At 72.3% G+C, this 57445-nt stretch carries 53 protein-coding genes and 1 riboswitch (1 of these 54 cut by a window edge); of the genes, 35 read left to right on the forward strand and 18 right to left on the reverse strand.

All coding sequences use genetic code 11. The annotated features are described in order from the left end of the window. Positions 1–254 precede the first annotated feature (254 nt). Positions 255–388: riboswitch (cobalamin riboswitch) on the forward strand. A gap of 65 nt (positions 389–453) precedes the next feature. From ASE20_RS08455 to ASE20_RS08480, 6 genes are read left to right on the forward strand one after another with little or no spacing between them, the layout of a single operon-like run. After that, positions 454–1956, forward strand: coding sequence for a hypothetical protein (locus ASE20_RS08455; protein WP_157538418.1), 1503 nt, complete (start codon positions 454–456; stop codon positions 1954–1956). A 26-nt stretch (positions 1957–1982) separates the two neighbouring features. Beyond that, positions 1983–2837 carry a hypothetical protein gene (locus ASE20_RS08460; RefSeq protein ID WP_157538417.1) on the forward strand — a complete coding sequence of 285 codons (855 nt, stop codon included), beginning with the start codon at positions 1983–1985 and terminating at the stop codon, positions 2835–2837. Between the two features lie 13 nt (positions 2838–2850). Further along, positions 2851–3951, forward strand: coding sequence for an energy-coupling factor transporter transmembrane component T (locus ASE20_RS08465; protein WP_056894134.1), 1101 nt, complete (start codon positions 2851–2853; stop codon positions 3949–3951). After that, positions 3948–5585: an ABC transporter ATP-binding protein gene (locus ASE20_RS08470; protein ID WP_056894135.1), complete on the forward strand. Its 1638-nt coding sequence runs from the start codon at positions 3948–3950 to the stop codon at positions 5583–5585. Before ASE20_RS08465 ends, ASE20_RS08470 begins: the two co-directional genes overlap by 4 nt. Then, positions 5582–6424 carry an ECF transporter S component gene (locus ASE20_RS08475; protein WP_056894136.1) on the forward strand — a complete coding sequence of 281 codons (843 nt, stop codon included), beginning with the start codon at positions 5582–5584 and terminating at the stop codon, positions 6422–6424. Before ASE20_RS08470 ends, ASE20_RS08475 begins: the two co-directional genes overlap by 4 nt. Before the next feature lie 60 nt (positions 6425–6484). Beyond that, a complete protein-coding gene (locus tag ASE20_RS08480; RefSeq protein ID WP_056894137.1) occupies positions 6485–7408 on the forward strand; it encodes a hypothetical protein in 924 nt (307 codons plus the stop codon). Here ASE20_RS08480 and ASE20_RS08485 read toward each other — a convergent pair. From ASE20_RS08485 to ASE20_RS08500, 4 genes are all read right to left on the reverse strand, one after another. After that, positions 7405–8577, reverse strand: a complete 1173-nt coding sequence (locus ASE20_RS08485; protein WP_056894138.1) for a PQQ-dependent sugar dehydrogenase — start codon at positions 8575–8577, stop codon at positions 7405–7407. The genes ASE20_RS08480 and ASE20_RS08485 overlap by 4 nt on opposite strands. After that, a complete protein-coding gene (locus ASE20_RS08490) occupies positions 8574–9518 on the reverse strand; it encodes an alpha/beta fold hydrolase (RefSeq protein WP_056894139.1) in 945 nt (314 codons plus the stop codon). Before ASE20_RS08490 ends, ASE20_RS08485 begins: the two co-directional genes overlap by 4 nt. A gap of 40 nt (positions 9519–9558) precedes the next feature. Beyond that, positions 9559–9768 carry a hypothetical protein gene (locus ASE20_RS08495; protein WP_056894140.1) on the reverse strand — a complete coding sequence of 70 codons (210 nt, stop codon included), beginning with the start codon at positions 9766–9768 and terminating at the stop codon, positions 9559–9561. A 63-nt stretch (positions 9769–9831) separates the two neighbouring features. After that, entirely contained in the window at positions 9832–10710 is an 879-nt protein-coding gene (locus ASE20_RS08500; protein ID WP_082612302.1) for an EamA family transporter, read from the reverse strand. 4055 nt (positions 10711–14765) lie between these two features. Here ASE20_RS08500 and ASE20_RS08515 point away from each other — a divergent pair. The 6 genes from ASE20_RS08515 to ASE20_RS08540 all read left to right on the forward strand — a co-directional run bounded on the left by ASE20_RS08515 (position 14766) and on the right by ASE20_RS08540 (position 21675). Next, positions 14766–15845: a WD40/YVTN/BNR-like repeat-containing protein gene (locus ASE20_RS08515; RefSeq protein WP_056894144.1), complete on the forward strand. Its 1080-nt coding sequence runs from the start codon at positions 14766–14768 to the stop codon at positions 15843–15845. 12 nt (positions 15846–15857) lie between these two features. Continuing rightward, positions 15858–16307 carry an SRPBCC family protein gene (locus ASE20_RS08520; protein ID WP_056894145.1) on the forward strand — a complete coding sequence of 150 codons (450 nt, stop codon included), beginning with the start codon at positions 15858–15860 and terminating at the stop codon, positions 16305–16307. Positions 16308–16447: 140 nt separating this feature from the next. Then, positions 16448–18295 carry a dihydroxy-acid dehydratase gene (gene ilvD / locus ASE20_RS08525; RefSeq protein WP_082612261.1) on the forward strand — a complete coding sequence of 616 codons (1848 nt, stop codon included), beginning with the start codon at positions 16448–16450 and terminating at the stop codon, positions 18293–18295. Positions 18296–18315: 20 nt separating this feature from the next. Continuing rightward, positions 18316–19998 (forward strand): dihydroxy-acid dehydratase, encoded by a 1683-nt coding sequence (gene ilvD / locus ASE20_RS08530; protein ID WP_056894146.1) that lies wholly within the window; start codon positions 18316–18318, stop codon positions 19996–19998. A 10-nt stretch (positions 19999–20008) separates the two neighbouring features. Further along, positions 20009–20971 carry a pyridoxamine 5'-phosphate oxidase family protein gene (locus ASE20_RS25520; protein WP_225869037.1) on the forward strand — a complete coding sequence of 321 codons (963 nt, stop codon included), beginning with the start codon at positions 20009–20011 and terminating at the stop codon, positions 20969–20971. Then, entirely contained in the window at positions 20968–21675 is a 708-nt protein-coding gene (locus ASE20_RS08540; protein WP_082612303.1) for a GNAT family N-acetyltransferase, read from the forward strand. Before ASE20_RS25520 ends, ASE20_RS08540 begins: the two co-directional genes overlap by 4 nt. Before the next feature lie 10 nt (positions 21676–21685). On the opposite strand, the gene ASE20_RS08545 is transcribed toward ASE20_RS08540, so the two are convergent. Beyond that, on the reverse strand, positions 21686–22333 hold the full coding sequence (locus tag ASE20_RS08545; RefSeq protein ID WP_157538416.1) for a TetR/AcrR family transcriptional regulator: 648 nt from the start codon (positions 22331–22333) through the stop codon (positions 21686–21688). 56 nt (positions 22334–22389) lie between these two features. Here ASE20_RS08545 and ASE20_RS08550 point away from each other — a divergent pair, with 56 nt between their 5' ends. Beyond that, positions 22390–23562, forward strand: a complete 1173-nt coding sequence (locus tag ASE20_RS08550) for a DUF2306 domain-containing protein (protein ID WP_056894149.1) — start codon at positions 22390–22392, stop codon at positions 23560–23562. Positions 23563–23568: 6 nt separating this feature from the next. Here the strand turns inward: ASE20_RS08550 and ASE20_RS08555 are convergent, their stop codons facing one another. Beyond that, the gene (locus ASE20_RS08555) at positions 23569–24561 is read right to left on the reverse strand and encodes an SGNH/GDSL hydrolase family protein (protein ID WP_056894150.1); all 993 of its coding nucleotides are present in this window, start codon (positions 24559–24561) and stop codon (positions 23569–23571) included. 71 nt (positions 24562–24632) lie between these two features. Here ASE20_RS08555 and ASE20_RS08560 point away from each other — a divergent pair, with 71 nt between their 5' ends. Beyond that, complete coding sequence (locus ASE20_RS08560) at positions 24633–25058, forward strand: VOC family protein (protein ID WP_056894151.1); 426 nt, start codon at positions 24633–24635, stop codon at positions 25056–25058. 4 nt (positions 25059–25062) lie between these two features. Here ASE20_RS08560 and ASE20_RS08565 read toward each other — a convergent pair whose 3' ends face one another. Beyond that, a complete protein-coding gene (locus ASE20_RS08565; RefSeq protein ID WP_056894152.1) occupies positions 25063–25935 on the reverse strand; it encodes a LysR family transcriptional regulator in 873 nt (290 codons plus the stop codon). 110 nt (positions 25936–26045) lie between these two features. On the opposite strand from ASE20_RS08565, the gene surE reads away from it, so the two are divergent. From surE to ilvC, 5 genes are all read left to right on the forward strand, one after another. Continuing rightward, on the forward strand, positions 26046–27119 hold the full coding sequence (gene surE, locus ASE20_RS08570; RefSeq protein ID WP_056894153.1) for a 5'/3'-nucleotidase SurE: 1074 nt from the start codon (positions 26046–26048) through the stop codon (positions 27117–27119). A 34-nt stretch (positions 27120–27153) separates the two neighbouring features. Then, on the forward strand, positions 27154–27972 hold the full coding sequence (locus ASE20_RS08575; protein WP_056894154.1) for a CHAD domain-containing protein: 819 nt from the start codon (positions 27154–27156) through the stop codon (positions 27970–27972). 239 nt (positions 27973–28211) lie between these two features. Beyond that, positions 28212–29972, forward strand: a complete 1761-nt coding sequence (locus ASE20_RS08580; RefSeq protein ID WP_056894155.1) for an acetolactate synthase large subunit — start codon at positions 28212–28214, stop codon at positions 29970–29972. Then, positions 29972–30511, forward strand: coding sequence for an acetolactate synthase small subunit (gene ilvN / locus ASE20_RS08585; RefSeq protein WP_056894156.1), 540 nt, complete (start codon positions 29972–29974; stop codon positions 30509–30511). Before ASE20_RS08580 ends, ilvN begins: the two co-directional genes overlap by 1 nt. A gap of 37 nt (positions 30512–30548) precedes the next feature. After that, a complete protein-coding gene (gene ilvC, locus ASE20_RS08590) occupies positions 30549–31574 on the forward strand; it encodes a ketol-acid reductoisomerase (RefSeq protein WP_056894157.1) in 1026 nt (341 codons plus the stop codon). A gap of 59 nt (positions 31575–31633) precedes the next feature. Here the strand turns inward: ilvC and ASE20_RS08595 are convergent, their stop codons facing one another. After that, positions 31634–31999, reverse strand: coding sequence for a DUF6907 domain-containing protein (locus ASE20_RS08595; protein WP_056894158.1), 366 nt, complete (start codon positions 31997–31999; stop codon positions 31634–31636). A gap of 158 nt (positions 32000–32157) precedes the next feature. Here ASE20_RS08595 and ASE20_RS08600 point away from each other — a divergent pair, with 158 nt between their 5' ends. Together ASE20_RS08600 and ASE20_RS08605 are read left to right on the forward strand one after the other, a co-directional pair. Then, a complete protein-coding gene (locus ASE20_RS08600) occupies positions 32158–32433 on the forward strand; it encodes a helix-turn-helix domain-containing protein (RefSeq protein WP_056894159.1) in 276 nt (91 codons plus the stop codon). A gap of 49 nt (positions 32434–32482) precedes the next feature. Continuing rightward, positions 32483–32875 carry a VOC family protein gene (locus ASE20_RS08605; protein WP_056894160.1) on the forward strand — a complete coding sequence of 131 codons (393 nt, stop codon included), beginning with the start codon at positions 32483–32485 and terminating at the stop codon, positions 32873–32875. Here the strand turns inward: ASE20_RS08605 and ASE20_RS08610 are convergent. The 3 genes from ASE20_RS08610 to ASE20_RS08620 form a co-directional block, all read right to left on the reverse strand. Continuing rightward, entirely contained in the window at positions 32865–33299 is a 435-nt protein-coding gene (locus ASE20_RS08610) for an EamA family transporter (protein ID WP_082612267.1), read from the reverse strand. The genes ASE20_RS08605 and ASE20_RS08610 overlap by 11 nt on opposite strands. An 87-nt stretch (positions 33300–33386) precedes the next feature. Further along, entirely contained in the window at positions 33387–34208 is an 822-nt protein-coding gene (locus tag ASE20_RS08615) for an ABC transporter permease (protein WP_056894162.1), read from the reverse strand. Continuing rightward, positions 34205–35134 (reverse strand): ABC transporter ATP-binding protein, encoded by a 930-nt coding sequence (locus ASE20_RS08620; protein ID WP_056894163.1) that lies wholly within the window; start codon positions 35132–35134, stop codon positions 34205–34207. The genes ASE20_RS08615 and ASE20_RS08620 overlap by 4 nt, the downstream gene beginning before the upstream one ends. A gap of 121 nt (positions 35135–35255) precedes the next feature. Between ASE20_RS08620 and ASE20_RS08625 the strand changes: the two genes are divergently transcribed. Then, entirely contained in the window at positions 35256–35906 is a 651-nt protein-coding gene (locus ASE20_RS08625) for a DsbA family oxidoreductase (RefSeq protein WP_235538805.1), read from the forward strand. Between the two features lie 95 nt (positions 35907–36001). On the opposite strand, the gene ASE20_RS08630 is transcribed toward ASE20_RS08625, so the two are convergent. From ASE20_RS08630 to ASE20_RS08655, 6 genes are all read right to left on the reverse strand, one after another. Further along, complete coding sequence (locus ASE20_RS08630) at positions 36002–36460, reverse strand: MaoC family dehydratase (protein ID WP_056894164.1); 459 nt, start codon at positions 36458–36460, stop codon at positions 36002–36004. A gap of 85 nt (positions 36461–36545) precedes the next feature. After that, positions 36546–37094, reverse strand: coding sequence for a hypothetical protein (locus ASE20_RS24685; RefSeq protein WP_056894165.1), 549 nt, complete (start codon positions 37092–37094; stop codon positions 36546–36548). Further along, a complete protein-coding gene (locus ASE20_RS08640; RefSeq protein ID WP_056894166.1) occupies positions 37091–38380 on the reverse strand; it encodes a DUF58 domain-containing protein in 1290 nt (429 codons plus the stop codon). The genes ASE20_RS24685 and ASE20_RS08640 overlap by 4 nt, the downstream gene beginning before the upstream one ends. Continuing rightward, on the reverse strand, positions 38377–39339 hold the full coding sequence (locus tag ASE20_RS08645; protein WP_056894167.1) for an AAA family ATPase: 963 nt from the start codon (positions 39337–39339) through the stop codon (positions 38377–38379). The genes ASE20_RS08640 and ASE20_RS08645 overlap by 4 nt, the downstream gene beginning before the upstream one ends. Further along, complete coding sequence (locus ASE20_RS08650) at positions 39336–39719, reverse strand: hypothetical protein (RefSeq protein ID WP_056894168.1); 384 nt, start codon at positions 39717–39719, stop codon at positions 39336–39338. Before ASE20_RS08650 ends, ASE20_RS08645 begins: the two co-directional genes overlap by 4 nt. Beyond that, positions 39716–40450, reverse strand: coding sequence for a DUF4129 domain-containing protein (locus ASE20_RS08655; RefSeq protein WP_056894169.1), 735 nt, complete (start codon positions 40448–40450; stop codon positions 39716–39718). Before ASE20_RS08655 ends, ASE20_RS08650 begins: the two co-directional genes overlap by 4 nt. A gap of 84 nt (positions 40451–40534) precedes the next feature. Here ASE20_RS08655 and efeU point away from each other — a divergent pair, with 84 nt between their 5' ends. The 4 genes from efeU (at position 40535) to serA (ending at position 45599) form a co-directional block, all read left to right on the forward strand. After that, positions 40535–41389, forward strand: a complete 855-nt coding sequence (gene efeU / locus ASE20_RS08660; protein WP_056894170.1) for an iron uptake transporter permease EfeU — start codon at positions 40535–40537, stop codon at positions 41387–41389. Between the two features lie 36 nt (positions 41390–41425). After that, positions 41426–42610 (forward strand): iron uptake system protein EfeO, encoded by a 1185-nt coding sequence (gene efeO / locus ASE20_RS08665; RefSeq protein ID WP_225869035.1) that lies wholly within the window; start codon positions 41426–41428, stop codon positions 42608–42610. Next, on the forward strand, positions 42607–43878 hold the full coding sequence (efeB, locus tag ASE20_RS08670) for an iron uptake transporter deferrochelatase/peroxidase subunit (protein WP_056894396.1): 1272 nt from the start codon (positions 42607–42609) through the stop codon (positions 43876–43878). Before efeO ends, efeB begins: the two co-directional genes overlap by 4 nt. Positions 43879–44009: 131 nt before the next feature. Continuing rightward, complete coding sequence (gene serA / locus ASE20_RS08675; RefSeq protein WP_056894172.1) at positions 44010–45599, forward strand: phosphoglycerate dehydrogenase; 1590 nt, start codon at positions 44010–44012, stop codon at positions 45597–45599. A 98-nt stretch (positions 45600–45697) separates the two neighbouring features. Here the strand turns inward: serA and ASE20_RS08680 are convergent, their stop codons facing one another. Then, positions 45698–47149 carry a PLP-dependent aminotransferase family protein gene (locus ASE20_RS08680; protein ID WP_056894173.1) on the reverse strand — a complete coding sequence of 484 codons (1452 nt, stop codon included), beginning with the start codon at positions 47147–47149 and terminating at the stop codon, positions 45698–45700. A 61-nt stretch (positions 47150–47210) separates the two neighbouring features. Between ASE20_RS08680 and ASE20_RS08685 the strand changes: the two genes are divergently transcribed. The 9 genes in view from ASE20_RS08685 to ASE20_RS08725 are tightly spaced (at most 40 nt apart) and all read left to right on the forward strand, a layout consistent with a single transcriptional unit that may run on beyond the window. Then, positions 47211–47894 (forward strand): YczE/YyaS/YitT family protein, encoded by a 684-nt coding sequence (locus tag ASE20_RS08685; RefSeq protein ID WP_056894174.1) that lies wholly within the window; start codon positions 47211–47213, stop codon positions 47892–47894. 40 nt (positions 47895–47934) lie between these two features. After that, positions 47935–49176 (forward strand): toxic anion resistance protein, encoded by a 1242-nt coding sequence (locus ASE20_RS08690; protein WP_056894175.1) that lies wholly within the window; start codon positions 47935–47937, stop codon positions 49174–49176. Between the two features lie 32 nt (positions 49177–49208). Continuing rightward, complete coding sequence (locus ASE20_RS08695; RefSeq protein WP_157538415.1) at positions 49209–49727, forward strand: hypothetical protein; 519 nt, start codon at positions 49209–49211, stop codon at positions 49725–49727. Next, positions 49724–51295, forward strand: a complete 1572-nt coding sequence (locus ASE20_RS08700; protein WP_056894176.1) for an AAA family ATPase — start codon at positions 49724–49726, stop codon at positions 51293–51295. Before ASE20_RS08695 ends, ASE20_RS08700 begins: the two co-directional genes overlap by 4 nt. After that, a complete protein-coding gene (locus ASE20_RS08705) occupies positions 51292–52563 on the forward strand; it encodes a hypothetical protein (protein WP_056894177.1) in 1272 nt (423 codons plus the stop codon). The genes ASE20_RS08700 and ASE20_RS08705 overlap by 4 nt, the downstream gene beginning before the upstream one ends. Continuing rightward, a complete protein-coding gene (locus tag ASE20_RS08710; protein ID WP_225869034.1) occupies positions 52560–53528 on the forward strand; it encodes a glutamate ABC transporter substrate-binding protein in 969 nt (322 codons plus the stop codon). Before ASE20_RS08705 ends, ASE20_RS08710 begins: the two co-directional genes overlap by 4 nt. Beyond that, entirely contained in the window at positions 53525–54655 is a 1131-nt protein-coding gene (locus tag ASE20_RS08715) for a hypothetical protein (RefSeq protein WP_056894179.1), read from the forward strand. The genes ASE20_RS08710 and ASE20_RS08715 overlap by 4 nt, the downstream gene beginning before the upstream one ends. Beyond that, positions 54652–57072, forward strand: a complete 2421-nt coding sequence (locus ASE20_RS08720) for a serine/threonine-protein kinase (protein WP_056894180.1) — start codon at positions 54652–54654, stop codon at positions 57070–57072. The genes ASE20_RS08715 and ASE20_RS08720 overlap by 4 nt, the downstream gene beginning before the upstream one ends. Beyond that, on the forward strand, positions 57069–57445 hold the 5' end (the start) of the coding sequence (locus tag ASE20_RS08725) for a protein phosphatase 2C domain-containing protein (protein WP_082612269.1). Its footprint extends 793 nt past the window's final position; 377 of the gene's 1170 nt are visible here — the first part of the coding sequence; its start codon is at positions 57069–57071; its stop codon lies beyond the right edge, outside the window. Before ASE20_RS08720 ends, ASE20_RS08725 begins: the two co-directional genes overlap by 4 nt.

The following is a 57445-nucleotide window of genomic DNA, read 5'->3' on the forward strand; positions in this document are numbered from 1 at the left end:
ACACGGTGAGGGCGGCCCGACCTGCCCGTGCAACCTCGTCCCCCTCTGCCGGCGCCATCACCGCGCCAAGACCCATTCCGCCTGGGACTACGAGATCACCAGCCCCGGCCACTACCAGTGGACCAGCCCCACCGGCCTGACCTTCACCGTCACCCCCGACCGATAGAGACCGAGCCCCGCACCCCGCCGATCCGGCGGGGCCAGCGGCATGTCGTCCGCCCGCGATCCGCGGAGGCGGTGGATCCGGCGCGGGAAGGTAGGCTGCGGGGGATAGTTCACAGACCACGTTCGTGGTGGGGGAAGCCGGTCGAATTCCGGCGCTGACCCGCAACCGTAGGCCGCCTCGGGGTGGTGAGCCGGAGCACCTGCTGCGCACGTCCTGACACACACGCTGTCGTGGAGAGCAGCGGGTCGGCGATGCCGTTCCCGCGTTGCTGCAGCGGGAAGGAAATCATGTCCCTCCGTACGCGCGCCCGTCGCGCTTCCGTCCTCGTTGCCGGTGGAGTCCTCGTGGCCTCCGGCCTCGGTCTGGCCGTTCCGGCGCCGGTGGCCCACGCCGCCGACACTCCGGCGCCCGAGGCTGCGGCCGCCGCCAACTGGCTTGCCGGGGTCATCGGTGACGACGGGTTGATCCCCGGCGGGGGCGTGAACGGCTTCTTCTACGCCGCGAACCTCGACTTCGGCGTCGGCCTCGTGCAGACGGGTCAGGCGCCGTCGGCGGCGCTGACCAAGATCGTCGACGGCGTGGACGCGACGGTCGCTTCCTACGTCGGTGACCCGGCCGCTCCCGCGAACGCCGGCAAGCTTGCGCAGGCGGCGTACTTCTACGCCGTGACCGGCGGTGACCCGAAGGCGGCGGGCGACAGCGTGCTCGACCTCGAGACAGCGCTCGAGGCGCAGGTCGACGACACGACGGGCCAGCTCGGCAACATCGACTATGCCGGCAACCAGGTGTGGGCCGTGCTCGCGCTCACCCAGCTGGGCAGTGACGAGGCCGAGAAGGCCCGGGACTTCCTGGTCGGCCAGCGCGAGACCGGTGACGCCGCCGGCTGGGGCTTCGGCGACGGGACGAGCAACCCCGACATCACCTCGTGGGCGGTGCAGGCGCTGGCGACCTGGTCGTGGAACACCCGCGTCCACACGGCCATGGAGGCCGGTGTCGCGTACCTCAAGTCGGTCCAGGTCGGCGGGGGCATCGAGGACCCGTACCTCGGCGTCAACGCCAACAGCACCGGCGCGGCCGCGCACGCGTTCGCGGAGGCCGGCCACCCGGCCGAGGCCGCCGCGGCGGCGACGTGGATCGCCGAGCACCAGGTCGTGGCCCTGCCGCGGTGCGGCGTCACCCCGACCCACGCCGGCGCCATCGCCTACGACGACGCGACCCTCGCCGGCGGCATCGGCGACGACGACCTCGACCAGACCGCGCCGGCGACCGCTCAGGCCCTGGTCGGCCTCGCCTACCTGCCGCGGAGCGCACCGACGGTGTCTGCCACGACGAGCTACGTCGCCGCCGGCGCCAACGTCGCCGTCAAGGTCGCTGGCCTGCGTGCGACGCAGCCGGCCTGCGTGTCGGGCGGCGCGACCCCGGTGAAGAAGACCGGCCCGGGCGCGGTCACGATCAAGGCGCCCGCCGGTACGGCGACCCGCACCCTCACGCTCACGACGCTCGGTGTCACGAGGACCACGACGCTCAAGGTGCTCGCCGCCACGAAGCTCGCAGTCAAGGCCCCCCTGTCCGCTCGACGAGGGACGACCGTCGCGATCACCGTCAGCCGCCTCGCACCCGGCGAGAAGGTCACCGTCACCGTCGGCGGCGTCCGGGTCGTCGGCAAGGCCACCTCGGCCGGGACCTATGTCGCCCGACTGACCGCGCCGCGCCGGGCCGGGACGGCCAAGGTGGTCGTCGTCGGCCAGTTCGTCAACCGCACCGGCACGACGACCTTCCGGGTCCGGTGACCGGCCCGCGCAGGATCCTCTGGTCGGTGGCCGCGGCACTCGTCGCGGGCGCCGGCCTGGTCCTGTCGCCCGCGTTGTCCGGCCCGGCCCTCGCGGCCGGTTGCCCGGGCTCGACGGGCGTGACCGTGTTCGTCGACCCGAACCAGCTCGGCGGCGAGATCACGTCCGGCTGCAGCACCGGCGGAGGCAAGGCCGTCGACGACTTCGCCCAGGCTGGCTACACGCTGGAGTACGCGACCGGCACCGGTATGGGCGGCTTCGTCTGCAAGATCAACGGTCGGCCGGACGACGGCGACTGCACCCAGGCGTCGTCGTACTGGAGCCTGTGGTGGTCCGACGGCAGGTCGGGCAAGTGGGTCTACTCCTCCCGTGGCGTGTCCAGCCTCCAGGTGCCGGAGGGTGGCTACGTCGCCTTCGCGTGGTACCAGGGCAGCGGCAGGGCGGTGCCACCGGACGTCGTCCCGACGCCGCGGGTGTCCACGCCCTCGCCCACGCCGACCTCCCAGCCGAGTCCGTCGGTCACGCCCACGCATCAGCAGCCCTCGGGCGGCAAGCACACGCCGTCGGAGTCGCACAGCACCGCGAACCCGAGCAGCAGCGTGTCGGGCTCGCCGTCGGCCAGCGCCACCGCGTCCGGGACCGACGCCGCCTCGGTGAGCGCCAGCTCTCCCGCGACGGAGACGGCCGCGGCCGAGCCGACCGACACCGGTGGGACCGACCTTCCGCAAGCGGACGAGATCACCGCCGGTCCGGAGTCCGACGACGTGGCCCACACCGACGACGAGGGCGGCCCGATCCCGACCTGGGCCGCGGTCGGTCTGGGTGTCGGCGTGCTCGGGGCCGCGGGCGCCGTACCCCTGATCCGGCGTCGGCTCGGCTGAGCGGGCGGGGCGGATGAGGATCCCGCGGGACCTGCACCCCGTCGCGTGGTGGGTGTGGGCGCTCGGCCTGGCGGTCGGCGCGTCGTTCACGACGAACCCGTTCCTGCTCGCCCTGCTGCTCGGCTCCATCACGCTGACCGTGCTGACCTGCCGCACGGACCAGCCGTGGGCCCGCTCGTTCCGGCTCTACGTCTGGCTCGGGGTGGTGCTGGTCGCGGTGCGGATCCTGTTCCGCATCCTGCTCGGCGGCAACGCGCCGGGCCACGTGCTCTTCACCCTGCCCACGATCGGCCTGCCCGACTGGGTCGCAGGCATCGAGCTGCTCGGGCCGTTCACGCGCGAGGAGCTGCTCGCCGCGACCTACGAGGGCTTCCGGCTGTCCACGCTGCTGATCGCGGTCGGCGCCGCGAACGCACTGGCCAACCCGAAGCGACTGATGAAGTCGCTGCCTCCCGCCCTCTACGAGATCGGTACGGCGATGACCGTCGCGATCAACGTGCTGCCGCAGCTCGCCGACAGCGCGGTCCGGGTGCGCGCGGCGCAGCAGCTGCGGGGCGGCCCCGAGGGCCGGCTCCGCCGGGTGCGGGGCGTGCAGCGGCTGCTGGTGCCCGTGCTCGAGGACGCCTTCGACCGGTCCCTCGCCCTCGCCGCCGGCATGGACGCGCGCGGCTACGGCCGCAGCGGCGACGCGACCCCGGTCCAGCGCCGCACGACCGGGACGCTGATGATCGCCGGGCTGATCGGCGTCGCCGTGGGGGTGTACGCCGTCCTCGACGCCACCGCGCCCCGCCTCCTCGCGCTGCCGATGCTCGCTGTCGGCACCGCCGTCGCGCTCGCCGGCTTCGTGTCGGCGGGGCGCCGGGTCGACCGCACCCGCTACCGGCCGGACCGCTGGCGCGTGCCGGAGGTCGTGGTCGCGCTGTCCGGCGTCGCCTGCGGGTTCGGGCTCTGGGCCGTGAACAGGTGGGACCTCGACGTCGCCCACCCCGGTGTCCTCGCGGTGCCGACGGTCACCTTGCCCGCGCTCGCGGCGGTGCTCGTCGCCGTCGTACCCGTGTGGGTCGCGCCGCCGCCGCTGACGGCCCGGAGCCGGGAGCAGGTGGCGCTCGCATGATGGAGCTGCGCGCCCTCCGGTTCGGGTACGACGACCGGACCCGCGTCCTCGACGGCATCGACCTGCGGATCGAGGCCGGTGAGCTGGTGGTCCTCGCCGGCCCCACCGGCGTCGGCAAGTCCACCCTGCTCGGCGTCGTCGCCGGCCTGGTCCCCGGCTTCACCGGCGGCGTGCTGCACGGCGAGGTCGAGCTCGACGGCACCAGCGTGATCGACCTCCCGGCGCGCGAGCGCGCCCACGCCGTCGGGTACGTCGGCCAGAACCCGCCCGCGTGGTTCGTCACCGACACCGTCGAGGAGGAGCTGGCGTTCGGCATGGAGCAGCTCGGCCTCGCGCCGGCCACCATGCGCCGCCGCGTCGAGGAGACCCTCGACCTGCTCGGGATCGCCGAGCTGCGCCACCGTGACCTGCGCACCCTGTCCGGTGGGCAGCAGCAGCGGGTCGCGATCGGCGCGGTGCTGACCACGCACCCGCGGCTGCTCGTGCTCGACGAGCCCACCTCCGCCCTCGACCCGACGGCCGCCGAGGACGTGCTCGCCACGCTCACCCGGCTGGTCCACGACCTCGGCGTCTCGGTGCTGCTCGCGGAGCACCGGCTCGAGCGCGTCGTGCCCTTCGCCGACCGGCTCTGCGTCCTCGGCGGCGACCCGGAGCGGCCGGGGACGATCCGGATCGGTGACCCTGCCGAGGTCCTGCGCGACGCCCCGACCGCGCCGCCGCTGGTCGAGCTCGGCCGGCTCGCCGGCTGGGACCCGCTGCCGCTGACCGTGCGCGACGCCCGCCGCCGGGCACCGGCGCTGCTGGAGCGGCTGCCGGCCGCACCCCGACGTCTCGCTCCCCAGGCCCATGAGCCCGTCGTCGACGTACGCCGCCTCGTGGTCAGCCACGGCCGGACGCCGGTGCTGCGCGAGGTCGACCTGGCCCTGCGGCCCGGCACGGTGACCGCGCTGATGGGCCGCAACGGCGCCGGCAAGTCCACCCTGCTGTGGACCCTGCAGGGCCGGCACACCCCGGCGAGCGGGACCGTCCGGATCGCCGGCAGCAGCCCGTCGGACCTGAGGCCCGAGCAGCGTCGTACGACGACCGGGCTGGTGCCGCAGAGCCCGGCCGACCTGCTCTACCTCGAGACCGTGGCCGAGGAGTGCGCGGCCGCCGACCAGTCGGCCCGCGCCGGCGGCGGCACCTGCGCCGGCCTGCTCGAGCGGCTCGCCCCCGGCATCGTGCCGGAGACGCACCCGCGCGACCTGTCCGAGGGACAGCGGCTCGCGCTCGCCGTCGCGATCGTGCTCACCGCACGCCCCCCGGTCCTGCTGCTCGACGAGCCGACCCGCGGCCTCGACTACCCGGCGAAGCACGCGCTCGCGGAGGTGGTGCGCGAGCTCGCCACGGAGCCCGGCGCGGAGCGCGCGGTGCTGGTCGCGACCCACGACGTGGAGTTCGTCGCGCAGGTCGCCGACGAGCTCGTCGTGCTGGCCGAGGGCGAGGTCGTCTCGCACGGGCCGGTCGCCGCCGCGGTCGCCGAGTCGCCGGCGTTCGCGCCCCAGGTCACCAAGGTGCTCGGCCGCGGCTGGCTCACCGTCGCCGACGTCGCCGCCGCCCTCGACGCCGCCCCACCCGCGGGGGACCGGTCGTGACCGACGGCATCGCCGTACCCCTTGCTCCGCGCTCGCGGCTGGTCCTCGTGATCGTGTCGGTCATCGGCCTGCTCATGCTCGCCTGGCCGCTGCTCCTCGACGTCGACCCGACCGCCGAGCGCGTCGACCCGCCGTTCCTCTTCCTCGCCCTGCTGCCGCTGATCCTCGCCGTCGTCGCGGCCGAGCTCAGCGAGGGCGGCATGGACGCGCGGGTGCTGGCCCTGCTCGGCGTCCTCAGCGCGGTCAACGCGGTGCTCCGCCTGCTCAGCGCCGGTACGGCGGGGCTCGAGCTGGTCTTCTTCCTGCTGATCCTCGGCGGCCGGGTGTTCGGCGCCGGCTTCGGCTTCGTGCTCGGCTGCACCTCGCTCTTCGCCTCCGCCCTGATGACCGCGGGCGTCGGCCCGTGGCTGCCCTTCCAGATGCTCGTCGCGGCCTGGGTCGGGATGGGCGCCGGACTGCTGCCGCGCCGGTTCACCGGGCGCGCCGAGATCGTGGTGCTCGCCGTCTACGGCGTGCTGTCGGCGTACCTCTACGGGCTGCTGATGAACCTCCAGGGCTGGCCGTTCATCGCCGGCGTGCAGGTGCCGGGCCAGGACTCGACCGAGCTGTCGTACGTGCCGGGCGCGCCGGTGCTCGAGAACCTGCACCACTTCCTCGTCTACACGCTGCTGACCTCGACCGGCGGCTGGGACACCGGCCGCGCGATCACCAATGCGCTCGCCGTCGCGCTGCTCGGGCCGGCGGTGCTGACGACGCTGCGCCGCGCCTCGCGCAAGGCACGGATCACACGTGCCCCGGTGGTCAATTCGGGCCATGTCGAGGCGGATGCGGAGGGCTAGCGTCCGAAGGGTCGCGGGCCATCATGGTGGTGGCCGCACCCGAGCTCCCCGGGGGTCCAGATGCAGGTTCGGAAGAAGGTCGGGGCGACGCTCGTCGCCCTTCTGTCCGGGATCGTGGCCGTGCTGGCTGCGTCCCTCGTCGTGGTTCCGGCCGCCCACGCCGCCAGCCACTCGGCCGCGCTGGTCGTGAAGGGTCCCAACGGGTCCGCCTACACCGCCGGCCACGCCGTCAGCCTCGCCGGCAAGGAAGGGGCGGTGTTGGCCTACACCTTCCAGGTCCGCAACACCGGGACCACGCTGGCGCAGTACCGCATCGACATCCAGGACTGGGCCGGTGCGCAGGCACAGCTGTACGACGGCACGCTGCTCCTCAAGCCGTTGGCGAGCAGCCCCGACGGCTACTACACGAAGGCGCTCCCGCCAGGGGGCAATCAGACCCTGACCGTCAAGATCCCGATCCCGGTCGGGACCGATGCCTACGAGCACTACTCCACCGTCAACCTGTACGCGACCGACGGGGCCTTCATCGACAGCGTCTTCCTGGTGGCCGAGGAGCCGGCCCTGCTCGCCGGGGCGACGTCCGCGGACCTGTTCCTCAAGAACGGGAGCCAGCTGGCGGTCGGTGGACCGGGGCGCACCAACCAGATCGTGACGGCGCCGACGATCAGCGGAACCCAGGTGGCGACCTTCACGGTGACCCTGCAGAACTCGACGGCTCCCTCGGCGAGCATCGGATTCCGGCTCGACAACTCCTACGCCTGTGGTCAGGTCGTCACCGTCAAGGACGGCGCCCTCGACGTGACTGCGGCCGCCCTCGCCGGAACCTACTTGAGCCCGCCGTTGGCGAAGCTCGGCAAGCGGAACCTGACGGTCACGGTCAAGAACGTGGCGAGCTGCGCGTACGTCCAGCTCTACGCCCGCGCGAAGATGCCCGGCGGTTCGTTCCTGCAGGCCTCGGTCCTGGAGGTGAACAGGGCGGCCTAGGGTTCGACGAGCAGGATCCGGTCGTCGTCCGGGCCCGCGTTCCCGCGGCCGTCCTCGTTGCTGGTGGTCAGCCACAGACGGCCGTCAGGGGCGCGGGCGACGGTGCGCAGGCGCCCGTACTCGCCGGCGTCGCCGGCCTTCTCGCCCTCGAAGTACGCCGCCGGGTCGCTCGCCTGGCCGCCGGCGACCTTGATCCGCCACAGCCGCTCGCCGCGCAGGGCGGCCATCCAGAGGTAGCCGCCGGCGTAGGTGAGGCCCGACGGTGATGCCTCGGCGGGCTTCCAGGTCAGCTGGGGCTGGGTGAACCTCTTCGGTCCGCCGGTGCCCTCGACCCGCGGCCAGCCGTAGTTCTCGCCCGGAAGGATCCGGTTGAGCTCGTCGGACTTCTTGTTCCCGAACTCCGAGGCCCACAGCGAGCCGTCGGTGTCGAAGGCGAGGCCCTGCACGTTGCGGTGGCCCCACGACCAGACGACGGTCTTGAACGGGTTGTCGGGGGCGGGCTTGCCCTCGCTGGTGATCCGCAGGATCTTGCCGGCCAGCGACTTCTTCTTCTGGGCGAGCGCGTCGTTGCCGCCCTCGCCGGTGCTGACGTAGAGGAAGCCGTCGGGGCCGAACGCGAGGCGGCCGCCGTCGTGGATCGTGCCGGTCGGGATGCCGGTCAGGATCGGCTCGGACGGCTCGAGCAACTTGCCGTCGAAGCGGGCGCGCACGACGCGGTTGTCCTGCGAGGTGCAGACGTAGAAGTAGACGAGCCCGTCGGCAGCGAACGTCGGGGAGACCGCGACGCCCAACAGGCCGGCCTCGCCACGCGGGTCGGTCTCGGGGATCTGCCCGATCTCGACGACCTCGCCCTGCTCCTTCGTCGGGCCGTCGGACACGTCGGGCGAGGTCACCAGCAGCACCCGCGCCGAGTCGCGCTCGGTCACGATCGCCCGGCCGTCGGGGAGGAAGTCGATGCCCCACGGCGTCGCGAGCCCGGTCGCGATCGTGGCGACCACGTCGGGGACGCCGTCGACGGCGAAGGTGAGCTTCCCGTCCTGGACGGTGCCGGTGGGGGCCGCGCTCGCCGTACCGGACACGTCGATGTCGGTGACATTGCCGCCCTGGCTGCAGGCGGTGACGACCAGGCCGAGCGCGAGCAGCGCTGCGGCCGGGGCCAGCCGCCTCACGCGGTGGCCTCGATGCCTTCGAGGAAGTCGAGCAGCAGCTGGTGGACCCGCTCGGGCTGCTCCAGCTGGACGAAGTGCGAGCCCTTGAGCTCGACGTACTCCGACTCCATGCCGCGGTCGCTGAGCCGGCGCGAGGCGCTGGCCATGTCGCGGGCGCCGGCCAGCACGTCGTACGTCGCCGAGACGAACATCGTGGGGACGTGGATCTGGCTGAGCCGGACCCGCGGGTGGCGGGAGGTGCCGATCGCCAGCCGGGCGTACCAGTCGACCGGCGTGGTGAGGAACTCCTGCAGGCCCACGGCGGCCGCGTCCGGGTCGGGGACGGGGAACATGAAGCCGGTGCGGCCGAGCAGCTTGACGGTGCGGGGGCCCATCGGGATCCGGCGGGCGACCGGGTTGGTCAGGGGGCCGGAGAACTGGGCGATGCGGCAGGCGTTGACCGTGATCGCCCGCGCCACGAAGCGGGGCAGGTGCAGCGGGGCGAGCATGGTGGCGAAGGTGTCGCCGGGGACGCCGCACATCGCGAAGATGCCGCGGACCCGCTCGGGGTGGCGGTAGGTCAGCTCGAAGGCGGTGTTGACCCCCATCGACCAGCCCATCAGGACCGCGTGGTCGATGCCGAAGTGGTCCATGACCGACAGGCCGTCCTGGACGAAGTGCTCGATCTCGACGTGCTTGCGGTCGTGCGGGCGCTCCGAGCCGCCGACGCCGCGGTGGTTCCACGACACGATGCGGACGCCGCACTCCGGGTCGAGCAGCCACGGCCACAGGTAGGGGTTCGTGCCGAGGCCGTTGCAGAGCACCACCGTCGGGCCGTCGATGACCCCGTCGGGGTCGTTCGTCCAGGCCCGGACGTGCGTGCCGTCGTCCGACAGGATGTCGCGGAACGCCAGGGAGGCCGTCCGGACACGCTGCTCGGGGCGGGGAGCAGGGGTCGCCATGGGCCGATTGTGCCCGACCCGGGCGTCGTACGGCGTCGGGTCAGGCGTGGAGCGAGACGGTCGTGTCGCGGGTCACGGCCGGCTCGGCGGCCCGCTCGGCGAAGAACGCCTCGACGTCCTCGCGCTCGGCGCGGCGCTGGGTGCACTCCGTCAGGGCCAGCATCGCGTTGCGCCGAGCCCGCTGCTGCACCTGCTGCTGGGTCTGGTCGGCCCACGCCTGGACCGACTGGAGAAGGGGGAAGGGGGACATCTGATCGCCTCCGAGGGCGGCTGGGGGAGTCCTCAACCTAGCGAGCCCGGAGTGTGCACCGGGTCACTCCGAGGTGACATCTGGGTGAATGGGGGTCCGGGTGGCGCGGGTCGCCCCGACGCTGGCGACGACGACGCAGCCGATCGCCGCCCACTGCACCGCGGCCAGGTCCTCGCCGACCACGGCGAGGCCGGCGAGTGCGGCCGCGGCCGGCTCGAGGCTCATCAGCACGCCGAAGGTCGCGGCGGGCACGGTGCGGAGCGCGACCAGCTCGGCGGTGTAGGGCACGACCGAGCTGAGCAGGCCGACCGCGGCGCCGATCAGCAGGACGCGGCGGTCCACCAGGGCGGAGCCGTCGACGGTGACCAGCAGCGGCGAGAGCATCAGGACGGCGATCAGCGCGGCGACCGCGAGCCCGTCGATGCCGGGCCAGTGCTCGCCGGTGGCAGCGCTGGACACGATGTAGCCGGCCCAGGCGGCGCCGGCCAGCAGCGCGAAGCCCACGCCCGCGGCGTCGAGGTGGCCGCGTTCGAACCCGAGGAGGAGGACGCCGACCGCGGCCAGCGCCACCCAGGCCAGGTCGCGCGGGCGGCGGAAGCCGACGGCGGCGAGCACGAGCGGGCCGATGAACTCGATGGTGACCGCGACGCCGATCGGGATCCGTGAGAACGACTGGTAGATCGCCCAGTTCATGGTGCCGAGGCAGGCGCCGTACCGGGCGACGACGAGCCAGTCGGCACGGGTGCGCCCGGTCAGCCGGGGCCGCACCCAGAGCAGCAGGACGACGGCGCTCGTGGCGAGTCGCAGCCACACCACGCCGTTGGGCTCGATGTCGTCGAACAGCAGCTTGGCGAAACCGGCGCCGAGCTGCACTGACGCGATGCCCAGCAGGACCAGGCCGACGGCCGTACCCAGCGCGGGCCTGCGGTGGTCGTGGGTCACCCGGACACCGTAGGGGCCGGGGGTGGGACGCACCGAACCGCCGGTCCCTCCCCACAAGGGACCGACGGTTCGGGTGGGAGCGGCCGGGTCGCGCTACTTCGCGACGACCAAGCCGTCGATGCGGACCGGGCGGCCGTCGGCGCTGGTGACCTTGATCCGGAGCGTGCCGCTGCGGACCTGCTTCCAGGTGACGATCGGGAGCACGACCCGGTTGGCGGCCTTNTTCGGGACGCGCTGGACGACGAGGGCGAGGCGCTTGGCCTTGATGCCCGTGCGGGTCAGCACGCGGTTCTTCTTCGTCGTGGTGGTCCACGTGTTGTTGAACTGGCCGGCGTGGGTCTGGCGCGTCCAGCCCTTGCCGGCGAGCGCCTTGTCGTCGAGCGGGATCGTGGTGCACCGCAGCGGCGAGCGCAGCCCGAGGGTGTTCGCCTTGTCGACCGACTGCACCTCGAAGCAGTACGTGCGGCCGGTGCCGACCGACAGGTGGAGCGGGCTGGCGGCGAGGTCGTCGCCGACGACCGCCGGGGTGTTGAAGGTGGTGCTGTTCCAGAGGGCCGAGCGGACGATGACGTCGGTGCTCTTGGTGCCCATCAGCGCGTCGACCGCGCTCCACTTCACGTCGAGCTGCCGGGCCACGACCTGGGCGCCGGGTGCGGTCACCTTCGAGACGGGGCCGCTCATGTCGTACCAGCTTGCCCTGACGAAGGAGGAGAAGCCGTTCTCGACGACGCCCACGGCGACGACGTCACCGTTGCGATCCATGTCGGCGGCGAAGGCGCCGTTGGTCGGGCCGGCGTCGTAGCTGCCGAAGACGAGGATCGGGTTGCTCCGGTGGCGCAGGGTCAACAGGTTGTCGTCCTTGTGGGTGATGACCTGGAGGCCACGGTCGGAGATGAGACCGACGTTGTCCTGGACGGAGTCCATGCCGGTCTCGGCGAGCCCTGCGCCGGCGAAGTCCGCCCCCGGCTTGGCGGTGGCCACCCGGATCACGTTGCCGTTGGGAGCACCCTCGAAGGAGCTCCAGGTCGCCTGCAGCGTGCCGTTGGGGCTCATCGCCAGGTCGCGGTGGCTCGCCTCGACGCCGGCGCCCGAGACGAGCTTCGGTGCGCCGAGGGTGCCGGTGGCGCCGACCCGTGCCACGACCGCGCGGTAGTTCGCGCCGTCCCAGCCGCCGATGATCACGGCGCCCTTGCCGTCGTCCGCCACGACCGCCTTCGACTCCCAGGCGACCGTGTCAGGCCATGCGACGACCTTCGGTCCGAGCCAGCCCACCGTGGCGGTGCGCCGGGTCACCAGGACGTCGTTGGTGTCGGAGTAGGACATCAGCACCTGGCCGGCCGAGTTCACGGCGATCGACGGGTTGCGGGTCCAGTTGGGGAACTCGCCGAGGACCGGCGCCGCGCCCTTGCGCCAGAAAGCGGTCCGGACCCGGGGTGTGGCCGCGTGGATCGCCTTGTAGGCGACGTGGACCCGGCCGGCGCCGTCCATCTCGGCGTCGATGTCGGACACGGTGGTGATGTCGGTCGACGGGCTGAGCAGGGTGGATCCGTCCCAGGTGCCGTTGGCGAGGTAGCGGGACCCGCGGACCTTGTGCTCGCCGCCGGTGGTCTGGTTCCAGACGACGGCGAGGTCGCCGGCGTCGTCGGCCACGGCCTGGACGTCGTGGGCGCTGGTGACCGCGGCGGCGGTGACCGCCTTGGGTGCTCCCCAGACGCCGTTGGTGGCGATGGCGGCATACACCTTGGTGCCGCCGGGCACGGGGCGGGCCCAGGCAGCGAGGGCGTCGCCGTCGCCGTAGGCGGCCACGTCGACCGAGTTCGGTACGTCGCCGGAGGTGCTGATGTTGCCGCCGTCGATCCCGCCGCCGGCCTGCGCCGGCGAGGAGAGTCCGAGGGAGAGGGTGCCGACGGCGAGGGCCGCGGTCGTGAGTCCGAGGAGCTGGGTGCGCATCGTGGTGCCTTTCGCTGAGGTACGGGGTGTGGTTCTGCAGGTAGGAGTCGCGGGGGCGGAGGACCTTGCAGTTTCCTGCGGTCCTCCAGAGGTCACTTCGCGACGACCAGGCCGTCGATGCGGACCGGGCGGCCGTCGGCGCTGGTGACCTTGATCGCGAGCGTGCCGCTGCGGACCTGCTTCCAGGTGACGATCGGGAGCACGACCCGGTTGGCGGCCTTNCTGGGGACGCGCTGGACGACGAGGGCGAGGCGCTTGGCCTTGATGCCCGTGCGGGTCAGCACGCGGTTCTTCTTCGTCGTGGTGGTCCAGGTGCTCTTGAACTGGCCGGCGTGGGTCTGGCGCGTCCAGCCCTTGCCGGCGAGCGCCTTGTCGTCGAGCGGGACGGTCGTGCAGCGCTGCGTGGACGTCGACCCGTTGCCGACGGTGTCGAGCACGCGGGCCTGGAAGCAGTAGGTCCGACCAGGTACGGCGACGTACGACGCCGTGGAGCCGGGCGCATCGTTCACGATGACGGCCGGGGCCGAGAAGGCGGACTGGTTCCAGGCGGCGCTGCGCAGGTAGAGGTCGGTGCCCGGCTGGAGGCCGGACAGGGCGTCGGCGGCCGACCACGCGAGCGGGACGGCGAGGGAGACGTTGTTGGCCGCACCGGGCTTGGTCAGTGCGAGCTGCGGGGAGCCGGCGTCGAGGAAGCGGGCCTGGACCGTGTTGGACTGGATCCCGGCCATGATCGCGTTGCCGTGCTGGTCGAGGTCCAGGGCGGAGTCGAGCGCGTAGCCGGTGCCGGTCGTCGCGGGGCTGAACGGCTGGACCGCCGACGACCGCTGGTGGGTGGTGACCTTGCCGTTGCCGCTGTGCTGGATCACGCGGAGTGCGCCGTCGATCCGCGCGATCGGGCGCTCCGCGTCCGGCAGCGTTCCCGTGAGCGTCTGCGGGGTGCCCGGGTCGGCTCCCGGGGCGGCCGACGCGTAGCGGACCGAGGTCGTGCCGTCCTTGTCCGCGATCCAGGCGAACAGGGCGGTGCCGTCGGCGTCCATGGCGACGGTGGGCTCGGAGATGAACTCGGGCGTGCTCGACAGGATCGTGCCGTCCAGCGCGGTGCCGTTGGTGAGCACCCGGCTGGTCTCGGCGAGGTAGGCCTCGGCCGCGACGACGCCGTAGATGACCTGGCCCTGGCCGTTCTCCGCGATCGCCACGTCGGGTGCCGCGGCGATGTCGCCGGAGTTGGACGTGCTGTCGCCGAGGCTCCAGCCCTTCCCGGGCGTCCGACGGCTCACCGTGAGGACGTCGTCGACGAGGCCGGTGTACTGGTAGGCGAGCAGCGCCTCGCCCTTGGAGTTCACGTCGAGCGCGGGGTTCCACGCGTCGGCCGGGGAGATGGTCTTCGGTGCGCCCGGCGACCCGCCGCCCTTCGCCCACTCGGTGACGACGAGCGCGTGGTCGGTGTCGCCGCCGTCGACGGTGGCCGCCGAGATGACCAGACCGTCGCCGGAGACCGCGAGCTGGGGGTTGCCCGCGACGTCCACACCGGCCGGCGTCATCGGGCCGAGCAGGTGGCCGGACCAGGTGGTCGGCGAGCTCTGACGCGAGACCCGCAGCCGGTCGTCGCCGTTGACGTCCTCGATCCAGCCGATGGCGTTGTCGCCCTTCTGGTTGCTGGCGAGGACCAGGTGCGTGGCGCCGGTGCCGACCTTGCCGCGCACCAGCGCGGAGCTGGTCCAGACGCCGTCGACCGCGGTGTAGGCCCGCACGGCGCCGTCGATGATCGCCGCGGCGACGGCGTCGCCGTCGCCGGTCGAGACGACCTCGACCTCGGTGACCGTGCCGGCGGGGAACGGGACCTCGGTCACCGCCTTCCACGCGACGGCGTGGGTGGGCGCGGCCGGTACGCCGACGGTGAGGGTGCCGGCGACGAGGGCGGCGGCGGAGAGTCCGAGAAGTCGGGTGCGCATCGTGGAACCTTTCGAGAGGGGGAGGTGCTCTGTGGGGGTAGGAGCGACGCGGCCGGCGAACCTTGCAGTTTTCCGGGACCGCCCTCCGGGGCCGATGACTTTTGTCGGTGGTCGGGGTCAGAGTGGGGAGAGGCGACGACACAGGAGGCAGGGATGACGACGATCGTCATGGTCGGGACACGCAAGGGCCTGTGGGTGGGCCGTTCGGACGACCGGGCCGACTGGGAGTTCACCGGGCCCCACCACGACATGGAGGAGGTCTACTCCTGTCTCGTCGACACCCGGGGCGCCTCGCCCCGGCTCTTCGCCGGCGCCTCCTCCAGCTGGCTCGGGCCGCAGCTGCGGTGGTCCGACGACCTCGGCGCGACCTGGCAGGAGACACCCAACGGTGCGATCCGGTTCCCCGAGGGCGCGGGCGCGACCGTCGAGCGGATCTGGCAGGTCGTCCCCGGCTCCGAGCCCGGCGTGCTGCACGCCGGCACCGAGCCGGGCGCGGTCTTCACCTCGCGCGACGGCGGGTCGAGCTTCGCGCTCGAGGAGGGCCTGTGGAACCACCCGCACCGCACCGAGTGGGGCGCGGGCTTCGGCGGCCAGGCCTTCCACACCGTGCTCCCGCACCCGACCGACCCGGCGTCGATGACCGTCGCCATCTCGACCGGCGGCGTCTACCGCACGACCGACGGCGGCGCCTCGTGGGAGCCGCGCAACCAGGGCATCCGCGCCGACTTCCTGCCTGAGGACCAGCGCTACCCCGAGTTCGGGCAGTGCGTCCACAAGGTCACCCGGCACCCCTCGCGCCCCGAGCGGCTCTACGCGCAGAACCACGGCGGCGTCTACCGCTCCGACGACGAGGGCGGCTCCTGGACCTCGATCGGCGACGACCTCCCGAGTGACTTCGGCTTCCCGATCGTGGTCCACCCGCACCGGCCCGACACGATCTGGGTCTTCCCGCTCGGCGGCGGCGATCGCCGCTACCCGCCCGACGCGAAGCCCCGGGTCTGGCGCTCCGACGACGCGGGGGAGTCGTGGACGCCGTACGGCGACGGGCTGCCGGACGCGTTCTACGTCGGCGTGATGCGCGACGCCCTCTGCGTCGACTCCCAGGACCCGGCCGGCCTCTACTTCGGCGCCCGCAACGGCTCGGTCTGGGCGTCGGCCGACGACGGCGAGACGTGGCGCCAGATCGCCGCCGACCTGCCCGACGTGATGTCGGTCAAAGCCGGCACCTTCTGACAGGGTCCTGTCGTGCCCGCCTTCTCCCAGACCCACGAGACCACGATCGACGCGCCCGCCCCGACGGTCCACGCCCTTGTCGCCGACTTCCACGAGTGGATCAAGTGGTCCCCGTGGGAGGGCCTCGACCCCGACCTGCAGCGCACCTACGACGGCGCCGGCGTCGGGGCGTCGTACGCCTGGGCCGGCAACAGCAAGGCCGGGGAGGGTCGGATGACCTTCACCTCGATCACCCCCGAGCAGGTGGTCGTCGACCTCGAGTTCCTCAAGCCCTTCAAGGCTCAGAACGTCGTCACGTTCGACCTCGCCCCGGCCGGTGCCGGCACGAAGGTCGCCTGGACGATGGCCGGTCAGCGCAACCTCGCGTTCGCGGTGATGGGCAAGCTGTTCTTCGACAAGGCGATCGGCAAGGATTTCACGAAGGGACTGGCCTCGCTCAAGGCGGCAGCCGAGGCTGCGTGAGTTTCACCGGCCGGCCGGTGAAACTCACGCTGGGACGACGAAGTTTCCTCGTCCAGGCGTGAGTTTCGTCGTCCAGGTCCGCCAGTTCCACCGGTCGGCCGGTGAAACTCCCGTCCGACGCCGAGGCGTAGCCTTGAGCCATGCCCACCCTCCGCTCCGCGACCTCCACGTCGGGCCGCAACATGGCCGGCGCGCGTGCCCTGTGGCGCGCCACCGGCATGACCGACTCGGACTTCGGCAAGCCGATCATCGCCATCGCGAACTCGTTCACGGAGTTCGTCCCCGGACACGTCCACCTGCGTGACCTCGGCAAGATCGTGGCGGAGTCGGTCGTGGCGTCCGGCGGTGTGGCCAAGGAGTTCAACACGATCGCCGTCGACGACGGCATCGCGATGGGCCACGGCGGCATGCTCTATTCGCTGCCGAGCCGCGAGCTGATCGCGGACGCGGTCGAGTACATGGTCCAGGCGCACTGCGCCGACGCGATCGTGTGCATCTCCAACTGCGACAAGATCACCCCGGGCATGCTGCTGGCCGCGCTGCGGCTCAACATCCCGGTCGTCTTCGTCTCCGGCGGCCCGATGGAGGCCGGCAAGACGACCGCCATCGAGGGCATCGTGCACAGCAAGCTCGACCTCGTCGATGCGATGGTGGCCTCCGCCAACGAGGCCGTCAGCGACGAGCAGCTCGACACGATCGAGCGCTCGGCCTGCCCGACCTGCGGCTCGTGCTCGGGCATGTTCACGGCCAACTCGATGAACTGCCTGACCGAGGCGATCGGCCTGTCCCTGCCGGGCAACGGCTCGACCCTCGCCACGCACGCCAAGCGCCGCGCACTCTTCGAGGAGGCCGGCCGGGTCGTCATGGACCTGTGCCGGGCCTACTACGACAACGACGACGAGTCGGTCCTGCCGCGCAACATCGCCAACCGCGACGCCTTCGAGAACGCCGTCGCGCTCGACGTCGCGATGGGTGGCTCGACCAACACGGTGCTGCACCTGCTGGCCGCCGCGCGCGAGGCCGAGCTCGACTTCGACGTGCACGACATCGACGCGATCTCGCGTCGGGTGCCCTGCCTGGCCAAGGTCGCGCCGAACTCCCCGAAGTTCCACATGGAGGACGTCCACCGCGCCGGTGGCATCCCCGCCCTGCTCGGCGAGCTGCGTCGCGGCGGGGCCCTCAAGGAGGGCGTGCGCTCGGTCCACTCCCCGAACCTCGACGAGTGGCTCGGCGCGTGGGACATCCGTGGCGAGAGCCCGTCGGCCGAGGCGCTGGAGCTCTTCCAGGCCGCGCCCGGCGGCGTGCGGACGACGGAGCCGTTCTCGACCGAGAACCGCTGGGGCACCCTCGACACCGACGCGGCCGAGGGTTGCATCCGCGACTTCGAGCACGCCTACTCCGCCGACGGCGGCCTGGCGATCCTCACCGGCAACATCGCCGCCGACGGCTGCGTCGTGAAGTCGGCCGGCGTCCCGGACGACGCGCTGGTCTTCCACGGCACGGCGATCGTCTTCGAGTCGCAGGACGCCGCGGTCGAGGGGATCCTCGGGAAGAAGGTGGAGGAGGGGCACGTGGTGGTCATCCGCTACGAAGGTCCCAAGGGCGGCCCGGGCATGCAGGAGATGCTGTACCCGACCGCCTTCCTCAAGGGCCGCGGCCTGGGCCAGAAGTGCGCGCTGATCACCGACGGCCGCTTCTCCGGCGGTACGAGCGGGCTGTCCATCGGCCACATCTCGCCCGAGGCGGCGGGCGGCGGCGTGATCGCGCTCGTCGAGGACGGTGACCCGATCTCGATCGACATCCCGAACCGTACGATCCACCTCGACGTCGACGAGCACACGCTCTTCGAGCGCAGGCTCCTGCAGGAGAAGCGCGACAAGCCCTACACGCCGCTCGACCGCCAGCGTCCGGTCTCGGCCGCGCTGCGCGCGTACGCGTCGATGGCCACCGCGGCCTCCGACGGTGCCTACCGGCGCGTCCCGGACTGATCGACGCCTAACCTTGGGGCATGAGCGACGCCCCCGACATCAAGCCCCGTTCGCGCGACGTCACCGACGGCCTGGAGAAGGCCGCGGCCCGTGGCATGCTCCGCGCGGTCGGCATGGGTGACGAGGACTTCGCCAAGCCGCAGATCGGCGTCGCGTCGAGCTGGAACGAGATCACCCCCTGCAACCTGTCGCTCGACCGGCTCGCCAAGGCGGTCAAGAACGGCGTGCACGCGGGCGGCGGCTACCCGCTCGAGTTCGGCACCATCTCGGTCTCCGACGGCATCTCGATGGGCCACGAGGGGATGCACTTCTCGCTGGTCTCGCGGGAGGTCATCGCCGACTCGGTCGAGGTCGTGATGAACGCCGAGCGCCTCGACGGCTCCGTGCTGCTCGCGGGCTGCGACAAGTCCCTGCCGGGCATGCTGATGGCGGCCGCGCGCCTCGACCTCGCCAGCGTCTTCCTCTACGCCGGCTCGATCATGCCCGGCCAGGTCGACGGTCGCGACGTCACGATCATCGATGCGTTCGAGGCCGTGGGTGCGTGCCTGGCCGGCAAGATCACCCGCGAGGAGGTCGACCGCATCGAGCGGGCGATCTGTCCGGGCGAGGGCGCCTGCGGCGGCATGTACACCGCCAACACCATGGCCTCGGTGGGCGAGGCCCTCGGCATGTCGCTGCCGGGGAGCGCCGCCCCGCCGGCGGTGGACCGCCGTCGCGACGGCTTCGCGCACCGCTCCGGCGAGGCCGTGGTCAACCTGCTGCGCAAGGGCATCACCGCGCGTCAGATCATGACGCGCGAGGCCTTCGAGAACGCCATCGCGGTCGTGATGGCCCTCGGCGGCTCGACCAACGCCGTGCTGCACCTGCTGGCGATCGCCAACGAGGCCGAGGTCGAGCTGAGCCTCGACGACTTCAACCGGATCGGTGACAAGGTGCCGCACCTGGCCGACATGAAGCCGTTCGGCAGGTACGTCATGAACGACATCGACAAGATCGGCGGCATCCCGATGGTCATGCGCGCCCTGCTCGACGCCGGCCTCATGCACGGCGACTGCCTCACCGTCACGGGCAGGACGATGGCCGAGAACCTCGACGAGCTCGCACCGCCGGCCGTCGACGGCACGGTCATCCGCCCGCTCGACGCCCCGATCCACAAGAGTGGCGGGCTGACCATCCTCAAGGGCTCGCTCGCGCCCGAGGGCGCGGTCGTCAAGAGCGCCGGCTTCGACGACTCGGTCTACACCGGCACCGCCCGGGTCTTCGACGGCGAGCGGGCGGCCATGGACGCGCTGGAGGAGGGCCGCATCGTGTCCGGCGACGTCGTGGTGATCCGCTACGAGGGCCCGAAGGGCGGCCCCGGCATGCGGGAGATGCTCGCCATCACCGGCGCGATCAAGGGCGCCGGCCTCGGCAAGGACGTCGTGCTGGTCACCGACGGCCGCTTCTCCGGCGGCACGACCGGCCTGTGCGTGGGCCACATCGCGCCCGAGGCCGTCGACGGCGGCCCGATCGCCTTCGTCCGCGACGGTGACCGGATCACCCTCGACGTCGCCAACCGCACGCTCGAGCTGGCCGTCGACGAGGCCGAGCTCGAGGCGCGCAAGGTCGGCTGGGAGCCGCTGCCGCCCAAGTACACCCGCGGGGTGCTGGGCAAGTACGCCAGGACCGTCCAGTCCGCCGCCCTCGGCGCGGTCACCTCCTAGGGTCCGGGCAATGAAGATCCACGCCCGCGTCGCGGGCCGCCTGCGCGAGTTCGTCGAGAGCCAGAAGGTCTTCTTCGTCGCGACCTCGCCGCTGGCGGCGGACGGGCACGTCAACCTGTCGCCCCGCGGCATCCCCGGCACCTTCCGGATGCTCGACGAGCACACCTTCGCCTGGCTCGACACCTCCGGCAGCGGGAGCGAGACCATCGCCCACCTGCGCGAGAACGGCCGGGTGACGGTCATGTTCTGTGCGTTCGACGGCGCTCCCAACATCGTCCGCTTCCACGGTCGCGGCCGCGTCGTCACCCGGTACGACGACGAGTACCTCCTGCTCGAGCCGCTCTTCGTCGACCTGCCCGGTGCCCGCGCCGTGATCGTCGTCGAGATCGAGCGGATCTCGGACTCGTGCGGCTTCGGCGTGCCCGTCATGGAGTACGTCGGCGAGCGGGAGCTGCTGCAGCCGTACTTCGACCGCAAGGGTGTCGAGGGTTCCGCCGACTACCGCCGCCGCAAGAACCGCACCAGCATCGACGGCCTGCCGGCCTTCGACTTCGACCCGCTGGGCGAGTGGTCGACGGTCGAGGGGCTGCGGGCGATCCGGGACCGGCTGGCCGAGCAGGTCGACGGGTGGCGCTTCCCGGTGTCCTTCGGGCTCGCGCTCGACGGTGAGCCGGGCCTGGTCAACCGGCCGGGCGGCGTCCACGCCCTGCCCGCCGTCGTCCTGGCCACCGTGCTCAAGCACGACGGCTCCACGGCGACCCTCGAGATGACACCGCAGCAGCTCGACGAGGCGATCACCGCGCTCGCGCCCGCTGAGGCGTGCACGGCCGTCGAGCACCCGAACCTCGCGGACTGGCGCGTCCTGCGGGACCGGCTGCTCGCGGACGGCGGCTCGCTGACGGCCGTGTTCGTGCGATCCGCCGACGACCCGGTCAGCTCCGAGATCGACGCACGGGTGCGCGCCCGGTGGTGACCAACGCGTTCGGCCAGGCGGTCGGTGACGAGGTCCCCGGCTGGGAGCCGCGACCCTGGCCGGAGCCGATCGTGCTCACGGGGCGGTACGTCGAGCTGCGCCCCCTCTCGTCGGCCCACTACGCCGACCTGTTCGCCGCCACGTGCGGTCCGGACGACGACGACCTGTGGACCTACCGGCCGGTCCCGCGGCCGACCTCCCTGGCGGACCTGTGGATGCACCTGGCCGCCCACGTCGACGCCGACGACATGGTGACCTTCGCGCTGGTGCCGCTCGAGGGGGAGCGGGCCGGAAAGGCGACCGGCATCGCGTCGTACCTGCGCATCGAGCCGGCGCACGGCCAGATCGAGGTCGCGGGCGTGCTCCTCGGCAGGTCCCTGCAGCGCACCCGTGCCGCGACGGAGGCGATCCACCTGCTGATGCGGTACGCCTTCGACGACCTCGGCTACCGCCGCTTCGAGTGGAAGTGCGACAGCCTCAACGAGCCGTCGCGGCGCGCCGCGCAGCGCCTCGGCTTCGTGGAGGAGGGCCGGTTCCGCAACCACATGGTCACCCAGGGACGCAACCGCGACACCGACTGGTTCTCGGTGACCGACGGCGAGTGGCCGGCGGTCCGGTCGGCGCACGAGCGGTGGCTGGACCCGGCGAACTTCGACGACGCCGGCGCCCAGCTGACGAGCCTGCGCGACCACCTCGCCCGCTGAGGCACCTGCTTCAGGTGAGGACGCCGGAGACGGAGCGCCCGGCCCGGGCCCGCGCATCTCCCTGCCCGACGAGGAAGTCCACGAGCAACGGGCCGAGGACGCGTCCGGGGCCGCGTTCGCGGGCCAGGTAGCCCACGCCCTCCAGCAGGACGTAGCCGTGGACGATGGTCCACCAGCGGAAGACCGGCGCGGATCCGTGCTGTGACTCGAAGCGTCCGGCTTCGACGGCGCGCTCGATGCTGGCTCCCACTCGGTCGAGGGTCTCGTGTCGGCCGAGGTGCAGCTCCTCCGGTGTCGCGGGCCGATAGCCGGCGAGCGGCGCGGTCGCGAACATGACGGCGTACAGCTCGGGGTTCTCCCGGGCGTGGGCGACGTACGCCGCCGTCTGCCGAGCCAGGTCGTGCACCGGGTCCGCGGTCGGCTCGACGGCAGCCAGGTGGGCCTCCAGGCGGGCGAAGCCCTCCTCGACGACCGCCCTCACGAGCGCCTCCATCGACCCGAAGTGGGTGTAGACCGACATCGTGGAGGTGCCTGCGACTGCGGCGACCCGGCGCGTGCTGAGGGACGCCGCCTCTCCTGCCGCGACGAGTTGGGCGGCAGCCGCTGTCAGCCGTTGGCGCATCGGGACGCCGGTGAGAGGCCTCACATCGCTCGACATGTCCACCAGTATCCATCACACTGGTTATAACAAACGTTATAGGAGAGTGGGGACGCGTGGAGCTCAGCAGGTGGAGGCGGGCCTCGGTGGTCGGCTGGGTGGCCATCACGGCCCTCGCCGTCCTCTACGGCCCGATGGCGGTCGAGTTCACGTGGCGCTTCTTCGACCCGGGCGCCCCCGGGTTGTGGGACCACACGTTCGCCGCCGTCGTCGACCACGACGAGGCCTACGGCCCGGGGTCCATCCACACCGTGAGCGGGGGCGAGTACGCCGACAACCGGCTGACGATGCTGTTCCACACCACCACCGGCGGGATCGCCATCGTCCTGTTCGCCGTGCAGTTCTCGGCACGGCTGCGCCGCAACCTGGCGCGGCACCGCGTGATCGGCCGGGTCGCCGCGGGGCTGGCGCTGGTCGGGATGGCCGGTGCCGCGGTGTACCTCCTCGCCGTCGGTCCCGACCGCACCTACGACGGCCCGGCGTTCCACGTCCAGCTCTGGGCCCTCGCGTTCGGGACGGCGACGGCCACCGTGCTCGGCGTGGCCGCCGCGCGACGGCACCAGCTCGCCATGCACCAGGCGTTGATGGCCTACGCGTTCGCGCTCCTGCTGACGGCGCCGCTGCTGCGGGTCGGCTACCTCGTCCTGGGCAACGCCTGGCCGGACACGACGCAGCTCGAGACGAACCTCGCCGGTGCCGCCTTCCTGAGCACCTGGGCTCCCGTCGGTGCCTTCCTCGCCGCCCGCGCCCAGGACCGGCGCCGGCGACGTGACCCGGCGATCCCGGCGCTGCCCGGACGCCGCCTCGACCTGTCCGTGCTGGTCCTGGCCGCTGCCGCCGCACCCGTCCTCGTGGTCCGGTACGACGAAGAGCTCGACGGGCTCGACCGGGTCACGACGACCGGCCTGGTGGGCCTGGTCGCCGCCCTGGCGATCGCGGTCGTCAACCTGGTCGGGGCGCGTCGTGCCGGTGCCGAGGTGGCGGCGGAGGAGTGGCGCGTGGCCAGTCTGGGCCTCGTGTCGACCGTGCCGACCGCACTGGTGGTGTGGGGCTTGCTCGACCTGCCGTTCGCAACGGTCGATGCCTGGTTCGCGACCCTGCTCACGGCCCCCGCGATCGCCGTCTCCCTCGGCTTCCTGCTCGTCGTCTGGCGGCGGCGGAAGGTCCGCGGGTCCCAGGCGCAGGTCGCCCCGGCCCCGGTGCTCCCGGCGGCCGCGTCGTCCGACTGAGCGCGCTCAGCCCGCCGGTGTCCGCAGCTGCTGCAGCACCGACCTCGCCTGCGACCTGGCCCCGGCGGCGTTGGGGTGGGCGGGGACGGCGACCGCCAGGTCGTTGACCGAGAGCACGCCCAGGCCCTCGACGTACCGGGTGCGGGGCCCGGTGCAGACGTGGTGGCCGGTGCTGAGCGGGTGGGTGTCGACGAGCTCGGCGCCGCCCCGCCTCGCCGCGCGGGCCAGCATCGCGTTGAGCTCGACGAAGACGCCGTGCAGGTAGGCCATGTCGGGGTTCGTGATCGGGACGATCGGCCAGCACCCCTTGGCCGGGATGGCGTCGAGGTAGTTGACCAGCAGGATCCGCGCCTTCGGCGAGCGCCGGCGGATCTCCTGCAGCGCCCGCACCACCTTGATCTCGGAGCGTGCGACGGCCTGCGCGAGCCGGTCGGTCCCGCCCGCCGTGAACCGCTCCTTGCACGCGCCCAGCGGCAACTGTGCGATGTCGACGAGCGGCAGGACGTCCGGCAGCGGCAGCCTCGGCGCCGGGATCCCGATCGGCAGCGCCGAGATGCACGACAACGCACCGGCGGCCACGCCCGCGTCGTTGCCGCCGATGCCGACCGTGACCAGGTCCGTCGTACGGGTCAGGCGGTTGAACTGGGGCGGGTTCACGCCCCCGAGCGGCAGCTCCTGCGGCTGGGTGAAGTGGTCCGTCGTCGCCGATCCGCACGTCGCGTCGCGGAAGGTGCGGACGCCGAGCTGCTTCGCCACCAGCTTCGGGTAGTTGCTGTGCGACTGCGCGCAGTCGACCGGCACGTACCTGGAGTCCGGGAGCCCGTCCTTGTCGAAGAACACGACGTCCGCCGACCACGAGTCACCGAGCGCGACGTACTCCTCGTAGGTGGGCGTCACCACCGTCGTGGCCCGCGCGGTCGGGCCGTCGGCCAGCACGGTGAGGGCAGGGGCGGTCAGGGCGAGCAGCGCGGCCGCGGCCGCGCTCCGGAGGGGGGTCACGTCGGCACAACGATCGGATGTGACGGCAGTCACTGCCCGCGCCTGTCGGTGGGCGGTGCGAGGGTGGCCTCATGGACCAGAGGATCAGCTTCATCACGCTCGCCGTCGCCGACCTCGACGCCACTCGCCGCTTCTACGTCGACGGCCTCGGCTGGTCGCCCGAGCTCGACGTACCCGGGGAGGTGCTGATGTTCCGCGCCGGTCCCGCCCTCGTCCTCTCCCTCTGGGAGCGCACCCACTTCGAGGCCGAGGTCGGCCCCGCCATGACCGGCCCCGGCGTCGCCCCGCTCACCATCGCCCACAACCTGCCCACGCCCGAGGGCGTCGACGACGTGCTCGCAACCGCCCGGGCGGCGGGTGCGCCGCACGTGCAGGACGGGGTGGAGCGTGACTGGGGCGGCTACTCCGGCTACTTCGCCGACCCCGACGGCTACCGCTGGGAGGTCGCGTTCAACCCGGATCCGGGGTTGACGGCGATCGTGCTGCCCGAGGGCTGAGGCCTCACCCCACCAGCGCCCCCACCTGCCGCAGGACGTCCAGCAGCGGAACGAGTGCCGGCGACCCGCTCCCCGCCCGGTGGACGGCGGCCAGGTCACGGTGCATCGGAGGGTCGAAGCTCCGCGCGACCACGCCGGGGAGGGGTGCTGGCGACCGGTCGACGCTGTGCCAGATGCAGGACGCGAGGCCGTGGGTGACCGCGGCGAGCCAGGCGTTGCGCTCGTCGGTCTCGACGGCGACCTCCGGCACGGCGCCCTGGGCGGCGAAGAAGGCGTCGAGTGCCGCGCGGCGCGGGGTGCCGGCGGTGGGGAGCACCAGGGGGAGTCCGGTGAGGTCGGCGATCCGGACCGGGTCGGGGAGGTCGACGGCAGCGGGGGAGTAGAGGCGCACCTCGGCCCGCCCGATGTCGACGAGGGTCAGGTCGGTCGTCACGGCACTGTCGCAGATGCCGAGGTCGGCGCGGCCGGTGGCGACCAGGTCGACGACCTCCGTGGAGGACACGCACCCCACCAACCGGGTCGGTACGACGACGCCGTGCTCGCGCAGCCCCGCGAGGATCGGGATCGCCATCGCGGCCTGCAGGGTCGGGGAGGCGGCGATGACCAGCGGCGCGGCCGGGTCGGTGGCGGTCGCGGCCGACCGGAGGGCGTCGATGCTGACCAGCACCCGCCGAGCGCCGCGTACGAAGGTCTCGCCGTCGGCGGTGAGCGCGACGCCGCGGCCGGAGCGGGCGAACAGCGTCGTGCCGAGCTCGCGCTCGAGCTGGCGGACCGCGCGGCTCAGCGCGGGCTGGGCCACGGGCACAGCGGCCGCGGCGGCGGTCATGCTGCCGTGCTCGGCGGTGGCGACGACGTACCGCAGCTGCTGGATGTTCAACCGGCCTCCATGCCGAACGGGTCTTGGACGTCGTGTGACGCGCACCACGAATCTAGAACGCGTTCCATTCCGGTGCATCCCCATCCACGGATCTCTGTCGAGGAGTCGTCATGCGTGTTCCGTCCCTGCCCCCGCTCCCAGGCCGTGTCGCCGCCATCGGCGTCGCGCTCGCCGCCGGCTTCGCCGGCGCGGTCTTCGCCGCCCCCGGCTCGGCCGCCCCGGCCCCGCGTCCCGAGGTGTCCGCGGCGACGGCAGCCGCCGCTCCGGCACTCGCCGGCCTCGAGGTGCTGCTCACCAACGACGACAGCGCCCGCGGGCTCGATGCCGGCTTCGGCACCGACGGCAAGGGCCTCTACGAGCTGCGCCGGGCCCTGTGCAACGCCGGCGCGGACGTCCTCGTCGTCGCGCCGTGGTCGCAGCAGAGCGGTGCGGGCGCGCGGATGACCAGCCCCGGCTTCAGCCCGGTCGCGATGACCGTGCAGGCGGTGACCCCGCCGGCGGCGTACGCCGGTGACTGCGGCGCCACCTCGACGGCGGGCGCCGTCTTCGGCGTCTGCGTCGCCGCCGCGCCGTGCACGTCCAGTACGCCCTCGGGCTCGCCGGCCGACGCGGTCAACATCGCCCTGAGCCGGTTCGCGAAGAACTTCTGGGCCGACGGCCCGGACCTCGTGCTGTCCGGCACCAACTTCGGCCAGAACATCGGCGCCACCGTCAACCACTCGGGCACGGTGGGCGCGGTCGTCACCGCCCACGAGTACGACGTCCCGGCCATCGCGTTCAGCGCCGAGGTGCCGCGCGACCTCGCCCAGATCCCGAACGTCCCGTTCCGCGCCACCGCCGACTTCGCGGTGAAGCTGATCACGACGCTGCGCCAGCGCAACGCGCTCACTCACGACCTGGCGCTCAACGTGAACCACCCGTTCGTCGGCCCCGGCGAGACGCTCGGCAAGCCGGTCCGTGCGGACATCGGCCTCAGCAGCGACCTCGGCCTGACCTTCCTCGACGACGTCCCGGCCACCGGCGGCACCTACCGCCTGGTCGCCGGTGCGCCCGCCGCGGAGACCCGGCGCAACGCCGACACGACCGCGCTCGCCCGCAACGACATCCCGGTGACGGCCCTCGACGGTGACTGGGGCCGCGCGATGCCGCTCCAGGTCTCGATCGTGCTGGCCGCGCTGCGCTGACCGACGCCGCCCACGCCGGTGGGAGGATGGGTCCGTGACCACCGCCGGCGAGATGCTCTCCGCGGTGCTCGCGGACCTTGCCGACCAGACCATCTCGCGCCGGTCGGCCGCGCTGGCCGACGAGCCGGACGCCGTCCACCAGCTCCGCACGACGGTACGCCGCCAGCGGAACCTGCTGGCCGCCTTCCGCCGCTGCTTCGACACCGAGGCCGCCTCCACCGTGGGGGCGGCCCTGGCGTCGTACGGCGGCCTGCTGGGGGAGTGCCGCGACCTCGAGGTCCGCGCCGACGACACGGCCCGCGCGCTGACGGCGCTGGGGCTCGAGCACCTCGACGGGCGGCTCGTCGTACCTCTCCGGGAGGCGCACGCCCGCGCCCACGCGACCCTCGTCGTGTGGCACACCGGCCCGGACGCCGTACGCCTCGACGCGCTCCTGGCCGGCTGGGCGGAGGCGCCGGTGCTGGCCGAGCGGGCGAGGCGTCCTGCCGAGGACGTCGCCGCGAAGGCCGTGCGGCGCCAGGTCCGCCGCGTCCTCGCCCGGGCGGACGCCGCGGCGGACGGGAGTGAGGAGGCGCGCCACGACCTCCGCAGGGCCGCCCGCCGGCTGCGCCACACCGCCGACGCGGTGGCCGACGTGCTCACCGACGACGCCGTCGTGCGGGCCGGCAGGCTGGGCCAGCGGATCCAGGGCGCGCTGGGCGACCACCGCGACGCGCTGTTGCTGGCCGACCACGTCCGGCGCGCGGGCGACCCGGACGACCGGCTCGTCGACCACGCGGTGCAGCTCGCCGGCGAGGCGCTCGACGGCCTCGACGAGCCGCTCGCCGAGCTCCGTCGAGCAGCCGTCCCATGAGACGGCCGTCTTGCCATGTGGGACGTGGTGCGACACTTATTCGACGGCACGACCGGGCACGGCGTACGGTGGGCCCATGCTTGACCAGCTTCTCGTACGCACCGGGCGCGCCGACTGACCTCGTCAGTTGACGCGTCCCGCCCCTCGTTGCCTCAGCAACTGAGGGGTTTTTGTTTGTACGACGAACCAGACCCCCGCATGGCCCACGCCAGCGAGCAGCACAGACAGGAATGAGTCGGATGACTGAGCAGCAGGGCTCCGGCGAGACGATCACCGGGGCGCAGAGCCTGGTTCGTTCGCTGGAGGCGGCCGGTGTCACGGACATCTTCGGCATCCCGGGTGGGGCGATCCTCCCGGCGTACGACCCGCTGATGGACAGCAGCATCCGCCACATCCTCGTGCGCCACGAGCAGGGCGCCGGCCACGCCGCGCAGGGCTACGCCTCGGCCTCCGGCCGCGTCGGCGTCTGCATGGCGACCTCGGGCCCGGGCGCGACCAACCTGGTCACCCCGCTGGCCGACGCGCACATGGACTCCGTGCCGATGGTCGCGATCACCGGCCAGGTCGGTGCCTCGCTGATCGGGACGGACGCCTTCCAGGAGGCGGACATCCGCGGCATCACGATGCCGATCACCAAGCACAACTTCCTGGTGACCGACCCCGCCGAGATCCCCACCAAGATCGCCGAGGCCTTCCACATCGCCTCGACCGGTCGTCCGGGCCCGGTGCTCGTCGACGTCACCAAGTCGGCCCTGCAGTCGAACACCAGCTTCCACTGGCCGAGCGAGATCAGCCTGCCGGGCTACCGGCCCGTGACCCGCCCGCACGCCAAGCAGATCCGCGAGGCCGCGCGCCTGATCCTCGAGTCGCGCCGCCCGGTCCTGTACGTCGGCGGCGGCACCATCCGCTCGGGCGCCTCCAAGGAGCTCGCGGCCCTCGCCGAGCTCACCGGCATCCCGGTGGTCACGACCCTGATGGCGCGCGGCGCGTTCCCCGACAGCCACCCGCAGCACCTCGGCATGCCCGGCATGCACGGCACCGTCGCGGCCGTCGCGGCGCTGCAGAAGAGCGACCTGCTGATCAGCCTCGGCGCCCGCTTCGACGACCGCGTCACCGGCAACCTGGACTCGTTCGCGCCCGACGCGAAGGTCATCCACGCCGACATCGACCCGGCCGAGATCGGCAAGAACCGCTACGCCGACGTCCCGATCGTGGGTGACGTCCGCGAGGTGCTGGTCGACCTGATCACGACCCTGCGCACCGAGGAGCAGGCCGGCAACACCGGCGACTACGAGGCGTGGGTGGCGTTCTGCGCCGGCGTGAAGAAGAAGTACCCGCTCGGCTACGACAAGCCGGCCGACGGCGGCCTCGCGCCGCAGTACGTCATCGAGCGCCTCGGCGCGATCTCCGGTCCGAACACGATCTACACCGCGGGTGTCGGCCAGCACCAGATGTGGGCCGCGCACTTCGTGGGCTACGAGCGCCCCAACACCTGGATCAACTCCGGCGGCCTCGGCACCATGGGCTTCGCCGTCCCCGGCGCGATGGGCGCCAAGGTCGCGATGCCCGACCAGACGGTGTGGGCGGTCGACGGCGACGGTTGCTTCCAGATGACCAACCAGGAGCTCGCCACCTGCGCGATCAACGACATCCCGATCAAGGTCGCGATCATCAACAACGAGTCGCTCGGCATGGTGCGCCAGTGGCAGACGCTGTTCTACAACAGCCGCTACTCCAACACCGACCTGCACTCCAAGCGCATCCCCGACTTCGTGAAGCTCGCCGACGCCTACGGCTGTGTGGGTCTGGCCTGCGAGTCGCCCGACGACGTCGACGCCACGATCCAGAAGGCGATGGAGATCAACGACGTCCCCGTCGTCGTCGACTTCCGGGTCCACCGTGACGCCATGGTGTGGCCGATGGTCGCCGCCGGCACGAGCAACGACGACATCAAGTACGCGCGCGACCTCGCGCCCCAGTTCGACGAGGACGACCTCTGATGGCCAAGCACACCCTGTCGGTCCTCGTCGAGGACAAGCCCGGCGTCCTGGCGCGCATCTCCGCGCTCTTCAGCCGTCGCGGCTTCAACATCGAGTCGCTCGCGGTCGGCCCGACCGAGCACGAGGAGATCTCGCGGATGACGATCGTCGTCAACGTCGACTCCTCGCCGCTCGAGCAGGTCACCAAGCAGCTCAACAAGCTGGTCGAGGTCATCAAGATCGTCGAGCTCGACCCGACCGCGTCGGTCACCCGCGAGCTGATCCTGGTCAAGGTCGGCGCCACCGCCGAGAACCGCAGCCAGGTCCTCGACATCGTGCAGCTGTTCCGTGCGAAGGTCATCGACGTCGCCGGCGATGCGATCACCATGCAGGTGGTCGGCAACGCCGACAAGATCAACGACTTCCTGCGCGTGCTGGAGCCCTTCGGGATCCGTGAGCTCGTGCAGTCCGGCATGGTCGCCATCGGTCGCGGCTCACGCTCCATCTCGGAGCGTGGCAAGCCCGTCGCCGTACCGGTGCCGCCCGCCGCCAACGCCTGACATCCCAACATCCCAACCCAGCAAGGAGATGGCCCCAGTGGCTGAGATTTTCTACGACGACGACGCCGACCTGTCCCTCATCCAGGGCAAGAACGTCGCGGTCATCGGTTACGGCAGCCAGGGCCACGCCCACGCGCTCAACCTCCGCGACTCCGGCGTCGACGTCCGCGTCGGCCTGCGCCCCGGCTCGAAGAGCATCGCGAAGGCGGAGGAGGAGGGCCTCAAGGTCCTGCCCGTCGCCGAGGCGGTCGAGGAGGCCGACGTCATCGTCATCCTCGCGCCCGACCAGTTCCAGCGCACGATCTACGCCGAGGACATCGAGCCGCACCTCGCCGCCGGCGACACCCTCGTCTTCGGTCACGGCTTCAACATCCGCTTCGGCTACATCAAGGCGCCTGAGGGCGTCGACGTGATCATGGTCGCCCCGAAGGCCCCCGGCCACACGGTGCGCCGCGAGTACGTCGCCGGCCGCGGCATCCCGGACATCATCGCCGTGGAGCAGGACGCCTCCGGCAAGGCCTGGGACCTCGCGAAGTCCTACGCCAAGGGCATCGGCGGCACCCGCGCCGGCGTCATCAAGACCACCTTCACCGAGGAGACCGAGACCGACCTGTTCGGTGAGCAGGCCGTCCTCTGCGGCGGCGTCTCGCAGCTGATCCAGTACGGCTACGAGACCCTCACCGAGGCGGGCTACCAGGGCGAGATCGCCTACTTCGAGGTGCTCCACGAGCTCAAGCTGATCGTGGACCTCATGTGGGAGGGCGGCATCGCCAAGCAGCGCTGGTCGGTCTCCGACACTGCTGAGTACGGCGACTACGTCTCCGGGCCGCGCGTCATCGACCCGTCGGTCAAGGCCAACATGCAGGCCGTCCTCGCCGACATCCAGTCCGGCGCCTTCGCCGAGCGCTTCATCGCCGACCAGGACGCCGGCGCGCCGGAGTTCCTCGAGCTGCGCGCGAAGGGTGCGGCGCACCCGATCGAGGCCGTCGGCAAGACCCTGCGCGGCCACTTCTCGTGGAAGCAGCAGGACGACGACTACACCGAGGGCTCGGCCGCGCGCTGACCCCCGTCGTACGTTCGCCCCCGGATCCACTGGATCCGGGGGCGTTCGGCATTCCGGCCTCAGTCGTCGGCCTCCAGCCCCGTCAGCTGCTCCTGCAACCCGCGCAGCAGCGCCGCTGCCGCCTCCCGGGTCAGCACCATTCGTGGCGCTCGGGCCTCGAGCGGCTCGACGACGAGCCAGGTCAGCTCGTCGTCGGCGTACCGACCTGCCCGCACGGCGAGGCTGACCGGCCGCAGCGAGGACGGCAGGGGGACGACGTCGCCGGCGCCTGCCACCGCGGCGACGATCGACGGCTCGCTCTGGTGGTAGCGGTCCTCGGGGTGGTCGTCCTCGGTGTGCTCGCGGGCGCACCAGGGTGGGCAGGGGGCGGCCTGCCAGGACGGCCGCACGGGGGCCGGCCGCGCGGTGTCGTCGGCTCCTGACATGCGGCGCCTCCCAAGGTCTCTCGCTCTGCCCTCCGGACCCTAGGACCCGCATCCGACGCTTCGGCGCCCTCGCGACCCCTTCGTCCACAGCCCGCCGTTGCGGCGAAAGCCATACCAGTATGGTCGCCGGGAGATGCCCATCTTCGGATGATGAGCCCGTGGCGGACAAGCGGGTCGATGACAGCTGGACCTCGTACGCGCGCGAGCTCGGCGTGAACCTGCAGCGCGCCCGGCACGCCAAGGGCATCAGCCAGGAGCGGGTCGCGCACCTCGCCGGCATCGCCGGGTTCACCTACCAGAAGTACGAGAAGGGCGAGTCGCGTCCGGGGACGCCGATGAACCCCCAGCTGTTCACGCTGCTCTCGCTGAGCCAGGTGCTCGACGTACCGCTCGCCGACCTGCTGCCGGCCTTCGAGCCCGACCTCACCCGCTGACCCCGGTCGCCCGGAGGCTGCCGTCGACCCTGCGGGGCACTGGGCGGGCATGGGAAACCCTCGACTGCGCAGCGTCGTGCTCGACACCACCGACGTGCCCCGGCTCGCGGAGTTCTACCGCGAGCTCCTCGGCTGGTCCTACCCGCCGGGCGTCGACGTCGACGAGCTCACCGACTGGCGCGCGATCATCGGTCCGTCGGGCGAGCGGATCGCGTTCCAGGAGGTCGCCGAGCTGCCGCCGACGACCTGGCCGACCGCGGAGGTCCCGCAGCAGGCCCACCTCGACCTCCAGGTCGACGGCCGCGCCGACCTCGACCACAACCACGAGCGCGCGCTGGCGCTCGGTGCCGTGCTGCGGCTCGACCGGTCCGACGACCCGGAGGAGCCGCTGCGGGTCTACGCCGACCCGGCCGGCCACACCTTCTGCCTGTTCACCCACTGACGACGAGCAGCACCGCGCCGGCGCCGACCAGCGCGACGCCGAGCCACTGCAGGACCGACAGCCGCTCGCCGAGCAGGGTGACGCCGAAGACCGCCACCAGGACGACGCTGAGCTTGTCGACCGGTGCGACGAGCGAGGCGTCGCCGAGCTTGAGCGCGCGGAAGTAGCAGATCCACGACGCGCCGGTCGCCAGGCCGGAGAGCACGAGGAAGAGCCAGGTGCGGCCGCCGACCTCGCCGGGGGAGTGGAGCTTGCCGAGGGCCAGCAGGATCAGGCCCAGGGTGAGGAGGATGACGATCGTGCGCACGAAGGTCGCGACGTCGGAGTCGATGTCCTTCACGCCCACCTTGGCGAAGACCGCGGTCAACGCGGCGAACACCGCCGACAGCAGGGCCCAGAACCACCAGGCCGAGGTGAGCTCCACGGAAGACCTCCGCAACGTCATGGTCTCCGTGGGCTGGAGCCCACGGAGACCATGACGTTAGCGCGTGGAGTGGCCCACGAACCGGTGCTACTTCACCTCGGACCGCAGCACCAGCCGCAGGCCGGCGAGCAGCGGCAGCACGATCCACAGGATCGAGGTGACCCCCAGCTGGGCCCAGTCCGTGCTGGTCAGGCTGCCGTCGAAGAGCAGGTAGCGGGTGTCGTTGAGCTCGAACCAGCCGGCGTTGTCGGACCACCACGGCTGCGCGGCGGCGAGCGCGCCGGACAGGCCGGGCAGCACCATGATGATCACGAAGTAGCCGACGATCGCGGCGGGCGAGTTGCGGAACAGCAGGCCCAGCGCGAAGCCGAGCAGCATGCCGAGCTCGTTGGCGAGGACGATCTGCGCGAAGGTGCCGGCGGAGATGTTCCACACCGCGTCGTTGCCGGTGATCATCGCGGTGACCAGGTTGCCGACCGCGCCGATGCCGAGGGCGACCAGCATCGAGATCGCCCCGATCACGACGGCGTCGACCAGCTTGGCGGCCAGCACGCGGGGCCGGCTCGGGACCAGGGTGAAGGTGGTCAGCGCGGTGCGCTGGCTCCACTCGCTGGTCACGGCGAGCACGCCGATCACGGGCAGCACGATCGACATCGGGCTGCCGACCGCGGCGGCGAAGGCGTCGAAGCTGAGGTCGTCGCGGTTGCCGAGGATGATCGTGAGCACGGTCGCGATCACCGAGGCGATCACGATGCTGGCCATCAGCCAGAAGCCGGTGCGGGTGTCGAACATCTTGCGCAGCTCGACCTGCAGGACGCGGCGGAACGGGATCGGGGCCGGTGCCGGACGCGTCCGCGTGGTCTCCGGTACGGCGGCCGCCGGGGTGGGGACGAGGGTGGCGGTGCTCATGCCGCAGCTCCTTCGGTGCTCGGGGTGGTGTGGCTGACGGACTCGCGCTGGCTCTCGGCGGTGAGCGCGAGGAACATCTCCTCCAGGCCGGCGCCGTCGGCGGCGCGCAGCTCGGTGACGGCGATGCCGGCGGCGAAGGCCGCCTGCCCCACGCGGGTCAGGTCGGCCTCGGCGAGCACGGCGCCGCCGGAGGTGGGCCGCGCGGTGATCCCGGCGGCGGTGAGGGCCGACGCGAGCGACGTACCGTCGCCGGCGCGGACCAGGGTGCCGGCACCGGCGAGCAGTTCGTCCTTGGTGCCCTGGGCGACGATCCGGCCGTTGCCGATGACGACGATGTCGTCGGCGATGACCTCGATCTCGTGGAGCAGGTGCGACGAGAGCAGCACGGTGCCGCCCTGGTCGGCGAACTCGCGGAGCAGGTCGCGCATCCAGCGGATGCCGGCCGGGTCGAGGCCGTTGGCCGGCTCGTCGAGGATGAGGACCTCGGGGTCGCCGAGCAGCGCCGTACCGATGCCGAGGCGCTGGCGCATGCCGAGGGAGTAGTTGCGGACGCGGCGGCTGGCCTCGTCCGGCGTGAGGCTGACGCGCTCGAGCATCTCGTCGACGCGGGTACGGGGCAGGCCCATCGTGAGTGCGGCGATGGTCAGGATCTCGCGGCCGGTGCGGCCGGCGTGCTGCGCGGAGGCGTCCAGGAGGACGCCGACCTCGCGGCCCGGGTCGGGCAGGTCGCGGAACCGGCGGCCCAGGACGCGGACCTCGCCGCTGCCCGGGGCGGTCAGCCCGACCATGACCCGCATGGTGGTCGACTTGCCGGCGCCGTTCGGGCCGAGGAAGCCGGTGACCCGGCCCGGCGCGGCGGTGAACGACACGTTGTCGACGGCAGTGAAGCTGCCGTAGCTCTTGGTGAGGGACTCGACGTTGATCATGGGCAGAAGCCTCGCCGCCGGTGGGGTCCTCGCGCTTCGGGCAGATCCCTTGACCCGCCCCTGACCCGACCCCGAGATCCCTCGGGGTCGGTGGGGGAAGCATTCAGGGGTACGTCGTGTTGTGGCCCTCGTGCGTATCGAGATCTGGGCCGACGTCGTCTGTCCGTGGTGCTACATCGGCAAGCGACGCCTCGAGAAGGCGATCGCCGGGTTCGAGCACGGCGACGACGTGGAGGTCGTCTACCGCTCCTACGAGCTCGACCCCTTCGCCCCGGAGGTCGGCACCGAGTCGACCGTGACCGTGCTGGGCCGCAAGTTCGGCGCCGACGAGGCGGGCACCCGCGCCATGATGGCCCGCGCCGACGAGGTCGCGGCCGCCGAGGGCCTGACCTTCTCCCACGCCGACGCGCTGCACGCGCGCACCCTCACCGCGCACCGGCTGCTCCACCTCGCCAAGGCCGAGGGCCTGCAGCACGAGCTCATGGAGCAGGTGCTGGCGGCGTACTTCACCCGCGGCGAGTCGCTCGGCGACCACGACGTGCTGCGCAAGGCGGCCGCCGAGGCCGGTCTCGACGCCGGCCGGGTCGAGGAGGTGCTGGCGAGCACGGAGTACCGCGACGACGTGATGGCCGACGTCGCGCAGGCGCAGGCCTACGGCTCCTCCGGCGTCCCGTTCTTCGTCATCGACGGCCGCTTCGGCATCTCCGGCGCGCAGCCCACCGAGCTGTTCGAGCAGGCGCTCGCGCAGGCCTGGTCGAGCCGCGAGGGCTGACCTGGGTTGCTGCAGGGATCCCCGCTCCGGCGGGGATTCCTGCGCTTGTTGACGGTTGCAACGGCCACTAACCGCCAGAGAACGTCATCAACCTCTCAGGCGCCGGGCAGCAGCAGGACGACGGTCTCAGCGACACAGGCGGGCTTGGACTCGCCCTCGATCTCGACCGTGTGCTGCACGGTGAGCTGCTTGCCGCTGGGGATGTCGACCACGTCGCCCATCTTCACGTGCAGGCGGATCCGCTTGCCGACGAGAAGGGGCGTGGGGAAGCGGACCTTGTTGACGCCGTAGTTCAGCTTCGCGCCGGGGGTGCGCAGCGTGAAGATCTGGCTGCCGAGCCACGGGACGAGCGACAGCGTGAGGTAGCCGTGGGCGATCGTGCCGCCGAACGGGCCTTCCTTGGCGCGCTCGATGTCGACGTGGATCCACTGGTGGTCGCCCGTCGCGTCGGCGAACTGGTTGACGCGACGCTGGTCGATCGTGACCCAGTCGCTGGTGCCCAGCTCGGTGCCGGCCGCCTCGGCGACCTCCTCGAACGTGGTGAAAACCCGCATGCCATTGACTCCTTCGGCCAGGGAAGCTCCGGTGGTCCGACCCTAGTGGTTCAGCTCGGCGCCACGGGGCCGAATCGCGCCGGTCTCACTGCCTGGTCGGCCTGGTCGCGGCCCACGCCAGGCCGGCCACCGCGAGCAGGGCCACCCCCACCGCCCCCGGTACGACGACGCGACCGTCCGCCGCGAGCGCGAGCGCCCCGATCCCGGTCGTGCCCGTGCCGACGAGTGCCGCGCGGCCTGCCGCCGCGCGGACGACGCGCGCCTCGGCGACTCGCCCCGGCGGTCCGATCGCGGCCACGGCCGTCGTCGCGTGCAGCACGAGCAGGGCGAGCGCGACGAGCAGCACCCGCCCCGGCGACGGGGCGGGCCACGGCACCGCCGCCAGCCACCACCCGGCGGCGACGGCGAGCGTGAGCAGGGGCGCCTGCGAGTCGGGCACCTCGGCGGCGACCAGGGCCAGGGTGAGGACCACGATGCCCGGCCACCACGGCGTCCCCGGAGCGCTGGACAGCACGGCGAGGTCCACCACCAGGGCGGCGCCGACGATCCCGGCCCGGCGGGCGAGGCCGCCCAGCGAGAGGGTCGCGACCCGCTGGCCGCCGCGGTCCCGGACGGTGAGGACGGGCCCGGTCATCGTCGTACCAGCCGTGGGGTTGCGGAGCGCCGGGCGAGGTCGCGGAGCACCTTGTCGATGCTGTGCGGTCCGGTCCAGGTGACGACCGGGATGCCGAGCGAGGCCATCCGGTCGCGCTCGAGGCGGCGCTGGAGCATGCGCAGCCGCCAGGCGAGCTGCTCCTCGGGCGATCGGCCGCGGTCGCCGGTGACCAGCTCCGCCGGCAGCGTGTCGACGACGATCACCTCGATGCCGGCGCTGGTCAGCATCGCGACCTGCTGGGTCGACGCCGGCTCGACGAGCGGCGAGAGCAGGATCGCGAGGGTGCCGGCGCCGAGGCCCTGCCGCGCGGCGAGCGCGTCCTCGCCACGGGCCGTCCCCGGCTCGACGACCGACAGCACGTTGAGCAGCCGCCGCAGCTGGTGGCGCCCCGACGAGGACGGCAGGAAGCTGACCCGCCAGTCGCCGAACACCCGCAGCCCGACCCGGTCGCCGCGGCGCAGGAAGTGCTCGGCCAGGACCGCGGCCGCCCGGACGGCGAGGTCCATGCTGCTGCGCTCGCCCACCAGTCCGCCGCTCGAGCCGACGTCGTTGACCGCGTCGAGGAGCAGCACAACGTGCGCGTCCTCGTCGGCGTGGGTGGCGGTCACGTGCAGGGTCCCGGTGCGCGCCGAGGTCGGCCAGTGGATCCGCCGGAGCCGGTCGCCGGGCTCGAACGGGCGCACCTTCGCCAGCTCGGTGCCCTCGCCCAGCCGGACCGCCCGCTCCTGGCCGACCAGGCCGTAGGGGTGCGGCGCGGGAGCCGTGGTGTCGGGCTGCTCCGTCGACGGCAGGACCGTCAGCCGGAGCGGCTGCGGCCGGTCGGCCACCCAGCGCCAGGCCGCCCAGGCGTCGTACCCGGTGACGGCGGGGGCGCCCAGCGTCCGCCACCCCCAGCGAGTGGGCCGCAGGCCGATCGAGGTGGTGGCGAGGCCGTCATCGGCCGCCACGACCTGGCCGGTCTCGGGCTCGACCTCCAGCCAGCGCTGGCCGGGGTGCAGCGCGGCCACCGACCCGCCGGCAGGCAGGCCGGAGATCGTCGCGCTCCACACCACGTCCTCGCCCTCGTGGACGGCGAGCGCCCCCTGCGGCCCCTCCAGCACGGGTACGACGGAGGGCCGCGACTGCGCGCCCGCCAGCGCCACGAGCAGCAACGGCGTCGCCAGCACGATCGCGTCGACACGACCGAGCACCAGCCCGGCCACCAGCAGCCCGAACCCCGCGACCACCGCCCGGAGGTGGGCGTGGGTCGGGTGCCAGCCGCTCACCGCCGCTCCCGCGCGGTCGGCGCCGGCACGTGCCCGAGCACCGACTCGACCACGGAGCGCCCGGTCACGTCGCTCATCCACAGCTCGGGGCGGATCGTGATCCGGTGCGCCAGGGCGGGGACCGCGACCGCCTTCACGTCCTCGGGGGTGACGAAGTCGCGGCCGGCGACGACGGCGTACGCCCGGGCGACCAGCAGCAGCGCCAGCCCGCCGCGCGGCGAGGAGCCGACCAAGGTGTGGTGGTGGCTGCGGGTCGCGGCGGCGAGCGCGACGCAGTACCGGCCGACGTCGGGGTCGACGCTCACGGACTCGACGGCCTGCTGGATCGCGAGCAGCCCGTCCGCGTCGACGACCTGCCGCACGGTGACCTCTTCGCGCCCCCGGGCCATTCGGCGGCGCAGCACCTCCCACTCCTCGTCCGCGTCGGGGTAGCCGAGCTCGACGCGCAGCAGGAAGCGGTCGAGCTGCGCCTCGGGCAGGGGATAGGTGCCCTCGTACTCGACCGGGTTGGCGGTCGCGAGCACGTGGAAGGGCGCGGCGAGCGGGAAGGTCTCGCCCTCGACGGTCACCTGCCGCTCCTGCATCGCCTCGAGCAGCGCGGCCTGCGTCTTCGGTGGCGTGCGGTTGATCTCGTCGGCCAGCAGCAGCCCGGTGAACAGCGGCCCCGGGCGGAAGGTGAACGCCGCCTCGCGCTGGTCGTAGAGGAAGGACCCCGTGAGGTCCGAGGGCAGCAGGTCGGGCGTGAACTGCGCCCGCTTGAAGTCGAGCCCGAGCGCCTGCGCGAAGGAGCGGGCCGCGAGCGTCTTGCCGAGGCCGGGGAAGTCCTCGAGCAGCACGTGGCCGCCGGCCACGATCGCGCTGAGCACCAGGGTCAGCGACGGGCGCTTGCCGACGACGGCGGTCTCGACCTCGTCGAGGACCCGCTGGGCCAGCTCGGCGGCGTCGGCCGGGGAGGTCACAGCCGCTCCAGCCGGTCGAGCACGTCGGCGAGCCGGCGGCGGTAGCGGTCGGGGGAGTCCAGGGGCGGGTGGTCCACGAAGCGTCGTACCTCCTCGGGAAGGGCGGCCCGCGGGTCGAGCCCCGCGGGTCCGGCCAGCACTGCGGTGGTGCCCAGCAGCTCGTCCACGATCCGCACCACCTCGCGGTGCAGCGCCGTGGGGTCCTGCGCGCCGACCAGCCGGGTCAGGTGCGTCAACTCGAGGTCGTGCGCCCGGTCGTCGCGCACGTGCAGCGGCTCCTCGTCCGGCCACACCAACGTCGGTACGGCGCCCGCGAGGACCAGCACGAGGGCGAGCACTGCACCCGTGCACCCGATGGCGGCCAGCAGGGCGAGGGTCATGGCCGGCTCCTCGCGGGCAGCCCGGCCAGCAGCGTGCCCAGGCAGGCGGCCGCCTCGTCGCGCTGCGGCTCGCCGAGCGGGTGCTCGGAGAAGCGTGCCTCCCGGTAGAGCGCGGCCAGCCGGTCGATGGCGTCCCCGTCCACCGGGTACGACGCCAGCACCCGCGTCACGAACTCGGTCGGGGTGTCGGCGGGATCCCGGTGGAAGCGCTCCGACTCGGCGGCCGCCTCCAGCCGCAGCCAGGCCGCCACGATGCTGTTGCGTGCCGAGCCGGTGCCGAGCCCGGCGAGCCCGTCGGCGAGGGCGCCCGCGAGCGCGGTCTCGTCCTCGACCGCGGCGAGGGCCGGCGCCGCGGGATCGAAGCCGGAGAGGACGCGGCCCTCGCGCGGCCGGTTGGTCCGCAACGAGAGTCGTAGGCGGAGCAGCACGGCCAGCACGAGGAGCAGCGCGGCCACCACGAACGCGGCCGCGAACGCCCGCCCCGGGAGCAGCAGGCCCGTCGGCCCGCCGGACCGGTCGCTGCTCGACGCCGGCTCGTCGCGCACGTCGTCGACCTGCTCGACCTCGTCGTCGGGCCGGTCGGCGTCGCCGGTTGACGTGGGGGAGTCCCGCTCGAACCCGGTCCACGTCACGCCCTCGCCGGAGGCGGTCGCCAGCACGCACAGCAGGAGGACCAGGAGCCCTGCGACGAGGAGTCCCGGTCGTGCGAGGTCACGCGACCCCTTCCCCATGGACGGACCTTACGCCGCTCTGGCCTTCCGGAAAATGGACCCGATTTAGGAAAGCCTAAGCGAACCCGCGTACATTGGCCGATCGTGCTCGCCAACTTCCTGATCGGACTGCGCGAAGGCCTCGAGGCCGCGCTCGTCGTCAGCATCCTGGTGGCCTACCTCGTGAAGTCCGACCGCCGCGAGCTGCTGCCGCGGATCTGGGCCGGCGTCGCGCTGGCCGTCGGGATCGCCTTGGCCTTCGGCGCCGCGCCCACCTTCGGGCCACGTGGCCTGACCTTCGAGGCGCAGGAGGCGATCGGGGGCACGCTGTCGCTGGTCGCGGTCGCCTTCGTCACCTGGATGATCTTCTGGATGTCAACGGCTGCTCGCGGGCTCGGCGCCGACCTGCGCGGCCAGATCGACCGGGCCGCCGACGCGGGCCGCTGGTCGCTCGCCCTCGTCGCGATGCTCGCGGTCGGTCGCGAGGGCCTGGAGACCGCGCTCTTCCTGTGGGCCGCCACCCAGGCAGGCACCCGCGAGAGCGTCGGCTCGGTGACCCCGACCTGGGAGCCGCTCGTGGGCGCCCTGCTGGGCATCCTCGTCGCCGTCGTCCTCGGGTACCTCATCTACCGGGGCGCGGTCCGGCTCAACCTGAGCGTCTTCTTCACCTGGACCGGCGCCTTCCTGATCGTCGTCGCCGGCGGGGTGCTCGCGTACGGCTTCCACGACCTGCAGGAGGCCGGCATCCTCCCGGGCCTGCACGACCTGGCCTTCGACGTCTCCGACGCCATCCCGCCGTCCTCCTGGTACGGCACCCTCCTCAAGGGCGTCTTCAACTTCTCGCCGGCCACGACCTGGCTGGAGGCCCTCGCCTGGGTCCTCTACGTCGTGCCGGTCGGCGCGCTCTTCCTGTTCCGCACCCGTCTCTCCCGACCCCGTACGACGCCCGCGTCGGCCTGACCCCCTCCCCAGGAGAACCGAACCACCATGCGCACGATGATCCTCGCCTCCGTGGCGGCCCTCGCCGCCGTCCCTGCCCTCGCGGCCTGCACCGAGAACGCGACCGACGACCCCGGCAAGGGCGGCGACTCGCGCGCGCTCACGGTCACCTCGAGCGACGACGCCTGTGAGCTGTCCGCCGTCGAGGCGCCGTCCGGCACGCTGACCTTCAACGTCACCAACGCCGGTTCCGACGTGACGGAGTTCTACCTGCTCGGCAGCGACGGGCTCCGGATCGTCGGCGAGGTCGAGAACATCGGCCCGAACCTGACCAAGAAGCTCACCGTCAACGTCCCCGAGGGCGACTACTTCACGGCCTGCAAGCCGGGCATGGTCGGCGAGGGGATCCGCGCGAAGTTCGCCGTCGCGCACTCCGACGACGAGCAGGAGGTGAGCGCCTCCGACCAGGAGCTCATCGACCAGGCGCAGGCCAACTACCGCGCCTACGTCCAGGACCAGTCGGCGCAGCTGCTGGAGAAGACCAAGCAGTTCGTCCAGCTCTACGAGGACGGCAAGGACGACGAGGCCCGCGCGCTCTACCCGCAGGCCCGTGAGCACTGGGAGCGGATCGAGACCGTCGCCGAGTCGTTCGGCGACCTCGATCCGAAGACCGACGCCCGCGAGGCCGACGTCGACTTCGCCGCCGGTGAGAAGTGGACCGGCTGGCACCGGATCGAGAAGGACCTCTGGCCGCAGGACGCCGAGGCCGGCTACCGGGCGCTGACCGCCAAGGAGCGCGCGACCTACGGCGACGACCTGCTCGCCAACACGACCGAGCTCGATGGCCGGATCCGGGCGACCGGCACCGACGCCCTGACCTACCCGATCGACGCGATCGCCAACGGGTCCATCGGCCTGCTCGAGGAGGTCGCGAACGGCAAGATCACCGGCGAGGAGGAGGCCTGGTCGCACACCGACCTCTGGGACTTCCAGGCCAACGTCGACGGTGCCCGCGTCGCCTTCGAGGGTGTGCAGCCCCTGCTCGAGGCCAAGGACGCCGTCCTCTCCGAGGAGCTGGCCACCAAGTTCAAGGCGCTCGACGAGCTGCTCGACGGCTACCGCGACGGCGACGGCTTCGTCCTGTACGGCGAGCTGACCGCCGAGGACAAGAAGAAGATGACCGACGCCGTCAACGCGCTCTCCGAGCCGCTGTCGCAGCTCACCGCGGCGGTGACCTCCTGAGCGCGGGCGGTCCGGCGCGGGTCAGCCGGCGCGGTCTCCTCGGCGGTGGCGCTGCCGCCGCGGGGGTCGCCGGCGCGTTCGTGGCCGGTCGGGTCACCGCGCCGGAGACGGCCCCAGTGGCGGGCCCGCTGGCGTCGTACCCCTTCCACGGGGTGCGGCAGGCGGGCATCGTCACGCCCGCCCAGGACCGCCTGCACTTCGTCGCGCTCGACGTCGTCACCGACGACCGCGACGAGCTCGTCGCGCTGTTGAAGGCGTGGACCGAGGCCGCGGCCCGGATGACCCAGGGCGGCTCCGCCGGTCCGGTCGGCGCGGTCGACGGACCGGTCAACGCGCCGCCGGACGACACCGGTGAGGCGCTCGACCTCGCGCCGAGCGGGCTCACCATCACCTTCGGCTTCGGACCGGGACTGTTCGTCGACGCCGACGGCAAGGACCGCTTCGGCCTCGCCGACCGTCGCCCGGAGGCACTCGAGGCGCTGCCGACGTTCTCCGCGGACGTCCTCGACCCCGCGCGCAGCGAGGGCGACCTCTGCATCCAGGCCTGTGCCGACGACCCGCAGGTCGCCGTCCACGCGATCCGGAACCTGGTCCGCATCGGCTTCGGTACGACGACCGTGCGCTGGTCGCAGCTCGGCTTCGGCCGCACGTCGACCACTTCCACCAGCCAGTCGACGCCACGCAACCTGTTCGGCTTCAAGGACGGCACCGCCAACATCAAGGCGGAGGAGGCCGACGCGCTCGACCAGCACGTCTGGGTCGGCGCCGACGACGACTCGAAGGCGGCCTGGCTGGCCGGCGGCTCGTACCTCGTCACCCGCCGGATCAACATGACCATCGAGGTCTGGGACCGCCAGCCGCTCGAGGGCCAGGAGCAGTTCATCGGTCGCACCAAGGGCACCGGCGCACCGCTGTCCGGCGGTGAGGAGTTCACGGACCCCGACTTCGACATGTCGGGGAGTGCGGGGCCGATCATCCCCGTCGACGCGCACGTGCGGGTGGTGCACCCCGACACCAACGACGGCGTCCGGATCCTGCGCCGCGGCTACAACTTCGTCGACGGCAGCAACGACGTCGGGGGCCTCGACGCGGGCCTGTTCTTCATCGCCTACCTTCGTGACCCACGCACCCACTTCATCCCGCTCCAGCGGGCGATGTCGAAGCAGGACGCACTCATGGAGTACCTCCGCTTCACCGGCCAGGCGCTCTTCGCCGTACCGCCCGGCGTGGCTGAGGGCGAGTACGTCGGCCAGGCGCTCTTCGCCTGACGGCGGGGCCCTCGGAGGGCCTGCCCACTCCGCGTTCACGTGTTAGAAACACGGTTCCCCTGGGGGTACTGTGGCGAGCGCGCACAGCGTCGTGCACGTCCCTGCCGCACGTTCCCGTGAAGGACTCCGCTGTGACCGATCGCCCCGTCGTCCTCATCGCCGAAGAGCTCAGCCCCGCCACCGTCGAGGCGCTCGGGCCGGACTTCGAGATCCGCCACTGCAACGGCGCCGACCGCGGCGAGCTGCTGCCGGCGATCGCCGACGTCGACGCGATCCTGGTCCGCTCCGCGACCAAGGTGGACGCCGAGGCGCTGGCCGCCGCCAAGCGGCTCAAGGTCGTCGCGCGCGCCGGTGTCGGCCTCGACAACGTGGACGTGAAGGCCGCCACCCAGTCCGGCGTGATGGTCGTCAACGCGCCGACGTCGAACATCGTGTCCGCCGCCGAGCTCGCCGTCGCGCTGATGCTCGCCGCCGCCCGCCACGTCTCCCCGGCGCACGCCGCGCTGCGCAACGGTGAGTGGAAGCGGTCGAAGTACACCGGCATCGAGCTGTTCGAGAAGACCGTCGGCATCGTCGGCCTCGGCCGGATCGGCGTCCTGGTCGCCCAGCGCCTCGCCGCCTTCGGCATGTCCGTGATCGCCTACGACCCCTACGTCCAGCCCGGCCGCGCGGCGCAGATGGGCGTGCGCCTGGTCGACCTCGACACCCTCATGGCCGAGTCCGACTTCATGTCGGTCCACCTGCCCAAGACCGCCGAGACCGTGGGCCTGATCGGCGCCGAGCAGCTCGCCCGGGCCAAGCCGCAGCTGGTGCTGGTCAACGCCGCCCGCGGCGGCATCGTCGACGAGGACGCGCTCTACGACGCCCTCAAGACCGGCCGCATCGGCGGCGCCGGCCTCGACGTCTTCGCCAAGGAGCCGTGCACCGACAGCCCGCTCTTCGAGCTGGAGAACGTCGTGGCCACCCCGCACCTCGGTGCCTCGACCGACGAGGCGCAGGAGAAGGCCGGCATCGCCGTCGCGAAGTCCGTGCGCCTCGCGCTGTCCGGAGAGCTGGTCCCCGACGCCGTCAACGTCCAGGGCGGCGTGATCGCCGAGGACGTGCGCCCCGGCATCGCACTGACCGAGAAGCTCGGCCAGATCTTCACCGGCGTCGCCGGCGAGGTCGCCCAGAGCCTCGACGTCGAGGTCCGCGGCGAGATCGCCGAGCACGACGTCACGGTGCTCGAGCTCGCCGCCCTCAAGGGCGTCTTCAGCGGCGTCGTCGAGGACCAGGTGTCCTACGTCAACGCCCCGCTCCTCGCGGCCGAGCGCGGCGTCGCCGTCCGCCTGGTCACCGAGAGCGAGAGCCCCGACCACCGCAACCTGATCACCCTGCGCGGCACGCTCGCCGACGGTTCGCAGGTCTCGGTGTCCGGCACCCTCGTCGGCATCCACCAGCGCGAGCGGCTGGTCGAGGTCAACGGCTACGACATCGACATCGAGCCCACCGACCACCTCGCCCTGTTCACCTACGTCGACCGCCCCGGCATGGTCGGCACCGTCGGCCAGGTCCTCGGCCAGGCGCAGGTCAACATCGCCAGCATGCAGGTCTCCCGCGAGACCAAGGGCGGCGAGGCGCTGGTCGCGCTGTCCGTCGACTCCGCCATCCCCGCCGAGACCCTCGCCGAGATCGAGGCCGCCATCGAGGCCACCTCGATCCGCGCGGTCGACCTGGACTGATTGCTGCTGCGGGATTCCCCGCCTAGGCGGGGATTCCTGCGCTTGATGACGGTTGCAAGGGTCACCAACCGCAGGAAGACGTCAACAACCCCCGGCCCTCAGGCCACCAGCACCGGCTCGCTCCCGGACGTCGGCGCGGGCGAACCACCCCGCCCCGAGGTGACCACGGCCCACGCGTCGGCGATCCGGTCGACCGCCTCGACCAGCTCGGCCGCCGCGATCGCGTACGGCAGCCGGACGTAGCGGTCCAGCCCACCCTCGGGAGCGAACGACGGCCCCGGCGCGAGCAGCACGCCGTGCCGCTCGGCCTCGGTGGACAACGCGGTCGCGCCGGCCGCCGGCAGGTGGCACCACAGCGCCATCCCGCCGGAGGGGACGCGGAAGGTCCAGTCGGGCAGCCGCTCGTGCAGTGCCCCGACGAGCGCGTCGCGCTGCTCGCGGAGACGTCGTCGCTGCACCTCGACCAGGTCGTCGTACCCGGTCGTGAGGAGACGGGTCAGCACCAGCTGCTCGAGCACCGGCGCGCCGAGGTCGAGGCCGACGCGCGCGCGGGTGAGCCGGTCGACGAGGGCGTGCGGCGCGCGGATCCAGCCCAGCCGCAAACCTCCCCACACGCTCTTGCTGGCGCTGCCGACGCAGATCGCGTCCTTGCTGTACGACGCGAACGGCCGCACCGGCGCCACGTCGTCCAGGTGCAGGAGGTGGTGCGCCTCGTCGACGACGGCGGTCGCGTCGTGCCGGGCGAGCAGCCGGGCGTAGCTCGCGCGCTCCTTGTCCGTCATCACCAGCCCGGTCGGGTTGTGGAAGTCCGGCATCACGTGGACCAGCCGCGGCCGGTGCCGCGCGAGCGCGCTGCCGACCGCGTCGAGGTCCCAACCGCTCGGGTCGAGGGTGATGGTCGCGAGCCGGCCGCCGCCGCTGCGCAGGGCCTGCACCGCGTTCGGGTACGTCGGCGACTCCATCAGCACCCGGTCGCGGGGCCCGGCCAGGGCGGTCCCGATCACGGCGGTCGCCGCGAGCGCGCCGGGGGTCACGACGACCTGGTCGGGGTCGGTCGGGAGCCCGCGGGCGTCGTACGTCGCGGCGATGGCGGCCTGCAGTGCGGGCATGCCGGCGGGGAAGTAGCCGTGGCTGCCGAGGTGGGCGGGCAGCTCGGCCGCGGCCTCGGCGTACAGCGCGGCGATGCCCGGCGGCGCCGTCGCGGCCGCGCAGACCAGGTCGATCACGCCGTTGCCGACGTCGCTGGGCCACAGGGCGCGGTCGAGCGCACGGATCCGGCCGCCGGGCAGCCGGGTGAACGTCCCCGAGCCCTGCCGTGCCTCGGCGTACGCCGTCTCGCGCAGCAGTGCGTAGGCCCGGGTGACCGTCGTGCGCGAGACGCCGAGCGCCTCGGTCAGGTCCCGCTCGCTCGGCAGCCGGGTGCCGTACCCGATCCGTCCGTCGCCGATCAGCTCGCGCAACGCGTCGGCCAGGCCGACGTACGCGGGGGAGCGGTCGAACCCGTCGACGAGGGTGGCGAGTCGTCCCGCCGCCAGAGTGGCCTGCACCATGCAGGCCACTCTCCCATGATTGGCTATTTGGCGACAGTCCAATCTCCGCCACGCTGGATGCATGAGCACCACGACCGTCCAGCTCGCCGACCTCGGGCCGATCACCCAGCTCCGCGCCGGCAAGCTGCCCCGCCGCCTCGTCCAGCTGTACGTCGGCCTCGTGGCCTACGGCGTCAGCCTGGCCCTGATGGTGCTCGGTGCCATCGGGCTGGCCCCGTGGGACGTGCTCCACTCCGGTGTGACGAAGCACGTGCCGATCACCCTCGGCCAGGCGGTCGTGATCTTCAGCTTCCTGGTGCTGCTGCTCTGGATCCCGCTGCGCGAGAAGCCCGGCCTCGGCACTGTCTCCAACGCGCTGGTCGTCGGCTTCTCGGCGGACGCCACGCTCGCCCTGTTCGACGCCCCCGACAGCCTGTTCGCGCGGATCCCGCTCATGGTCGGCGGCATCGTGCTCTGCGGTGTGGCCACGGCGCTCTACATCGGAGCCCAGCTCGGCCGCGGCCCCCGGGACGGCCTGATGACCGGGCTGGCCCGTCGTACCGGACTCTCGATCCGGTTGGTCCGCACCGGCCTCGAGGTCACCGTCGTCGTGATCGGGCTGCTGCTCGGCGGGACCCTCGGCATCGGCACCGTCGCCTACGCGTTGACCATCGGCCCGATCGCCCAGTGGATGATGCCGTGGTTCCTGGTCGACCTCGGGCAGGTCGGTGGCATCCCTGAGACCGACCCTGAACTTCTGCGCTGAGCCTGCATGAAGGGTGGGTTCGCTGGATAGGCTCGGGCCCATGACCACCGACGGTTCCCAGGCCACCCCCGCTGCTTCGGCCCCCGAGCCCAGCCCGCTCGCACCCCCCGAGCCCGTCATCCAGCTCACCGCGCCCGAGGCGCCGGCCGTGGTGGTCGAGACCCAGGCGCCCAAGATGGCGCCCCAGGTCGACGCGGCGATGGTGCCCGAGCTCGACGCGAAGGTCGACAACTTCCTCACCTCGCTCACCGCGGCCAAGGCCGGCAGCCCGGAGTTCTCCGCGCAGGCCGAGAACGTCCGCACCATGGGCGACGCCGACATCCGCAAGGCCGCGGAGACGTCCAACCGGATGCTCGACAAGCCCGTCAACGCGCTCAAGCAGGGCGGCATCGCCGAAGGCTCCGACGTCGGCAAGACGCTGCTCGCGCTGCGTCGTACGGTCGAGGACCTCGACCCGGGCCAGGCCACCGGCGTCAAGAAGTGGTGGGACAAGCTGCCCTTCAACGACAAGGTCGAGGACTACTTCCGCAAGTACCAGTCCTCCCAGAGCCAGCTCAACGGCATCCTGCACTCCCTGCGCAGCGGCCAGGACGAGCTGACCCGCGACAACGTGGCGCTCAACCTCGAGAAGACCAACCTCTGGTCCGTCATGGGCCGCCTCAACCAGTACATCTACGTCGCCGAGAAGCTCGACGCGAAGCTGTCGGCCAAGATCGCCGAGCTCGAGCTGAGCGACCCCGAGACCGCCAAGACCCTGTCGCAGGACGTGCTGTTCTACGTGCGCCAGAAGCACCAGGACCTGCTCACCCAGCTCGCGGTGTCGATCCAGGCGTACCTCGCGATCGACATCATCATCAAGAACAACATCGAGCTCATCAAGGGCGTCGACCGCGCGACCACGACGACCATCTCCGCGCTGCGGACCGCGGTCATCGTCGCCCAGGCGCTGAACAACCAGAAGCTGGTCCTCGACCAGATCACGGCGCTGAACTCGACGACCTCGACGATGATCCAGCGCACCTCGGAGATGCTCAAGGAGAACTCCGCGGCGATCCAGGAGCAGGCCGCGTCCTCGACGATCGGCATCGAGCAGCTCCAGGCCGCGTTCGCCAACATCTACGCCACGATGGACTCGATCGACGAGTTCAAGCTCAAGGCCCTCGACAACATGTCGACCACGATCGGCGTGCTCGAGAACGAGGTGCAGAAGTCGAAGGCCTACCTCGACCGGGTCCAGCAGCACGACGCGCGCAACGCCGCCGGCACGCTCGACATCGGCTGACGGGGAGACGCAGGGGACAGGACGCGTTTCGGGTGGGGCTGAAGACGTGGTGGCGCGGCCGGAGGGACGGTGGCGCGCAGGAGCAGGCGTACGTCGTACCGGCGGCGCCGACCGAGCAGGACATCCGTGCTGCCCTCAACCAGGTCCACGCCATGCTCACCAGCAACAACGCACCGCCGGTGGTGATCGCGCGCGTCGAACGGATCGCCCGCACGATCAACCAGACCCTGCCGCGGCTGAGCCAGCTCGGGCTCGGCAGCGAGGAGAGCTACTCGGTCGTCGCCACGGCCACCGACTACCTGCCCGAGGCACTGCAGTCGTACCTCCGCCTGCCGCGTGACTGGGCGGACACGCGGCCGATCGACGGCCGCAAGACCGCCCTGCTGATCCTCATCGAGGCGCTCGAGCTGCTGGGCCTGACGATGGACAAGATCCTCGATGCCGCCAACCGTGCCGACGCGCAGGCCCTGATCGCGCACAGCCGGTTCCTCGACGCCAAGTTCGGCCACTCCTCGACCGGTGGCCCCGACCTGACCCTGGGAGCGCCATGAGCACCCTTGCCGAGGCGCTCGACGCCCTGGTGGCCCTCGCCCGCGACGCGGGCCTCGACGAGGCTGCCGCACGGGCCGAGGGCGAGGCCGTCGCGGCCACCGTCTCCGAGCGTTCCCGCGGTGCGTTCGTCACCTGGTCCGAGCAGACCGGGCGTGCGGTCTCCGCCGAGGAGCACCAGCTCGCGGCCAAGCGCGGCAACCGGTTCCGTGCCGGCCCGACGCCGCTGATGGCCCAGCTCCTCCTGGCGAAGTCCGCTGCTTCGGCCGGGTACGCCGGCGCGCTCGCCGACGTCGCCCTCGCCGGCGCCCGCCTCGGCGAGCCCGGCCCCGAGGCCCTCGGGGCCGCCACCACCGTGACCACCGCCCAGCTCGGCGGCGGAGCGGCCGGCCTGACCCCGCCCGGCGGGGGACCGGGCGCCTTCGACCTGCCGGTGCGCCAGCCGGTACCGGGCCTCGGCGACGAGATGCTCGACCAGGTGCGCCGCGTCGGGGAGCAGGTGCGCCGCCAGCTCAGCGCCATCGGCGGAGCCGACCCCTCGGTGGTTGAGGTGCGAGGCGCCCCGGCGCCGAGCCTCGAAACCTCCGAAGCGCCGCGCACCCAGGCCGCCGAACCGGAGACGCCCGCGGCCGAGCCCGCGAAGGACCCCGAGCCGACGAAGACGGTCGAGGAGCTGCTGGCCGAGCTCGACGCCCTGGTCGGTCTCGCCAACGTCAAGGGTGAGATCCACCGCCAGGCCGCCGTACTGCGGGTGGAGGGGCTGCGGAAGAAGGCCGGCCTCGAGAGCCCGACCATCACCCGACACCTCGTCTTCAACGGCAACCCGGGCACCGGCAAGACCACCGTCGCCCGCTTGGTCGCCGGGATCTACCGCGCGCTCGGCCTCCTCACCAAGGGCCAGCTGATCGAGGTCGACCGGTCCGAGCTGGTGGCGGGCTACCTCGGCCAGACCGCGGCCAAGACCGCCGAGGTCGTGGCGTCCGCCGAGGGCGGCGTGCTGTTCATCGACGAGGCGTACTCGCTCTCCGGCGACCAGTACGGCAAGGAGGCCATCGACACCCTGGTGAAGGAGATGGAGGACAAGCGCGAGGACCTCGTCGTCATCGTCGCCGGGTACCCCCTCCCGATGGCCATCTTCATCTCGGAGAACCCGGGCCTGGAGAGCCGCTTCCGCACCACCATCGACTTCTCCGACTACACCGACGACGAGCTCGCCGACATCTTCGCCTCGATGGTCGGCGGCGCCGACTACGACGCCGGCGAGCCGGTCCTCGCCCGCCTGCGCGAGATCCTCGCCGGCACCGAGCGCGGGCCGTCCTTCGGCAACGCCCGGTTCGTCCGGAACCTGATGGAGGCCGCCATCGGCCGCCACGCCTGGCGGCTGCGCGACGTCGCCGAGCCCACCCTCGAGCAGCTGCGCACCCTCGAGCCCGCGGACCTGGTCGTCGACCCCAACGACCAGCCCGCCGCGCCCGCTGCCGCGGAGGGTGAGGTCGTCCCGCCCGCGGATGCCCCACCGGCCGAGCCGGTCGACCCCTTTGTCGCCGCCCCCGAGGAGGAGTCGGAATGAGCCAGACCGCCAGCCCCCAGGCGGCCCCACCGCCCCCGGCCGCCGCGCCCGCGCCGGCCGCTCCTGCGACAGCGACCCGCGCCGGAACCGGCCACGTCGACACTCCTGGCCTGCTGAACCGCTGGCAGCTGATCGGGATGAGCGTCGCGATCGTGTTCGGGCTGCTGAGCGCGTTCGTGCAGTTCCTCGGCTGGCAGTCCGACGGCCGCGCGGCCGAGGACACCAAGCAGCTCCAACGGGTGCAGGAGATCCAGTCGTCGCTCCTGCGGGCCGACGCCCTCGCCACGAACGCCTTCCTGGTGGGCGGCTTGGAGAAGCAGCGCGCGACGTACGACGAGGAGATCAACACTGTCCTGCGGGAGATCACGAACGCTGCTGACGCCCAGCCGGCGGACCGCGAGGTGCTCGGGGAGCTCAACGTCGCGGTGGGCGACTACACGAGAGCGGTGGCCGACGCGCGGAGCAACAACCGTCAGGGATTCCCCGTCGGTGCGGAGTACCTCAGCGGCGCAAGCACGCAGCTGCGTGCGGACGCGACCCCTATCCTCAGCGCACTCGTCAAGGCCAATACCGAGCGCGCCGAGGGCTCGATGGACGGTCAGCACCCCTTCTGGCTGCTGCTGATCGGGCTGCTCGCGCTCGCTGGTCTCTTGTGGCTCAACCAGCAGCTCGCCCAGCACTTCCGTCGACGGCTCAACAAGGGAATCGCCGTCGCGGCTGCAATCGTGTTGGTCGTCACGGTCATCGGAGTCGTCGGCGCCTGGATCCGCGACAGCTCGAACGACACCCTCCGCGACGGCGACCTGGCCCTTGCCATCTCGCAGGCGAAGGCCCGCACGGCTGCCAATGACGCCAAGGCGAACGAGAGCCTCGCGCTGATCAAGCGCGGCTCCGGTGCGGTGTACCTGGAGGAGTGGGAGGGGTCGGCGACGAACGTCGAGCGTTCGCTGCGTCGCGACACCGGTGAGTCCTGGAACGACTACGTCGCGGTCTACCGAGAGATCCGCAAGCTCGACGACGGCGGGAACTGGGAGAAGGCACGCGATCTCGCCACGACATCCGCCGCCAGCGGGTCGTCGAAGCCGCTGGACGACTTCGACAAGGCCTCGGACCAGATCGTGAAGGCAGCGAGCGGCCACGTTGGGCACGACCTGCGCAGCGGTCGTGACGTGGCGCTCGCCATCAGCATCTTCAGCCTGCTGCTCGGCATAGGGGCCGCACTGTTCGTCTCCCGAGGTATCGGCGAGCGACGGAGGGAGTTCTCGTGAAGTCTGTCCGCCTGTCCCGTGCCATGGTCGGGGTCATGGTCGCGGGAGGCCTGTTCATGAGTGCCTGCGGCTATGACGCGACTGTGGTGCCCGAAGCGAAGGCACCCGCGACGACGTCCGGGTCCGCGATCAAGCCCGTGGAGTGCGACAACGCGACCCAGTCGTATCAACCGAGCAACGACGCGGCAGCGGCGCGCCGCGAGCTCCTCAACCCCGACCGGCTGGTCGTCGGTGTCTCCGCGGACACCTATCAGCTCGGCTGGGCCAACCCCTTCGACGACAGCCGGATCCAGGGCTTCGACATCGACGTCGCCAAGGCCGTCGCCGACGCCCTCGGTGTGAAGCTCCAGCTGCGCGTCATCAGTGCAGCAGACCGTCCCACGCTGCTCGGTGCGAAGACCGACGGCGAAGCGCACGAGCAGGAGATCGACCTCGTCGCCCGCAACTACACGATGAACTGCACGCGCTGGACCCAGATCGGCTTCTCGGCCGTGTACTACAACGCCACGCAGAAGGTGCTGGTCCGTAAGGACGACGTCGGCGACTTCGAGAAGAGGGGGGTGGCTTCTCTGGCGGGCAAGGACGTGTGTGCGCCGGCAGGCTCGACGAGCATCGACAACATCAAGGAGATCCAACCCGATGTCGAGGCGGTCCCGGCGGCGAACCACACCGGCTGCCTCGTGAAGTTCCAGCAGGGTGAGGTCGACGCCATCACCGGCGACGACACGGTCCTCGCCGGCTTGGCGGCGCAGGACCCGTACGCGGTCGTGCCGGACCAGCAGAAGCTGACCGACGAGCCCTACGGCATCGGCGCCAACAAGGGCGACAAGGACCTCATCGCCTTCGTCAACTCCGTCCTCGAGCAGCGCCGCAGCAACGGCGAGTGGCAGAAGTCCTACGACAAGTGGCTCAAGCCCTACCTCGGCAACGCCACTGCCCCCGCCCCGACGTACGGCCGCCGGTGACCGTGCAACAAGCCACCGCCACGTCCCCCACCGCCCCCGGCAAGCTCGGGGACGCGCTGGACCCTGCGGCGATCCAGACCTACCTCGGAGAGCTCGACACCTGGCTCCGGGTACGACGCTCCGAGCTCGACGAGCTCGACCGGGCCGCGCTCGGGGCGGGCCGCGGGGGAGAGCTGGCCGGCGACATGTCGCTCGCGCTGGCGCTGTGGAAGGCGATCTCCGACCGCTACCAGCTCGTCTTCGCGACATGGGACGGCGGCCGGGTGCTCCAGCAGGAGCGGGAGCGGATCTCGGCGCTGGTCTGGGGCCGGCTCGACGGCGCGACGGAGCTGCCGGGCGGGCTGGCGGTTTCGCTGCCGGAGGCGGGCCGGTTGTGCGATGCGCTCACCGGGCAGCTGCGCACCCGGCTCTCGCTGGCCCCGGACGCCGATCGGTCGGCGGCGCGGATCCGCGACCTGCGGGCGCAGCTGGAGCGGATCCGCGACCAGGTCGGCCTGGAGCCGGCCAACAGCCGCGACGCCGCGATCGCCACGCTGGCCGGGCTGATGAGCAGGCTCGAGGCGCTGACGGCGAAGGCCGAGCGCGGCGGTGACGTCGGCGGGATGCTCGGTCCCCTCGAGACCGAGGCGACGACCTTCGAGCGCGACCTGATCGTCGGCAACGCGCGGCGCCGTGACGCCCGCAGCAAGGTCCTCTCGGCACGCGAGCTGCGGGCCGACCTGGAGGCCCGCGAGGCCGCGCTGGCCAAGCTGGCGCAGACCTGCGTGGACACCGTCGACCCTGCGCCCCGGTACGCCGTGCCCGACGTCGACCTGCTCGGCCCGGTGCCGGTGACGCCCGACGAGATCGAGCCCTACCTCCAGCGCCTCGACCGTGTGTCCCAGGCGATGGAGGTCGCGCAGCACGCCTACTCCGCGGCGCTCGAGGAGCACACGCAGCTGGTCGGCCTGCTCGACGGTTACGTCACCAAGGCCCGCGCCTCCGGTGTCGCCGGCCACCCCGACCTCGCCGAGAGCGAGCGCGCCGCCCGTGCGCTGCTCGAGCGCCGGCCCTGCCCGATGGTGGTGGCGCGGCAGCTCGTCACGACCTACCAGACCTGGTTGTCCTCGACCAAGGAGACGAAGTGAGCGGACCCGCCTGCACCCAGCCCGGCTGCACCGGCAGCATCCTCGACGGGTACTGCGACGTCTGCGGCATGCCCGGCGACGCCCCGGCCCAGCCAGCGGCTCCCGCGGCGCCCGCCACCCCCGCGGCCAGCATGCCCGCCGGCGTCTCCGCCGCCAGCACGTCCAAGCGCGCCCCGGCGGTCAACGGCGACGCCTGCCCGCAGCCCGGCTGCAGCGGCAAGATCCTCGACGGGTACTGCGACGTCTGCGGATCGCCCGCACTGCCCGGTGCCCGTGTCGCCGAGGCCGCCGCCATCGCCGAGTCCCAGCCCCTCTCGGGCCGTGAGGGCACGTCCGCGACCGCGGCGAGCCGGGTGCAGTCGGCGGCGATCGGCTCCAAGCGGGCCGGTACGACGGGCAGCTACGCCACGCGTCGTACCCGCACCGGGTCGCAGCGGATGCGCTCGGCCCGCCTCGGCGCCGGCCTCACCGTCGTCCCGCCCGCGCCGCCGGTCGACGCGGCGAAGGCGATCATGGCCGACCCGCAGGTCCCCGAGGACAAGCGCAGCTGCTCGAAGTGCGGCAACGCCGTCGGTCGCAGCATCAACGGCCAGCCCGGGCGCAGCGAGGGCTTCTGCCCCAACTGCGGCCAGCAGTTCTCCTTCACCCCGAAGCTGGTGCAGGGCGACCTCGTCGCGGGCCAGTACGAGGTGGCCGGCGCCCTCGCGCACGGTGGTCTCGGCTGGATCTATCTCGCCCGCGACCGCAACGTCTCCAACCGCTGGGTCGTGCTCAAGGGCCTGCTCAACTCCGGCGACCCCGACGCGCTGGCCGCGGCGATCGCGGAGCAGCAGTTCCTCGCCCAGGTCGAGCACCCGCTGATCGTCGAGATCTACAACTTCGTGACCCACGAGGGCGCGGGCTACATCGTCATGGAGTACGTCGGCGGCAAGTCCCTCAAGCAGATCCTCAAGCAGCGGATGTCGGCCAACAACGGCGAGTACGACCCGCTCCCGGTGGACCAGGCACTGGCCTACATCCTCGAGCTGCTGCCGGCCTTCCAGTACCTCCACGACCTCGGCCTGGTCTACTGCGACTTCAAGCCCGACAACATGATCCAGGTCGGCGACGCGATGAAGCTGATCGACCTCGGCGGCGTGCGCCGCATCGACGACGACGAGTCGGCGATCTACGGCACGGTCGGCTACCAGGCACCCGAGGTCGCCGAGATCGGCCCGTCGCTCGCCTCCGACATCTACACGATCGGCCGCACGCTCGTCGTCCTCACGATGGAGTTCCGCGGCTACCAGGGCACCTACCTGCACAGCCTGCCGCCGGTCGACGCGACCCCGCTGTTCCAGCAGAACGACTCGCTCTACCAGCTGATCGCCAAGTGCTGCGCGCCCGACCCGGCCGACCGGTTCGCCTCCGTCGACGAGATGCGCTCGCAGGTCCTCGGCGTGCTGCGCGAGGTGGTCGCCCGCAAGCGCCAGGGTACGGCGACCACGTCGGCGGCCTCGGTCCTGTTCGAGTCGCCGGCGACGGCCCGCCCGATCACCGAGTGGAGTCAGCTGCCCAAGCTGCGGCAGGACACGACGGACCCTCAGTACGCCTGGCTGTCCTCCATCGGCTCCGACGACCCGAAGAAGCGGCTCGCGGACCTCCAGCAGGCCCCCGAGGACAGTGCCGAGGTGTGGCTCGCCCGCGCCGCGGCGGCGCTCGACCTCGGCGACCCGGTGACGGCCAAGGCGCACGCGCAGTCGCTGCTCGGCGACGACCCGTGGGAGTGGCGGGCGCTGTGGATCGAGGGCCTCGCGGCCGTCCAGGCCCAGGACTGGGAGACGGCGAAGGCGTCGTTCAACGCGGTCTACCAGCAGGTGCCCGGCGAGCTCGCGCCCAAGCTGGCGCTGGCCTTCGCCTGCGAGCGCGGCCAGCTGCCCGAGGTTGCGGAGGGGCTCTACCAGGTGTGCGCGTCGACGGATGCGGCCTACGTCCCGCCGGCGGCCTTCGGCATGGCCCGGGTGCGCGCGGAGCGCAAGGACGTGGTCGGTGCGGTCGCCGCGCTCGACCTGGTCCCGAACACCAGCCGCGGCTACACCGAGAGCCGTCAACAGCGGGCCGAGGTGCTGCTCTCCGGTGGCGTCCGCGACCTGACGGTGCTCGACCAGGCGATGCGCACCATCGAGTCCTCCAGCGTCGACGGCCAGACTCGCCAGCGCTACACGGTGCGGATCCTCAGCGAGGCGCTGCCGGTCGTCACCAGCGGCCCCAAGCTGCCCGACGGCGCCCGGATCGGTTCGGTCGCGGCCACCGAGATCGGTGTGCGCGACGGGCTCGAGAACGCGCTGCGGATGCTGGCGCGCGACGCGATCGACCTCAAGGAGCGGGTGACCCTGGTCAACCAGGCCAACGCCGTCCGGAACTGGAGCCTCACGTGACCTGTCCGTCCTGCGGATCGGCGGTCGCCGAGGGAGCCCGGTTCTGCGAGGGCTGCGGGGCGCAGCTCGGCGCCGCCGAGACCACGCCCGCCCCGGGCCCCGCCCCGGTCCCGGCCGCCGCGGCCGCCGCCACCGACCACCCGCTCGGTGACGCGCCGATCAGCGCGCCGACCCGCAAGCCCGCCGGCACCCTGCCGGACCCGGTGCCCACCCCCGGACGTCGTCCCTGCGCCGAGTGCGGGGGAGAGGTCGGGCCCGACCTCTACTGCCTGGCCTGCGGCACGAAGGCGCCCAGCGAGCGCGACCACTTCGAGGAGCAACCGGCGCCGTGGGTCGCCGGCGTCTGCGACAAGGCACTGAAGAAGAACCGCAA

Source organism: Nocardioides sp. Root240 (assembly GCF_001428825.1).
In the GTDB taxonomy this organism is placed as follows: Bacteria; Actinomycetota; Actinomycetes; order Propionibacteriales; family Nocardioidaceae; genus Nocardioides.

Coding starts and splice junctions, on each gene's coding strand:
- ASE20_RS08705 (WP_056894177.1), top strand. CDS start 51,292: ATGAGCCAGACCGCCAGCCCCCAGGCGGCCCCACCGCCCCCGGCCGCC.
- ASE20_RS08580 (WP_056894155.1), top strand. CDS start 28,212: ATGACTGAGCAGCAGGGCTCCGGCGAGACGATCACCGGGGCGCAGAGC.
- ASE20_RS08620 (WP_056894163.1), bottom strand. CDS start 35,134: ATGATCAACGTCGAGTCCCTCACCAAGAGCTACGGCAGCTTCACTGCC.
- surE (WP_056894153.1), top strand. CDS start 26,046: ATGCGTGTTCCGTCCCTGCCCCCGCTCCCAGGCCGTGTCGCCGCCATC.
- ASE20_RS08680 (WP_056894173.1), bottom strand. CDS start 47,149: ATGGTGCAGGCCACTCTGGCGGCGGGACGACTCGCCACCCTCGTCGAC.
- ASE20_RS08685 (WP_056894174.1), top strand. CDS start 47,211: ATGAGCACCACGACCGTCCAGCTCGCCGACCTCGGGCCGATCACCCAG.
- ASE20_RS08490 (WP_056894139.1), bottom strand. CDS start 9,518: ATGGCGACCCCTGCTCCCCGCCCCGAGCAGCGTGTCCGGACGGCCTCC.
- ilvD (WP_056894146.1), top strand. CDS start 18,316: ATGAGCGACGCCCCCGACATCAAGCCCCGTTCGCGCGACGTCACCGAC.
- ASE20_RS08655 (WP_056894169.1), bottom strand. CDS start 40,450: ATGGGGAAGGGGTCGCGTGACCTCGCACGACCGGGACTCCTCGTCGCA.
- ASE20_RS08605 (WP_056894160.1), top strand. CDS start 32,483: ATGGGAAACCCTCGACTGCGCAGCGTCGTGCTCGACACCACCGACGTG.
- ilvD (WP_082612261.1), top strand. CDS start 16,448: ATGCCCACCCTCCGCTCCGCGACCTCCACGTCGGGCCGCAACATGGCC.
- ASE20_RS08470 (WP_056894135.1), top strand. CDS start 3,948: ATGATGGAGCTGCGCGCCCTCCGGTTCGGGTACGACGACCGGACCCGC.
- ASE20_RS08560 (WP_056894151.1), top strand. CDS start 24,633: ATGGACCAGAGGATCAGCTTCATCACGCTCGCCGTCGCCGACCTCGAC.
- ASE20_RS08630 (WP_056894164.1), bottom strand. CDS start 36,460: ATGCGGGTTTTCACCACGTTCGAGGAGGTCGCCGAGGCGGCCGGCACC.
- ASE20_RS08595 (WP_056894158.1), bottom strand. CDS start 31,999: ATGTCAGGAGCCGACGACACCGCGCGGCCGGCCCCCGTGCGGCCGTCC.
- ASE20_RS24685 (WP_056894165.1), bottom strand. CDS start 37,094: ATGACCGGGCCCGTCCTCACCGTCCGGGACCGCGGCGGCCAGCGGGTC.
- ilvN (WP_056894156.1), top strand. CDS start 29,972: ATGGCCAAGCACACCCTGTCGGTCCTCGTCGAGGACAAGCCCGGCGTC.
- efeO (WP_225869035.1), top strand. CDS start 41,426: ATGATCCTCGCCTCCGTGGCGGCCCTCGCCGCCGTCCCTGCCCTCGCG.
- ASE20_RS08515 (WP_056894144.1), top strand. CDS start 14,766: ATGACGACGATCGTCATGGTCGGGACACGCAAGGGCCTGTGGGTGGGC.
- ASE20_RS25520 (WP_225869037.1), top strand. CDS start 20,009: ATGAAGATCCACGCCCGCGTCGCGGGCCGCCTGCGCGAGTTCGTCGAG.
- ASE20_RS08495 (WP_056894140.1), bottom strand. CDS start 9,768: ATGTCCCCCTTCCCCCTTCTCCAGTCGGTCCAGGCGTGGGCCGACCAG.
- ASE20_RS08615 (WP_056894162.1), bottom strand. CDS start 34,208: ATGAGCACCGCCACCCTCGTCCCCACCCCGGCGGCCGCCGTACCGGAG.
- ASE20_RS08690 (WP_056894175.1), top strand. CDS start 47,935: ATGACCACCGACGGTTCCCAGGCCACCCCCGCTGCTTCGGCCCCCGAG.
- ASE20_RS08455 (WP_157538418.1), top strand. CDS start 454: ATGTCCCTCCGTACGCGCGCCCGTCGCGCTTCCGTCCTCGTTGCCGGT.
- ASE20_RS08465 (WP_056894134.1), top strand. CDS start 2,851: ATGAGGATCCCGCGGGACCTGCACCCCGTCGCGTGGTGGGTGTGGGCG.
- ASE20_RS08545 (WP_157538416.1), bottom strand. CDS start 22,333: ATGTCGAGCGATGTGAGGCCTCTCACCGGCGTCCCGATGCGCCAACGG.
- ASE20_RS08700 (WP_056894176.1), top strand. CDS start 49,724: ATGAGCACCCTTGCCGAGGCGCTCGACGCCCTGGTGGCCCTCGCCCGC.
- ASE20_RS08650 (WP_056894168.1), bottom strand. CDS start 39,719: ATGACCCTCGCCCTGCTGGCCGCCATCGGGTGCACGGGTGCAGTGCTC.
- ASE20_RS08480 (WP_056894137.1), top strand. CDS start 6,485: ATGCAGGTTCGGAAGAAGGTCGGGGCGACGCTCGTCGCCCTTCTGTCC.